Below are 55748 nucleotides of genomic sequence, written 5' to 3'. Positions count from 1 at the left end.
TGACCCTGATTTTTGTCCTGGAAAAACTCTTGCTCGGTGATCAGAGCAAGCGCCGGGTCGTGCAGTTCGACCTGGTCGAAGAAAGTGAAGGTGCCGCTTAATGGACGCTCTGATTCTGCTGGGCAGTTTTTTCCTGTTGATCCTGATCGGCATGCCGGTCGCCTACGCCCTGGGTGCCGCTGCGCTGATCGGCGCGTGGTGGATCGATATTCCATTCCAGGCCGTGATGATCCAGGTCGCGGGCGGGGTGAATAAATTTTCGTTGCTGGCCATTCCGTTCTTCGTCCTGGCCGGTGCAATCATGGCCGAGGGTGGTATGTCTCGCCGGCTGGTGGCCTTCGCCGGTGTGCTGGTGGGTTTCGTGCGCGGCGGTCTGTCACTGGTCAACCTCATGGCCTCGACGTTCTTCGGTGCCATTTCCGGATCCTCAGTGGCCGACACCGCCTCGGTGGGTTCGGTACTGATCCCGGAGATGGAACGCCGCGGCTACCCGCGGGAGTTCTCCACCGCAGTGACCGTCAGTGGTTCGGTACAAGCCCTGCTGACCCCGCCCAGCCATAACGCGGTGCTGTACTCCCTGGCAGCCGGCGGTACGGTTTCCATCGGTGCGCTGTTCATGGCCGGCATCGTGCCGGGCCTGCTGATGAACGCCTGCCTGATGGTGCTGTGCCTGATCTTCGCGAAGAAGCGCAACTACCCCAAGGGCGAAGTGATTCCCCTCAAGCAGGCGCTGAAAATCTGCCGGGAAGCCATGTGGGGCATGATGACCATGTTCATCATCCTCGGCGGCATCCTCTCGGGTGTTTTCACCGCCACCGAATCGGCCGCCATCGCTGTGCTCTGGGCATTCTTCGTGACCATGTGCATTTACCGCGACTACAAGTGGAGTGAGTTGCCGAAACTGATGCATCGCACGGTGCGTACCATCTCGATCGTGATGATCCTGATCGGCTTCGCCGCCAGCTTCGGCTACATCATGACGCTGATGCAGATCCCGGCGAAAATCACCACCCTGTTCCTGACTATCTCCGACAACCGCTACGTGATCCTGATGTGCATCAACGCGATGCTGCTGGTCCTGGGTACGGTGATGGACATGGCGCCGCTGATCCTGATCCTGACCCCGATCCTGATGCCGGTGATCATGGGCATCGGCGTGGACCCGGTGCAGTTCGGCATGATCATGCTGGTGAACCTGGGTATCGGGCTCATTACTCCGCCGGTGGGAGCAGTGCTGTTCGTCGGCTCCGCCATTGGCAAGGTCAGTATCGAAAGCACCGTCAAGGCCCTGCTGCCGTTCTACGGCGTGCTGTTCCTGGTGTTGCTGGCCGTGACCTACATTCCGGCGATCTCGCTGTGGTTGCCGCGTCTGGTGCTGTAAGAAACAACAACCATCCCCTTGTGGGAGCAAGGCTTGCCCGCGATGAAGATGACGCAGTCTCCCAGGAAACCGAGGAGCCTGCATCGCGAGCAAGCTTTGCTCCCACAAGTCCTCGCCACAGGGTTCGCACACAAAAATCCGGTTTTCCCCACAACCGTTTTTTCAACCTTGCTAAACAAGGTCACCATGACGCCTCCCCTTCTCCACCTCGAAGACGAACTGACCCGCCTCACCCTGGCCCCGCACCTGGGCGCCAGTCTCGTTGAATGGACATTGCGCAGCACTGGTGCTCCCCTGTTACGCCCGCCCGCGCCGCAAGCGCTGGAAAACGGCCTGCCGGGCAAACTCGGCTGCTTCCCGCTGATCCCATGGTCGAACCGGATCGCCCAGGGCGGTTTCGATTGCCCCGGCGGCTGGCTCGGTCTGGACGCCAACAGCCCCAACGACCCGTTCCCGATCCATGGCAGCGCCTGGCAACAACCGTGGCAAGTGATAGAGCAAAGCGCCCAGGAAGCCTTGTTGCAGCTCGACAGCCAACATCCATTCGCCTATTGCGCCAGCCTGCGGATTCGCTTGAGCGGCGGTCAGTTACAGATCGCGATGCACGTCACCCACCTGGCCGAACAGGCCGCGTGGCACGGGCTGGGTTTACACCCGTACTTCCCGCGCACTGCTGGCACACGCCTGCAAACCCGTGCGACCGAAGTCTGGATGTGCGATGAGAAAAAACTGCCAACCACATTGGGCAGCGTTCCTCGAATCTGGGACTTCCAACAACCCCGCTTGCTGCCGGACACACTGGTGGACAACGGCTTTGGCGGCTGGGACGGGCATTGCCTGATCCAGCAACCGGACCTGGGTTATGAGCTGGAATGCCGAGCCAGCGGCAGCGAATACTTCTTGCTGTACTGTCCCGTGGGCCTGGATTTCTTTTGCGTCGAACCGGTCAGCCATCCGGTCAATGCCCACCACCTGCCAGGGCGGCCAGGGTTGCGCTTGCTGGAGCAAGGGCAGTCAGTGACGCTGGGGTTTTCGATGCAGTGTCGACTCCTGTAACCCCTCCAGACAGGTTTCTCTCCCGCTCGGCTGGGCGTCAGGTCCCCAAGGTCAAACCGTTGGCCGGCAAAGGCAGCGCCGTTTTATATCGAACCTGCTTGAGCGCAAAGCTCGAACGGATATTCGCCACCCCCGGGACCTTGGTCAGAAAGTCCATCATGAAGCGCTCCAGCGACTGGATCGACGGCACCAGCACGCGGATCAGGTAATCCGGGTCGCCTGCCATCAGGTAGCACTCCATCACCTCCGGTCGGTCGGAGATCGCCTCTTCGAAGTGCTGCAACGCCTCCTCCACTTGTTTTTCCAGACTCACGTGGATGAACACGTTGACATGCAGGCCCAGCAGATCGGCATCCAGCAGCGTGACTTGCTCGCGTATCACCCCCAGCTCCTCCATGGCCCGGACCCGGTTGAAGCAAGGCGTGGGCGATAGATTGACCGACCGGGCAAGCTCGGCGTTGGTGATGCGGGCGTTTTCCTGAAGGCTGTTCAGAATGCCGATGTCGGTGCGATCCAATTTACGCATGAGACAAATAATCCTGTTTTTTATCGTTGTGCAGATTTTTTATCTGCAAATGATCTGAACAGCAACCCAACAGAGAAAAATATTCTTCTGCGTCGAGCCTATGATTGTTGTAGGACAATTTTCCTTACCCGGGAAAGTTCGTCAGCTAGCGCGCCCACTACAAGAAATTCACAAGATCGAGCGTAGAAAGCCATGAACCCAGCGTATGAACCGCTACGCCTGCACGTCCCCGAACCCTCGGGCCGTCCCGGCTGCCAGACCGACTTCTCCTACCTGCATCTGAGCGATGCCGGCACGGTGCGCAAACCCTCCATCGACGTTGAACCGTCCGACACGGCCGACCTGGCCCGCGGGCTGATTCGCGTGCTCGATGACCAGGGCAATGCCCACGGCCCATGGGCCGAAGACGTGCCTCTAGAGATCCTGCGCAAAGGCATGCGCGCCATGCTCAAGACGCGCATCTACGACAACCGCATGGTGGTCGCCCAGCGCCAGAAAAAAATGTCGTTCTACATGCAGAGCCTCGGCGAGGAAGCCATCGGCAGCGGCCAGGCCCTGGCGCTGAACATCGATGACATGTGCTTCCCCACCTATCGCCAGCAGAGCATCCTGATGGCCCGCGAGGTGCCGTTGGTGGGCATGATCTGCCAACTGCTGTCCAACGAGCGCGATCCGCTCAAGGGCCGGCAGTTGCCGATCATGTACTCGGTCAAGGACGCCGGTTTTTTCACCATCTCCGGCAACCTCGCCACGCAATTCATCCAGGGCGTGGGCTGGGGCATGGCCTCGGCGATCAAGGGCGACACCAAGATCGCCTCGGCCTGGATCGGTGACGGCGCCACCGCCGAATCGGACTTTCACACCGCCCTGACCTTCGCCCACGTCTACCGGGCGCCAGTGATCCTCAACGTGGTCAACAACCAGTGGGCGATCTCCACCTTCCAGGCCATTGCCGGCGGTGAAGCCACCACCTTCGCCGGACGCGGCGTCGGCTGCGGCATCGCTTCGCTGCGGGTGGATGGCAACGACTTCATGGCGGTCTACGCCGCTTCGCGCTGGGCCGCCGAACGCGCCCGCCGCAACCTCGGCCCGGCGCTGATCGAATGGGTGACCTACCGCGCCGGCCCGCACTCCACTTCCGATGATCCGTCCAAATACCGTCCCGCCGACGACTGGAGCCACTTCCCGCTGGGCGACCCGATTGCGCGCCTCAAGCAGCATCTGGTGAAAATCGGCCACTGGTCCGAAGAGGAACATGCCGCCGTCAGCGCCGAACTCGAAGCCGAGGTGATCGCCGCGCAGAAGGAAGCCGAGCAGTACGGCACCCTTGCTGGCGGGCAGATCCCAAGCGCCGCGACCATGTTCGAAGACGTCTACAAAGAGATGCCGGAGCACTTGAAGCGCCAGCGTCAGGAGTTGGGGATCTGACATGAACGATCACAACAACAATATCCAGCTGGACACCGCCATGACCACTACCACCATGACCATGATCCAGGCCCTGCGCTCGGCCATGGACGTGATGCTCGAGCGCGACGACAACGTCGTGGTGTTCGGCCAGGACGTGGGCTACTTCGGCGGCGTGTTCCGCTGCACCGAAGGCCTGCAGAATAAATACGGCACCTCGCGGGTGTTCGACGCGCCGATTTCCGAGAGCGGTATCGTCGGCGTGGCCGTGGGCATGGGCGCCTACGGGTTGCGGCCGGTGGCCGAGATCCAGTTCGCCGACTACGTCTACCCGGCCTCGGACCAGATCATTTCCGAAGCGGCGCGCCTGCGCTATCGCTCGGCCGGCGAGTTCACCGCGCCGATGACCCTGCGCATGCCCTGCGGCGGCGGCATCTATGGCGGCCAGACCCACAGCCAGAGCATCGAAGCGATGTTCACCCAGGTTTGCGGCTTGCGCACCGTCATGCCGTCGAACCCTTACGACGCCAAAGGCCTGCTGATCGCCTCCATCGAAAACGATGACCCGGTGATTTTCCTCGAACCCAAGCGCCTGTATAACGGCCCGTTCGACGGCCACCACGACCGCCCGGTAACCCCATGGTCGAAACATCCGTCGGCGCAGGTGCCGGACGGCTACTACACAGTGCCGCTGGATGTCGCCGCCATCACCCGCCCGGGCAAGGACGTGACCATCCTCACCTACGGCACCACGGTGTATGTGTCCCAGGCCGCCGCCGAAGAAACCGGCATCGACGCCGAAGTCATCGACCTGCGCAGCCTCTGGCCGCTGGACCTTGAGACCATCGTCAAATCCGTGAAAAAAACTGGCCGCTGTGTGGTCGTCCACGAAGCCACCCGCACCTGCGGTTTCGGCGCCGAGCTGGTGTCGTTGGTGCAAGAACACTGCTTCCACCACCTTGAAGCGCCCATCGAGCGTGTCACCGGTTGGGACACCCCCTACCCGCACGCGCAGGAATGGGCGTATTTCCCAGGGCCGTCCCGTGTGGGCGCGGCGTTGAAACGGGTCATGGAGGTCTGAATGGGCACGCACGTTATCAAGATGCCGGACATTGGCGAAGGCATCGCCGAAGTTGAACTGTCGGTGTGGCACGTCAAGGTTGGCGACATGGTGGTCGAAGACCAGGTGCTGGCCGATGTCATGACCGACAAGGCGATGGTGGACATTCCCTCGCCAGTACACGGTCGGGTGATCGCCCTGGGTGGCGAGCCCGGCGAAGTCATGGCGGTGGGCAGCGAACTGATCCGCATTGAAGTCGAAGGTGCCGGCAACCTCAAGGAGTCGGCGCAACCCGCCGTCGCGGCGCCAGCGCCGAAACCCGCGCCGGTGGCAACGCCTGAGCCGACGATAGAACAACCCGCTGCTGCGCCACGCCCCGCGCCGCAAGCGCCGGTGGCCCGCGATCCGGACGAGCGGCCGCTGGCCTCCCCGGCCGTACGCAAACACGCGCTGGACCTGGGCATTCAATTGCGCCTGGTCCAGGGCAGTGGCCCGGCCGGGCGTATCCTGCATGAAGACCTCGAGGCCTATCTGGCTCAGGGTCCAGCGACCCCGGCCAAAGGCGGCTCGGGTTATGCCGAACGCCACGACGAACAGCAGATCCCGGTGATCGGCATGCGCCGCAAGATCGCCCAGCGCATGCAGGAAGCGACCCAGCGCGCCGCGCATTTCAGCTACGTCGAGGAAATCGACGTCACCGCTTTGGAAGAGCTGCGGGTTCATCTGAACGAAAAACATGGCGCCAGTCGCGGCAAGCTGACCTTGCTGCCGTTCCTGGTCCGCGCCTTGGTCGTTGCCTTGCGGGACTTCCCGCAAATGAACGCCCGTTATGACGACGAGGCCCAGGTCATCCACCGTTCGGGCGCTGTGCATGTCGGCGTCGCCACCCAGAGCGATGTGGGCCTGATGGTGCCGGTGGTGCGTCACGCCGAAGCCCGTAGCTTGTGGGACAGCGCGGCAGAAATCTCGCGTCTGGCAACCGCGGCCCGCAATGGCAAAGCCAGCCGCGATGAGCTGTCCGGCTCGACCATCACCCTGACCAGCCTCGGTGCGTTGGGCGGCATCGTCAGCACCCCAGTGCTGAACCTGCCGGAAGTGGCGATCGTCGGCGTGAACAAGATTGTCGAACGGCCCATGGTGATCAAAGGCCAGATCGTGATCCGCAAGATGATGAACCTCTCCAGTTCCTTCGATCACCGAGTGGTCGACGGCATGGACGCGGCGCAATTCATCCAGGCCCTGCGCGGCCTGCTCGAACAGCCCGCCACGCTGTTTGTGGACTAATCATCAATGGAGCAGGCCATGCAAACTTTGAACACCACGCTGCTGATCATCGGCGGCGGCCCCGGTGGCTATGTGGCGGCGATTCGCGCCGGTCAGTTGGGCATCCCGACCATTCTGGTGGAGGGCCAGGCGTTGGGCGGAACTTGCCTGAACATCGGCTGCATCCCGTCCAAGGCGTTGATTCACGTCGCCGAGCAGTTCCATCAGACACGGCACCACAGCCAGGGCTCGGCCCTGGGTATCACGGTGTCGGCGCCAAGTCTGGACATCGGCAAGAGCGTGGAATGGAAGGACGGCATCGTCGATCGGCTGACCACCGGCGTCGCGACCCTGCTGAAAAAGCACAAGGTCCAGGTCATTCACGGCTGGGCCAACGTAGTCGATGGCAAAACCGTTGACGTCGGCGACACGCGCATCCAGTGCGAACACCTGCTGCTGGCTACCGGCTCGAAAAGCGTCGACCTGCCGATGCTGCCGATTGGCGGGCCGATCATTTCCTCCACCGAAGCCCTCGCCCCTGCCTCGGTGCCCAAGCATTTGGTGGTGGTCGGCGGCGGCTACATCGGCCTGGAGCTGGGTATCGCCTACCGCAAGCTCGGCGCCGAAGTCAGCATGGTCGAGGCCCAGGAACGGATCCTGCCAGCCTACGACGGCGAACTGACCCAACCGGTGCACGAGGCACTCAAGCAATTGGGCGTGAAGCTGTACCTCAAGCACAGCGTCGAAGGTTTCGATGCCCAGGCCAGCACGTTGCAAGTGCGCGATCCCGCTGGCGAGACGCTGAACCTGGAGACCGACCGGGTGCTGGTGGCCGTTGGTCGCAAACCTAACACCCAGGGCTGGAACCTCGAAGCGTTGGACTTGGCGATGAACGGTTCGGCGGTGAAAATCGACAACCGTTGCCAGACCAGCATGCGCAATGTCTGGGCCATCGGCGACCTGAGCGGCGAACCGATGCTCGCCCACCGGGCCATGGCCCAGGGCGAAATGGTTGCCGAGCTGATCGCGGGTCAGCATCGCGAGTTCAACCCGACGGCCATCGCGGCGGTGTGCTTCACCGATCCGGAACTGGTGGTGGTCGGCAAAACGCCGGACGAGGCCAAGGCTGCCGGGCTCGACTGCATCGTTTCCAGCTTCCCGTTCGCCGCCAATGGCCGGGCCATGACCCTGGAATCGAAAAGTGGCTTCGTGCGGGTCGTGGCACGGCGGGACAATCACCTGATCGTCGGTTGGCAAGCGGTCGGCGTTGGCGTCTCGGAGCTGTCCACCGCGTTCGGCCAGTCCCTGGAAATGGGCGCACGCCTGGAAGACATCGCCGGCACCATCCACGCCCACCCGACGCTGGGCGAGGCGGTGCAGGAAGCGGCGTTGCGAGCGTTGGGGCATGCGTTGCATCTGTAACAGTTGTGGGTGAATAACCTTGTGGCGAGGGGATTTATCCCCACTGGGTTGCGCAGCAACCCCAAAACCTGTCACCGCCGGGCGTCAGATATCTGAGCTAATGGGGCTGCTTCGCAGCCCAGCGGGGATAAATCCCCTCGCCACAGGCTGCGAAACAGCCCCGGAATGAAGTATTGTTGTGCCCATCCAAAAAACGTCAGAAGCCTTGAACCGTTTCGACGGTTGTTAAGAAATAGAGGGTGTCATGGGTAACGAGAGCATCAATTGGGACAAACTGGGCTTTGACTACATCAAGACCGACAAGCGCTACCTGTCGCACTGGCGCGATGGCGCCTGGGACGCCGGCACCCTGACCGACGACAACGTGCTGCACATCAGCGAGGGCTCCACCGCCCTGCACTACGGTCAGCAGTGTTTCGAAGGCCTGAAGGCCTATCGCTGCAAGGACGGTTCGATCAACCTGTTCCGCCCTGACCAGAACGCCGCCCGCATGCAGCGCAGCTGCGCGCGCCTGCTGATGCCGCAAGTCGAGACCGAGCAGTTCGTCGAAGCCTGCAAGCAAGTGGTCCGCGCCAACGAGCGCTTCATCCCGCCTTATGGCACTGGCGGCGCGCTGTACCTGCGCCCGTTCGTAATCGGCGTGGGTGACAACATCGGCGTGCGCACCGCCCCCGAGTTCATCTTCTCGATCTTCTGCATCCCGGTCGGCGCCTACTTCAAGGGCGGCCTGACCCCGCACAACTTCCTGATCTCCAGCTACGACCGTGCCGCCCCACAAGGCACTGGCGCGGCCAAGGTCGGTGGCAACTACGCCGCCAGCCTGATGCCCGGCTCCCAGGCCAAGAAGGCCAGTTTCGCCGACTGCATCTACCTGGACCCGATGACCCACTCGAAAATCGAGGAAGTCGGCTCGGCCAACTTCTTCGGCATCACCCATGACAACAAATTCGTCACCCCCAAATCCCCTTCGGTCCTGCCGGGCATCACCCGCCTGTCGCTGATCGAACTGGCCAAATCGCGCCTGGGCCTGGAAGTGATCGAAGGCGACGTGTTCATCGACAAACTGTCGGACTTCAAGGAAGCCGGCGCCTGCGGTACCGCTGCGGTCATCACTCCGATTGGCGGCATCAGCTACAAGGACAAGCTGCACGTGTTCCACAGCGAAACCGAAGTCGGCCCGATCACCCAGAAGCTCTACAAAGAGCTGACCGGCGTGCAGACCGGCGACGTGGAAGCGCCGGCTGGCTGGATCGTCAAGGTCTAAGCAGCGCTCATGTGGCGAGGGAGCTTGCTCCCTCGCCACATGAGTTTGTCTCCCTTACTCCCGCCGCAAAACCAGCCATCGCCCCCAACGCTGGCGAAACCATCCGTAACCGCTGACCAGCAGAATCCCACTCAATACCAAAGCCGCACCGACGATGAAGTTCGGCTCCAGCGGTTCATCCAATAACCAGACACCAAAACCGATGCCAAACAGCGGCGTCATGAACGACAGCACCCCCAACTGCGAAGCCAGGTAGCGGCGCAGCAGGGAAAACCAGATCAGAAAACTGGCGAAAGACACCAGCAACACTTGAAAGGCCAGGCTGGCCAGCAGTTGCGGTGTGGGGTTGATCGACGTTTGCCCCAGCACCACCGACATCCCTACCAGCAGCACCCCGGCGCCGACCAATTGGTACAGCAACGTCTGGCTGGCGGGCAGGTTCGTCAAGCGTGAACAACGCACTGTCACCGTCGTAGCCCCCCAGAGCGCACCGGCCAGCAGCCCCATGCCATCACCCAGTAACGAACTGCCGTTCGCCGCCCCCGTCCCTCCGCTGAACGCCACAACAATACCGCCGAATGCCACGGCGATACCCAGCCATTGCAGAGGTTTTAGACGTTCGCTCGGCAGTTTCCAGTGCAGGCCCAGAGCGGCGAACATCGGCGCGGTGTAGAGGAAAATCACCATGTGCGAAGCCGTCGTATGGCGCAGGCCTTCACCCACCATCACGAACTCCAGGGCAAACAACAGCCCCACCAACAGGCCGGGACGCCAACTGCCATCGGCCAGGGACAGGCGTTCACCGCGCGCCAGCACCAACAGCCAGACCAGTACCGCAGCGATGGCCGAGCGCACGCCCAGTTGCAGCATCGGCGCCATGTCGGCGGCGCTGGCCTTGATCGCGACTTGCTGGAAACCCCAGATGGCACAGAGGCCCGTCATCAGGGCACTGACCTGGCCATCCAGGGCGCGGCGGGTGGTCATGGGAAAGGTCCTTGGGCAGAAATGGATGAAAGGATTGTCTGCCTGACACCTTTGCTGGATATAGTGATTACCCGACAAGCCATCCCGGTAATCCGCCATTACGGTCGATATGCAGCCTCCAGCTCAACATCTGAAGATTCCTCCGTTCGACGCGGCCCTGCCCTCGCCGATTTTCTTTCGCAGCGCCTGCATGCCGGCCCACGCCACTTACCCTCGGCACCGGCATGCCTGGGGAGAGTTCGTCTACTCCTACAGTGGGGTGATGGAAATCGAGATCGCCCAGCACCATTACCTGGCACCACCGCAGTACGGCATCTGGTTACCGCCGGACATGGAACACGTTGGGTTCAATCGGCATGAAGCCTGTCATTGTTCGTTGTACCTGGCGGCCGAACTGTGCGCTGCGCTGCCGGCCGTACCTTGCGCGCTGACCTTGAGCCCGCTGATCCGCGCGTTGCTGGAAGAGCTGCGCAGCGACCCGCCGAGCCAACCTCAGACGCCCGAGCAGCAGCGCTTGTTGCAGGTGCTGGTGGACAAGCTGATCCAGGCGCCCCATGCCGGCAGTTACTTGCCCTCCTCGGATGATCCACTGCTGGGCCCCGTGTTGCGGACCCTTGAGGCGAATCCCAGCGACCCACGCTCCTTGCCGCAACTGGCCCGCGCCGCCAACACCACCGAACGCACACTGATGCGCCGGGCCCAGCGGGACCTGGGCATGTCACTGGTGGAATGGCGCCAGCGCCTGAAGGTCATCGAGGCCCTGGCCCTGCTCGAACGTGGCCAGAGCGTGGAAACCATCGGCCTGGACCTGGGCTACAGCAGCGCCTCGGCGTTCATCAGCATGTTTCGCAAAATGATGGGCACCACGCCGGATGAGTATCGGCGCAGGCACATGGCTGGATAATGAGGGTGGTTCGGGAATGGCTATCGCGAGCAGGCTCGCTCCCACAGGGCTTGTCGGTGGCCATCGATCATGTGTTCAGCGCAGGTCCACTGTGGGAGCGCGCTTGCTCGCGATGGCGGTGGATCAGCTTGCATGGATGTTGGATATGAAGGCCCCTTCGCGGGCAAGCCCGCTCCCACAGGGTTTGTCGGTGGCCATCGATCATGTGTTCAGCGCAATTCCACTGTGGGAGCGAGCCTGCTCGCGATGGCGGTGGATCAGCTTGCATGGATGCTGGATGTGAAGGCCCCGTCGCGGGCAAGCCCGCTCCCACAGGGTTTGTCGGTGGCCATCGATCATGTGTTCAGCGCAGGTCCACTGTGGGAGTGGGCTTGCTCGCGATGGCGGTGGATCAGCTTGCATGGATGCTGGATGTGAAGGCCCCTTCGCGGGCAAGCCCGCTCCCACAGGGTCTGTCGGTGGCCATCAATCATGCGTTCAGCGCAGGTCCACTGTGGGAGTGGGCTTGCTCGCGAAGGCGGTGGATCAGCTTGCATGGATGTTGGATGTGAAGGCCCCTTCGCGGGCAAGCCCGCTCCCACAGGGTTTGTCGGTGGCCATCGATCATGTGTTCAGCGCAGGTCCACTGTGGGAGCGAGCCTGCTCGCGATGGCGGTGAATCAGCTTGCATGGATGCTGGATGTGAAGGCCCCTTCGCGGGCAAGCTCGCTCCCACAGGATCTGTCGGTGGCCATCGATCATGTGTTCAGCGCAGGTCCACTGTGGGAGCGAGCCTGCTCGCGATGGCGGTGGATCAGCTTGCATGGATGTTGGATGTGAAGGCCCCTTCGCGGGCAAGCCCGCTCCCACAGGGTCTGTCGGTGGCCATCATGTGTTCAGCGCAATTCCACTGTGGGAGCGAGCCTGCTCGCGAAGGCGCCAGCAGGGCCGACATCCATCTCGACATCGACACCCAATCGCGCCGCCATTTCCTTGCGCCCACTGGTCGTCAACGCCAGCGCCCGGCTATCCAGGTCCTGAACCACCCATTTGCGCTTGATCGCCACTTGCAGCAACGCCGCGCCCAAGGCGCCCCCCAGGTGCGGACGGCGCATGCTCCAGTCCAGGCAGGGACAGGCAAATCGGCGTCGCTGACCGGCAAGCGCCTGGACATCAATGCCCAGCCCTTGGAACAGCGCCTCGCCGGAGTCACTCAGGCGATACCCTTTGCCTTCCACATCCACCAGCCATCCAGCTTCAAGCATCCGATCATGCATGCGCACCGCCAGCGTGCCGGCCATGTGGTCGTAGCAGGTGCGGGCGAATTGCAGGCGATCCGGGGTGCGCGCGGTGAAGGTCGGGGCGGCGTTCTGGCCGATCACCATCAACGCTTCCAGCGCCTGGGCAACCCGCTTATCCGCCAGGCTGTAATAGCGATGTCGGCCCTGGACGTACAAACGCACCAAGGCCAGTTCCTTGAGCTTCGCCAAATGGCTGCTGGCGGTAGAGGCACTGACATCGGCGATGCTCGCCAACTCCGTGCTGGTTCGGGCATGGCCGTCCATCAACGCGCACAGCATTCGGGTGCGGGCCGGTTCGGCAATGGCCGCGGCGACCTGGGACACCCCAAGGTCATGTTGCTCTGCATTCATATTTCGCCCCCCGACGAATCGAGCCATGGCAGGACTTCAGATAGTAGCAACGCTTTCAATCGTCGCGGGTCAGCACTTCCAGCAGCTCGATTTCGAAAATCAGATTGGCGCCCGGCTTGATGTGAGCACCCATGGACCGTTCACCATAGGCCAGATTCGCCGGCACCCACAGCTTGCGTTTGCCGCCGACCTTCATGCCCATCAGGCCGACGTCCCAGCCCTTGATCACTCGACCGGTGCCAATCACGCACTGAAAAGGTCTGCCTCGACTGTAGGACGAATCGAATTCGGTGCCGTCTTCCAGCGTGCCACGGTATTGGGTGGTGATCAGCGCGCCTTTGACTACGCTTTTGCCGTCGCCCTGCTCCAGGTCGATGATTTGCAGTTCTTCGTTCATGGGCTACTCCCGTGTGGTTCAGGCGCGGGTTTTCGCAGAAATCCGCGTGTCTGGCAAACTTTTGTGTGTTGGGTGCACAAGGGAACCGCAGCGGTCGCTTCGGTTCACATGGGTATCGACCCTGTATTTCAGATAAGGATGTTCTGATGATCGACTTTCGCCCGCTCCACGGCTTCATTCCTCCCTATATCCTCAACCGAATCATCGCCCACGGTTCCGAACATCAACGCTCCAGCGCCCTCGGCACCCTGACCCACGTACGCAATCTGCGGCACAACCCCGGTCCGCCGCACACCCCGCCCGCCGCCGCAGCGCTGCCCAGGCCCGGCAAGCCCGGCCAACCCCAGCGCAGCGTGCATGACGCACAGAACACCATGGAACTGCCCGGCCAGCCGGTACGCCTCGAAGGCCAGGCCGCCACTGGCGACCCGGCCGTGGACGAGGCCTACGATGCCCTCGGCGCCACCTACGATTTTTTCTGGAAAGTGCTGGGGCGCGACTCCATCGACAACAAAGGTTTCGCCCTGGTGGGTAGCGTGCATTACGGCCAGGACTACGAAAACGCCTTCTGGAACGGCGCGCAGATGGTGTTCGGCGACGGCGATGGCGAAATCTTCCAGCGTTTCACCCGCTCCCTCGACGTGGTGGCCCACGAGTTGGCCCATGGCGTGACCGAAAGCGAAGCCGGATTGATCTACGCCAACCAGTCTGGGGCGTTGAACGAGTCCATGTCCGATGTATTCGGGGTGCTGGTCAAGCAGTTCGTCCTCGAACAGACCGCCGACCAGGCCGACTGGCTGATCGGCGCCGACCTGCTCACTGACAAGATCAACGGTGACGGCCTGCGCAGCATGTCCAACCCCGGCACGGCCTACGATGACCCGCTGCTGGGCAAGGACCCGCAACCGGCGCACATGCGTGAATTCGTCATCACCCGCGAGGACAACGGCGGCGTGCACATCAATTCCGGCATTCCCAACCGCGCCTTCTATCTGGCGGCCACCACGCTGGGCGGATTTGCCTGGGAAAAGGCCGGCCGGATCTGGTATGAAACCTTGTGCGACAGAAGACTGGCCAACGACGCCTCCTTCAGCGACTTCGCCCGCTTGACCGTCGAGCACGCCCGCCAGCGCTTTGGCATCCGGGAAGTGCAAGCGGTGCAGAACGGCTGGGCTCAGGTAGGCGTCGATTTAACCGAGGAGCACTGATGAAACCCCTTCCAAACCTCGATGATCACGCCGTGGTGCGGCTGTCCCGCCAGGGCGGCGTGGCGGCGATGCCCGGCTTGACTCGCCCTCGGGAAATCGATTTCGCCCAGTGCGATCTCAACCAGCGCACGCGTATCTGTTCGGTACTGGAAGGGTGTCTGCCGCTGGACTCGGCGGCACCGGGGCGTGGCGACCAGCGTTTTTTCCGGATCGAGGTGCGCTATCGCGCCAACGACCAGGACGACGAAATGGTGCTGCAGGTGCCTGAAGACCAGGCACCCGGCGAGCTGGTTCGCCTGTGGGACAAAGGCGAAGTGAGCTCAAAGGACTAGCGTGTGGCGGGGGTGATTTTCAGAATGCGGCCGGAGGCAATCACTACCATCACGTATTTGTCATGGATCTGCACCCATTGCGCGCCTTCCTCGGGTGCTTCGAGCCCCTTCTCCTTCCAGTTTTTAATGGCCTTGTCCGAGCGCTGATATTCAGAAGGCGTCCGGTCGGCCTCCACCAACCGGCGACCATTGTTGGGTGAATGTTCCACCGCATCTCCGGTGGCCTCGACCGCTTGCGCCACAGGGCCAAGGGCTCCGAGACCGGCGATCAGGACCAGGCTGGCGATCAGGGTAGGCTTGCGCATAAAAACTCCAGTGATTTCGAGAATACTGAAATCTCCGACTTCAACGGCGGCGAATCATTCCTTTTACTGTAGCGACGAATCCGTCGCCGACTGTACGGGGCGGTGATGCCGACAACCGGCGTAGGCTGGCAAAAAAGCCATTTATAAAAACCGGGGCTCGCCATGCACATCGCCATTCTGACCTTCGACGGCTTCAACGAACTGGACTCACTGATTGCCTACGGCATGCTCAGCCGTATTTCCCTGATCGGCGATAAGGAGTGGCGCGTGAGCATCGCTTCACCTACCCCGCGCGTCACGTCCATGAATGGTTTGACCATCGACGCCCAGATCGACCTGGAGCAGGCCTGCAAGGCCGACGCCGTGTTGTTTGGCAGCGGCATGAAGACCCGGGAAGTGGCCGACAACCCGGCCATCATGAGCCGGCTGCGTCTGGACCCGACGCGCCAGTTGCTCGGTTCCCAATGCTCCGGCACATTCCTGCTGGCACGCCTGGGGCTGCTCGGCCAAGCACCGGCCTGCACCGACACCACCAGTAAACCATGGGTCGTGGCGGCGGGTGTCAACGTGGTCAACCAGGCGTTCCACGCCAATGGCAATATCGCCACCGCCGGTGGCTGTTTCTCCGCCCAGTACCTGTCGACCTGGGTGCTGGCGCGGCTCAAGGGCCTGGAGACCGCGCGGGAAGTGCTGCATTACTTTGCCCCGGTGGGCGAGAAAGAGGCCTATGTGGAACGGGGGTTGGGGCATATCCGCCAGTATGTGAGTGAAGTGGCGCAAGTCTGAGGCCGCGGGAAGAACAACGATGTCCCTGTGGCGATGGCTACACATTGGCAGCCACATCCCCTATAAAGTCCAACACACCTCACCGCACGGACCCCGCCATGAGCAACGCCACCACCTCATCCCCTGCCCTCAAGGAAATCTTCAACGCCACACGCCTTGAGCACATCGCCAGTGAAATGAGCGCGGTGTATCCGGCTTTCGATAGCCGGGCGTTCCTGGACATGGCCAATGACGGGCTGAGCGAGTTGTCGGTGATGCAACGCATGGCGCGAATCAGTGAGTGCCTGCATGCGGTACTGCCCTTGGAGTACGAGGCGTCGCTGGATGTGCTGCGAGACCTGGCGCCCCGACTCAACAGCATGTTTGTCAGCATGTTCCTGCCCCACTACGTGGCGTCCTACGGCCGGCACAGCTTCGACCTGTCCCTGGATGCGCTCAAGTATTTCACCCGGTTCGGCTCCTCGGAGTTCGCCGTGCGGCATTTCCTGCGCGATGACCTGGCGCGCACCCTCAAAGCCATGCACGACTGGGCGCACGACCCCAACGAACACGTCCGTCGCCTGGCCAGCGAAGGCAGTCGACCGCGCTTGCCCTGGTCGTTCCACCTGGAGCCGATCCAGGCCAACCCCGACCTCGCCGCCGCGATCCTTGAGGCCCTCAAGGCCGACAACAGTCTGTATGTACGCAAGTCCGTGGCCAATCATCTCAACGACATCACCAAGCAGCACCCTGACTGGGTGCTGGACCGGATCGAAGGCTGGCCCCTGCAAGATCGCCATACCGCATGGATCGCCCGCCATGCTTTGCGCAGCCTGATCAAACAAGGCAATTCGCGGGCACTGGCGGTTATCGGCGTCGGCGGCAAGGCGCACATCCAGGTGCTGGACTTACAGGTCACGCCGGCGGTGATTCGTCTCGGCGAACCGATTACCTTGTCGTTCAAGGTGCAATCAACCCTCGAGCAGAACCAGCGCCTGGTGATCGACTATGCCATCGACTACGTGAAAGCCTCGGGCGGCACCTCGGCCAAAGTCTTCAAGCTCAAGACCTTCGACCTGCCTGCCCTTGAGTGCGTCAGCCTCAGCCGTTCCCAGCATATTCGCGAACTGACCACCCGCCGACACTACGCGGGCCGGCATGCGGTGCATCTGCTGGTCAATGGCGAACGGCTGGGCAGCACGGCGTTCGACATCGTTCCCTGAGCGGCCGCTCAGGCCAGCACCAGCCGTTGTGCCTTGCGAATGTCCTGCAGGAAGCGCTCGGCCGGCAGCGGGTGGCCCAGCAGGTAACCCTGCAGCGAATCGCAACCCAATTGAGTCAGGAAATCCTGCTGCACGTCGGTCTCCACCCCTTCGGCAACAATCCGCAGCCCCAGGGCCTGGCCGAGGGCGACGATGGCCGAGACAATCGCCGCATCATCACTGTCGTGCTCCAGGTCGCGGACGAAACCGCGATCGATCTTCAGCTCGTTGGCCGGCAAACGCTTGAGGTACATCAGGCTTGAATAACCGGTGCCAAAGTCGTCGATGGACAAATCCACGCCCATGTCCGAGAGCTGCTGCAGCACGGTCATGCTTGCATCGGCATCGCTCATCGCCGTGGTTTCGGTGATTTCCAGGGTCAGGCTGTTGGCTGGCAGATGATGAATTTCCAGCGCCGTGGCGACGCTCTGCACCAAGCCCACGTGGCAGAACTGCAAGGCCGACAGGTTCACCGCGATGCGCCAGTCGGTGTAGCCGAGCACGTACCATTCGCGCATCTGGCGGCAGGCCTCGTTCAACACCCATTCCCCGATGGGAATGATCAGCCCGGTCTTTTCCGCAAGGTCGATGAAAGTATCGGGCATCAACAGGCCCTGGGTTGGATGCGTCCAGCGCAACAAGGCTTCGGCCCCCACCGGACGGCCGTTGGCAGCGTCGAACTTGGGCTGGTAATGGAGGCTGAACTGGCGTTGATCGACGGCGATGCGCAGGTCTTGCAGCAGTTGCAGTTGCTTGCGGGCGTTGCTGTTCATCGAGGCATCGAAAAAGCTGTAGCCATTCTTGCCGGCGCCCTTGGCGTGGTACATCGCCGCGTCGGCATTCATCAGCAGCTCTTCGGCGCTCTGGCCGTTGCCTGGATAAAGCGCGATGCCGACACTGGCGGATATCTGCAGGTCATGATCGGCCACCCGGAATGTGCGACCGATCAGCCCGACCTGACGGGCCGCCAGGCGCAACGCATCGTCAGGCTCGGCCAGTTGCACCAGCAGCACGAACTCATCACCGCCGATCCGCGCCAGGGTGTCCTGGCTGCGCAAGTCTTCCCGCAGGCGCAGGGCCACGTCGCGCAGCAACAGGTCGCCCATGTGATGGCCGAAAGCATCGTTGACCGGTTTGAAGCCATCCAGGTCGATGAACATCAAGGCGAAACAGCCGCCCTGCTCATGCACCCGATGCATGGCCTGACCGATACGATCGGCCAGCAGCACGCGGTTGGGCAATTCGGTGAGGGGGTCGTGCAGGGCCAGTTGCGTCAGCTCACGGTTGGCCAGAGTCAGCGATTGGGCCAGCTCTGCGGTCCGGGCCTCCAGGCGCGCATCGAGAATCGACGTGAGCAAGGCGATGGCCAGTACCGCCAACGTGGTGATCAGCACCAGATTGTCCAGACCCTTGCCACTCAAGCCGTCCAGAGCACCGCAAAAGCTGCCGTCGCTGAAGCGCGCTGCGGCCATGCCGGTGTAATGCATGCCGACAATGGCCAGGCCCATCACGACAGCAGCGCCGGCGCGGGCCAGACGTACATGGGGGATGTTCTGGCGCAAGCGAAAGGCGATCCACAACGCAGCCGCCGAAGCGCCGACCGCAATCACCAGCGAAGCCCCGAACAACGAGGGGTCATAATCAATACCCGGCTGCATCCGCAGCGCCGCCATGCCGGTGTAATGCATGGCGCTGATGCCGGCGCCCATGATCAACGCGCCGAAAGCCAGTTGCCACGCCGGCAATTGCGGTTGACTGACCAACCACAGGGCAAAACCGCAGGACAGGATGGCGATCAGCAGCGACAAGGCGGTGATCGATACATCGTAGCCAAGCTCCACCGGCAAGGTGAACGCCAGCATGCCGATAAAATGCATGGACCAGACCCCGACGCCCATTGCCAGGGAACCGCCGGCCATCCACCAATGCGCCGCGCGCCCCTGGGTGGTCGCGATGCGGCCGGTCATGTCCAGCGCAGTGTAGGAAGCCAGTACCGCAACAAACAGGGAAATTGAAACAAGGGCCGGGGAGTAACTGCCGATGAGCATGGTTTTTTCTCGTGACTGGAAAGCCGAACTGCTTCCATGCCCGGTTGAAAGGCGGCGATTGTACTCAATTGCGGTACGGGCGTACCGACCAAATATCAAAAAGCCATCAACCCTGGAATATTTGCGACGAAGGACATCTTGTCTCCGGATGACTGGAGGCACCTGCGTCACAGGCCGTTCGGCTAAGCTGTGGTGGGCCATTTTTCAGGAGACCCATCCATGACCGCCCCAACCACCGCGTTAGTGGTAATAGACGTTCAGAACGACTTCATCCCCGGAGGCCAATTGGCCGTACCGGGGGGTGACGAAATCGTGCCATTGATCAACCGCCTGGGTCGTTCATTCAGGCAGGTCATCCTCGCCCAGGACTGGCATCCGGCCGGGCACGCTTCGTTTGCCTCCAGCCATCCGGACAAGCAACCGTTCGACCTCATTCAACTGCCCTATGGCGAACAGAAACTGTGGCCCGACCACTGCATACAAGACACCCAAGGCGCCGCGCTGCACCCGGCCCTGGACCTGCCGCACGCGCAACTGATCATTCGCAAGGGCTGCAACCCGGACATCGACAGCTATTCGGCCTTCATGGAAGCCGACCGCCAGACACCCACCGGCCTGACGGGCTACCTCAAGGAGCGCGGCATCGACACGGTGTACATGGTGGGGCTGGCGCTGGATTTCTGCGTGATGTTCTCGGCGCTGGATGCCCGGGCGGCGGGGTTCAACGCGCTTGTGGTGCTCGACGCCTGTCGGGGCATTGATATCGACGGTTCGATGGAGGCGGCAATCCGGCGGATGCAGCAAGCGGGTGTGGCGCTGATTGAATCGAGCGCAATAAACGCCTGACCCCTCCCCCAGCCTCACCGCGTTGGCAACCACAAGCGCAATCGCGCCCCACCCAGCGGCGAAGCTTGCGCCGTCAGCGTACCGCCCTGGGCTTGCAGGGCGCGACGGCTGATGGCCAGTCCCAGGCCAAAACCGCCCGTGGCGCGATCGCGACTGCGGTCCAGGCGATAGAACGGTTCGAATACACGCTCGCGCTCGCTGTCAGGAATACCGATACCGTCGTCGTCGACCCAGATCTCGCAACCCTGGACGCCGACCAGCACGCCGACCTGGATCCGCTTTTCGCAATAACGCATGGCGTTGCGTAACAGATTCTGCAACGCCCGGGCCGTCAGGCGCGGGTCCAGCACGAAACGCTCCAGCGTGCCGTGCAGCAGCACATCGATCACCACATCCGGCGCCGCCAGGTCCTCGTCGACACTGCCCAGGATACTGTCGATGAACTCGTCCAGCGCCACCTCCACGCGTTCGGGCAGAAGCTCGGGGTTCTGCAGACGGCTGTAAGACAGCAGCTCCAGCACCAACTCATCCAGCTCGCGGATGTGTGCCACCAACCCTTGCAGCCGTTCGCGACTGGCCGGCGGCAGGTCATCGGACAGCGCCAGGGCCAGGCCGAAATCGAGGCGGGTCAATGGCGTGCGCAATTCATGGGATACCGCATTGAGCAGATCGCGCTGCTGGTTGAGCAAGCGCTCGATGTCGCCGGCCATTGTGTCGAACACGTGGGCCAGGCTGCCGATGTTCGAGCTGGAGCCAATCTGCGTACGTTCGCTCAAATGGCCTTTGCCGAAGCGTTCAGCCGTGCGTTTGAGCCGTTCCAGATCGCGCCAATGCGGCCGCAACCAAAGCAGCAGGCAAGCCAGCATCGTCGCACCGATCAACACGTTGATGCTCCAGTACAGCCAACTGACCTCGGTCGGGTCCGGGGGCACAATCATCTTGACCGCCGTGCGCTCATCCAGCGGCGCGGCCGCCAAGGTTCGCCAGGCCCATTCGCCCAGGCGCACCACGTTCTCGCCGCGCTTTAGACGCGCCTGCTCGTCAGTGCTGAAACCCTCATCCTCGATGGCCGCCAGTTCGATGCGCAGCGGCTCGAATTCCTTGTCCATCTGTGCCGCCAGTGCCGGCCACTGCTCGCTGGGCACGTTATGGAACTGCCGGACCATCAAGGTTTGCAGGCCACGGGAATAATCGAGGTTGTAGTTCAGGAAGCGCTCATGAAACAGCCGGACCACCAACTCCGGCATCAGATAGATCGCGGCGCTGTAGGACACGATGGTGACCAGGTAAAGGCGAATCAGCAGCTTCCACATCGACTCAGCATTCCCACTCGGAACGGCTGAACAGATAACCCTTGCCCCACACGGTCTTGATCTTGCGGGCTTCGCCGGCGTTGTCGTCGAACTTGCGCCGCAGCTTGGAGATCGCCACGTCCACCGAGCGGTCGGTGCCGTTGAACTCGATGCCGCGCAGACGCTGCAGAATCTGGTCGCGGCTCAGCACCTCGCCGCAATGCCGGGCCAGTACCACCAGCAGGTTGTATTCGCCGCTGGACAGCTCCACCGCTTGCCCGCGCCAGGTCACGGTGCGTTCGGACAGGTCGATGCACAGGTTGCCCATGAGAATGCGATCGTTGACCGTCTGCGGCTCGGTAAGGCTGCTGCGGCGCAACAAGGTCCGAACGCGTGCCAGCAGGACCCGGGGTTCACAGGGCTTGCTGACGTAGTCATCGGCGCCCATTTCCAGGCCCAACACCTGATCATGGCTGTCGTCCCGGGCGGTGAGCATCAGAATCGGCAGGGTCGCCGAATCGGCCCGCAACAAGCGGCAGACCTGCAAGCCGTCCAGCCCCGGCAGCATCAGATCGAGGATCACCAGGTCCGGCGGATCGACCCGCGCCCGTTCCCGCACATGATCGCCACGGCTGAGCACACTGACCCTGTAGCCGTTGCGCTCCAGGTAGCTGGCGATCAGTTCGGAGAGGGCGGTGTCGTCTTCCACCAGGAGGATGTTGGGCATGGTGTTTCCAGAGTGCTGGGGCGCCTGGCGGATCGCCTTCGCGAGCAAGCCCCTCCCACAATGTTCATGTAAACCTCTGTGGGAGCGGGCTTGCTCGCGAAGGCGACATAACAGGCACCAAGGAATCAAGCTGCCAAGGATATACGCCCTCACCCACCCACGAGCAAACCCCTTACACAATTTCACACAGCACCTACAAAGCTTTACCGATGCGCCCCCTTCCCCCCCTAGCATGCAACGTTCACTGTCGGAGAAGCACCATGCCAAAGAACTCCCTCGCCACTCCAGGGCACAAGCACATTTAAGAGTCAGCCCGCCTGAGAGCTACTCAAAAAATCATAAATAAAAGAGCTTGTAAACTGTCAGGAATGACAGTTTACAAGCCTTTGAAAAACGCGTTCTCTAGAGTTCATCCAGCATTAGGGTCAACACGGCCTTTGGACACCTTAGTTCTAGCAACGGAGACCGAATCCATGAATGCTGCCACTTATCAATTGAGCTTTGCCCCCGGCAACTATGTCACCGCGTCAGCTTTCTCCACCAATGGTAAAGACTTCCCCGAGTTTGTCGCCACCTCTCGGCTGATCGAAAAGAAAAAGGCAGGTATCTCTCAGGCGGACGTCGTGGTGATTACCGCCATTGATCGGGAAGAAAAAAAGACGAGGGCGACAATCACCTCCACTCGCGAGCTCATTATCAGCATTCCGGCAAATTTCGAGCCGGGTAGCTATGAGTTGAACACACGGGATGATGTGGGCTTCAGCCTCAAGGAGTTCACCACTATTTACGAAGGTATTTCCGGCAGCATTGAATTGGTACCGGCCTCGGAGGGGAACGTAAGGGGCAACTTCAATGTTGATCTAGAACTGCCGGGAACCAATGGACAAACCATGCTGCTCAAAGGCCAGTTCCAGGTGCTCAAAGCTTGATAGTTCGCTGCAACACCACGTAAAAAGGGAAGCCGAAGCTTCCCTTTTTTACATGACTCAGAATGAGTAGTGAGCGCCCAGATTGAAACCGATGTCCTTGGTGACATTGTCACCTTTGCTGGTATCGAGTTCGGCATGCACCTGCCAACGATCACTCAATGTCCATGAGGCTCCCGCCGCCACTTCGAACCGGGTACCGGACAAGTCGTTGTTGAACTTGTTGTTGTTGACTCGAACTTCGTTGTGCTTGGCGAACTCCTGGACCACCGCGGTGCGAATATGCGGTTGCAGTACGCTGCCATCGTCCAGGGTCATACCCCGTCCCAGTGTCACACCCACTTTGCCCAGCATGGATCGCGTGGTGTCGGCGTCCGCCTTCAAACCATTATCGAGGTTGAAATCCTTGCCCTGCACTGTCGCCATCTGCCACTGAGTAAACGGCTCCACATAGTAGCCATCCTTGATATCGATGTGTTTACCAAACTCCACCGACGCACTGGCCCCCAGGTTGTTGTAGCCGCCCTTGGTCCTGGTGCCATCGCTCATCGTCACCTTGGCGTCGTTACGGAAATGGTTGAGCTTGGCGACGGTATCCAGGTAGTAACCGCTATCACCCAGCCAAGTGCCGTACATACCCAGGGAGGTGCTGTCGATTTCGCCTGAGCTGCCACGGCTCAAATCGAGGTTCGACTTGCTGTAACCGGCGAATACACCCAGCAACACACGTTCGCCCGCGATCTGCACCGGGGTATCGACCCCCAGGGAGATGCCGTGTTGATTCTGACTGTAGCCGTTGCCGTAAGCGTTGGTGGTGACGCTGTATCGGTTACCGAACGAACGAATCCAGCCACCCGTCTGGCCGCCATTGACCCGCAGATCGCCCATCCGGGTGTTCAACAACGCCATCTCGCCATAGATCACTGTGGGCGCAGTACCGAAGATGGCCATGACCGAACGGGTCGGTGTGCTGATCACATCCTTATCAGGTTGCAGATACCAGTCATCTCCGTTCTTCACCAAGCGGTAGGTATAAGCGCCGACATCCACGCGATCATTGACCAGATCGTACTGGGCGCCTGAGGCGACACTCTGCACCACCTTGATCGAGTCATCATTGACCGGATCAAGACCGGTGCTGGCGACCAACAACTGATGATTGCCGGTAGCACTGCCCGTGATATTCAGCAGATCACTGATGCCCTGATTGAAGTCGGTGCCTATTTCGAACCTGCCATTACCCGCCAGATTGGCCACGTCCAGTTGGAAATATTGCTGATTGCTCCCCAGCCGAACGGTCCCGCCAGAGTTGAGCGTAAGATTGCTCACCGCCTGGCTGTCGGTCATCTGCCACAACGCCTGATTGCTGATGGCGAAATTGGATACGCCGCTCACCTGGCCGGTCAGGTTGGCGCCGTTATCCAAGGTCAGATTGGACACACTGTCAGCAGCGCCCATTACATCACCGACCATTACGCTGCGGTTGTTGATCGAGACATTGGCGACATCTTGCAAGTTGCCGGTGAGCGTAGAGGCGTTGTTGATCACCACATTCGAGGCGCCCAGCACGTTGCCCGTCATACTCGCCTGATTGTTGAGGGTCGCACTGGTGACGTTTTGCATATCACCGGTCAACGACGCCGCGTTTTGCAGGACGACGTTACCCGAACCACCCTCATCCACCACGATATTACCGGCCAAGGTACTGTTGTCGACGAGTAAATCAGCCGCGGCACCGGTACGCACTTCCAGCAACGTACCGTTCCCGCCGATCAGGGTTGAACCGTTGCGGACCTCGATGTTGGCCACACCTGGAATATTGGCCGGACTGTAGCCGACGACAATGGCCGAACCGCTTTGACCTTCTACCTGGGTACTGTCCAGCACGATCGACGACTGGATGACCGTTGACGCGTTGGCATCGGTGCCCACGATCAACCCGTTCAGGCCACCAGTGATCGTGCTGCCGCTGGCGGACAGCGCTCCCTCATGCAGACGTATCCCGAAACTGTTGGCGCCGGTGCCCTCCACCGTGGAGTCCTGAACGGTCAGGTCGCTGAAACGGTTGCCAGCGAGCCCTCCCACCAAGCCTCGGACCACACTGTTGTTACCCAGGGTGACCTGCGAGCCGCCAGCACTGTTGATATTACGTGCGGCTAATATGCCAATTCCCTGAGCACTGGTCACCGTGGAGTTATTCAACGTCGCACTGGCGTTGGTCAGCGCAATGCCCTGGGTCAGGCCATTCACTCCGTCAGGGGTGACCATGGAGTTGGTCAGGTTAACCGTGGCACCTGCAACGCCAGTGATGCCTAAGGTCGAGGCCCCCGAGCCTGTTAACGTGGCGCCGGTTTCAACGACCCAGGTTTCCACCGGGGTATTAACGTCGATAGCCTGACTTTGCCCAGCGGGAACAGTGCCAGCTTGGGCCAGCGATGGATTGATCAGCAGCGGCATGAACAACAAGGCCGACACGCTGGTAGCTGTCTTGCGATAGGAAAATACAGACTTAGACGACATATTAATGAGTCCTACAAGATGACATTCCTTCAGGAACGAATGTCCGACTCAATGAGCGCGAGCCGGAATAAAAAACGGTCGCCAGACTAGTGTTTATCTATTCATCGCTATGTAGGATAAATCCGCATATGCATACGACTTTTCCCATTTAAATGTGGGATCTCTACTTCTGAATCTACGGAATCTCGCTTCAACAGTTAAAGACGACAACAACTGTCGTCATTAACTGTTTGTATCTGCAGCGAGATCAAGTTGTAGTTGAAGCCACATCAAGGCGTCTCTGGACGCTCCACTTCGCAATACACGAGGCTGGAGTTCAGGAGGGACACGCGTAGGGTGGCCGCTGATTCGATACCATTGACCGTGTAAGCGATATGGGCATATCTAAAGGGAGGGCGTCCCCCTGCTCCTGGGCTCGGCAACTGGATCTCGCGTATTTTGGCGTAATCATCCAGCCTGAACTCCAGGTCGCCGGTCGGCGGCATGACCGCTGAATCCGTAATGCGAGTATTGGGAATGGCCGGCGCCCCCACTGCGTCGGTTTCGCGCCCTTCGAATACCAATGCCACCGTGGCACCCGATGGAATATTGGGGTCTCGCCGGATGCGGATTCGCAGATTGCGTGGCATATAGGGAGGCATGGGGCCATCAGGCACCGCCGGATGGTTGAGGCTCGGGCAATTGATCAAGGTCTCGATTCGTTCCGGCACCACCGAACCGTTTGCACCTCTGTATGCCGATTTGACAATTTGTGGGGCGGGCAAGTTGATGACGATAGCCGTTACATCAACTTTGGTCGTTGGCGTCTGTTTCATCACGTTGTCACTGCCGGGGTATTCGATGGTGATGTAGGCCTCACGGGCGTTGCCACCTGCCACCGTGCCGTTACCCTCAGTTCGAATCGTTTCCCAAGGTAATGTTGTTGTGACCGTCGTCGCCCCTACCAACACAGGAACTGGACCGCCAACCTGTTTGTCTTGGTAGTAGAACTTGACGATTTCACGGCCTGTGACGGGCCGATTGGTGTCAACCCAAACGGGCCAGTTCATGGCCGCGCCCAAACCTGCCTGATCCGGCCCCAGAGTGTTGGGAGCGGGGGGAGTGGTGCCTGCGCCTTGAACCACTACCGGAGCTATGTTGATGTTTTCCGGGTCCGGCAGATTGGGGTTTTCCGGTCCGGCATAGGAAAAGTCGAGGACCGCGAACTGCATGGGAGTCGAAACGGGATTGGGGGTAAGAGTTGCGCGTTCCAGTTCATACCAGTATTCGATCTCGGTTTCGTCGGTTTTATTTTCATCTCCGAAGAACGGAGCCAAGGTCGCGTAGTCCAGATCGAACGTCAATGTTGCAGTCGTGGGGGGAGTCGGGATGACCTGTTCGGGCAAAGCGGTTGGCCCGCTTTCGGTTGAATAGATATAGGGAATGATTCGATCACCACCAAGCGCGTGACGCGGAGGATCTATTTCCATAATCGCCCGGGTGCCGGGAGGCGCCACCGTCGAGAAAGTAATCGGCACGCCACCATCGGTGACCGGGATCCTTGGCACATCGAGAATCGGTGCCGGCGCCTTGACCCGATTGAAAAGAAAGGTGACTGGAGCGTGATTACTGATATTTCCCGGCAGGTCCGTAAGGTTGTAGGAATAATAATAGGTCCCGTCCTCCAACCCTTCCAAAAAAGTGCGGGGAATGTTGATGATCCCGGTAGCAGGCAAAGGGCCGCTAAACGCCGGCGTTTCTGCCTGCATCAAGTTGAAGGTCGTTGCTTTTGAAATGTAGAAAGTTACTTTATCGTCAAGTGCTTCGAACTTTGTATAGGCATTGGGGATAACGATGTTCAATCCGTTGGCATTGGCTGGGTCATTTAGCCAAGCGTCGTCAATGGTGGCGGAAACCGGGGTTATTGCTAGTGGGCGTGCCCCCTGTCCGTTCCCTGGACCTGGCTGCCGTTGGTAGGGCGCGGTCAAATCAACGAGGACGTCGGTAAATGGGCCGGAGGTGTCTATGTTACCGTCATCGTCTTCCAGAACAAACGCCATTTCGTACGCGGCGTAATCACCAGCGATATCGAATACATCGACCAGGCTATCGACCGGTACATCAAACTCTATCGGGAACGTCCAGACATCTCCTGCCTCATCAGCCCTTATTCTTTCTGCGACTATATAGGAGGGATCGTAAGGGTCGGGATCGGTGACTGCACCTTGTGGAAATAAATGAAGGGTTATCCTTGCCCCTCCTTTGACTTTATCGTCGATGTCCGCAAGCTCAACTTTGAGCCGTCGATCTGTCTTGAGCTGTTGATAGGTGAGCCGGCCATCCGCCAATTGACCGGCAATCACTGGAGATTCGGCAAATACACCACCACCTGACTTAACCTGTGTGTTCATGTTTGTAGACTCCATCGATGATTGATTCATTGAATTGCCAACTTCATGAAACGCTGAGGCGCCCTCGGTATCTGAACCCAACCCCGCCACGCTACCTGGGCCACAGGGACGCGCCTCGCCCGGGATGATTCGATCGATCTTTACCAACCCGGGTGGTGATTTTCCCAATGCGTTGCCGTTTCGATACAGCGTGTAACTGGCCAAAGCCGATGCATTGCGTTCCATCGGCTTTATGTACTGTTCATATTTATCGCTGCCCAATACGAAATCGAATCCCTGCGTGGACGTGGCCTCTTCCTGGGTCAATAACTTAGGCAAGCGCAGCGCTGTACCCGGGATCGGGCCTACACCATTGAGCGTGGTAAAACCCTCCCAATTCAGGACGCACTCATCATCCTTGGCGAACCGTCCTGGTTGAGCGGGAACATGAACGAATATGCTTTCCCATAACTTCGGCTGCGAAGAGCAATTGAGATAGCCCCATAACGTAGCGCTGGGAAAATCTGGTTCGGCCAGATTCACAGGAGTAGGCCGTTTGACAATGAACACTTGCGGGGAGGATGTATCCTCGTTTCCATCATCCCCCGTCGTCACCCGATAACGCAGGCGAATATCCCCCTCTATTTGAAGGTATTGCGGCGGCAATAGAACAAAATCCGGAAAGACCACCGGCACAGGAAAGAAGTTGCTGTAGAACCGTATTTCAATCGGGGAACCCGGCGGCACCACCCACACTTCCAGCAAGTCACTTTTACCGGTTGTCTGGGACGGAGCCTCCCACTCCGGAATGAATAGTTTCGCGCCCACGATGGAAGCTTCTGGCGGAAGCACGCTGTCTGCGCCGACCCCTTCAATACTCAAAGGTCTTGCCAGGACACCGATATTTCTTCCACTTTTACTTGACGAAGACATTCACAATTCTCCAAAGCCTGGATTGATCTGGCCTGGAGAAATTAGATGCGGATTTGCCGGTGACGCCTACTGTCAGATCTGACAGGTCTGACGGCCGTTCGTCGGACTGATCACCGTGGCCGCCTTTTGCCAGAGAAGACAATCAAGCTTGGGCTTGCTCCAGTGTTCCCGCCGCGCAACGGGTGATCCGATGGCAGGCCTCCTTGAGTTGTGGCTGGCCAACCACCAGGCCAATCCGTATATGCCCCGCCGCGCTCGCCCCGAACGCCTCGCCCGCCAGCACCGCCACACCAAAGCCGTCCAGCAGCCGCTCGGCAAATGCCTGGGCACCGAGGCCGGTCGGGCGTACGTCGACCATCACGAACATGCCGCCATCGGGCCGCACAGGCTTGAGACCGGGACAGCCATCAAGCATGGCGCACACCAGGTCCCGACGCTGGCGATACTCCTCGTGCATCTGCGCCACTTCAGGCAAGTCCTGCTCCAGTGCCACCTGGGCCGCCCGCTGGACGAAATCCGGCAGACCGAACAGCATGCACAACGACAGGTTGGCCAGATGTTCGGCGAGCGGTTCGGGACCGATCACCCAGCCGATGCGCCAACCGGTCATGGCGTGGGATTTGGACAGGCTGTTGATCGTCGCGGTGCGCTCGGCCATGCCCGGCAGGCTGGCCGGGCTGATGTGTTCGCCTTCGTACAGCAGGTCGCTGTAGACCTCATCGCTGATCAGCCACAGATCATGTTCGATGCACAACTGCGCCAATGCTTGCCAGGTGGACAGCGGCAGGCTGGCGCCGGATGGGTTGTTCGGGCTGTTGAGTAGCATCGCCCGGGTACGGGGAGTGATCAGCCGGGCGACGTCGGCCGGGTCAACCCGAAAAGCGTTTTCCGGGCGCACCGCCACCGGCAGCACTTTCGCTCCGCAGGCACCAAATACGGCTTCGTAGGTGACATACATCGGTTCGGCGATGATCACTTCATCACCGGGGTTGAGCAGACATTGCGCAACCGCATAGACCCCACACTGCGCCCCCGGCAACACGGTGACATGCTCGGCGCCTACCGGCTGGCCACAACGTTGGCGATGGCGCCGGGCAATGCTGGCACGCAGGGTGTGCAAGCCGCGCACGTCCGAATAATGCGTGTCTCCGGCGCGCAGGCTGGTCACAGCGGCGTCGATGATGGCGCGAGGGGTGTCGAAATCCGGGTCGCCCACCGATAACAGCAATACATCCATGCCCTGCTCACGCATGGCCAACGCCCGGTCGTGAATCTGCCACGCGGCGGCGCCGTCGCCGGTGATGCGGCGGGTCAAATCTGAAAAGCGCATGTACCACTCCTGTTTTGCGCGAAGTCCAGCCTCAACCCTATCTCAAATTCAACGCCGTGGGAGCAAAGCTTGCTCGCGATACGGGCGACTCGATTCCTGGGAGACCGCAACGCCTGTATCGCGGGCAAGCCTTGCTCCCACTGGTCTATCGGGCGGCCACTCGCCAAAGCCGGGCGATGTCCCGGGCTCGCTCAGTCAGCAGGCGTGGCGCGTCGCCACAGGCCTCCTGCAGGGTCATCGGCCCGCTGACCAGGGCAAAGGCTGCTTCGATGCCGTGCTCATACAGCGCCTGATAACCCTCCCCCAGCGTGCCGGCGATGACCACCACCGGTACGCCATGCTGGCGGGCGATGCGAGCCACGCCAAAGGGGGTCTTGCCACGCAAGGTCTGGGCGTCGAAACGGCCTTCGCCGGTGATCACCAGGTCAGCGCCGTTGATCGCCTCGGCCAGCCCGGTCAACTGGGCGACGACGTCCACGCCGGTGCGAAAGTGCGCGCCCAGAAACGCCTTGGCGGCGAACCCCAGCCCCCCGGCGGCGCCGCTGCCCGGTTCGTCGCGTACATCCTTGTTCAACGCCTGGGCACAGTGTTCAGCGAAATGCCCCAACGCCTGGTCCAGTTGCTGTACCTGCCCAGGGAATGCCCCTTTCTGCGGGCCGAAAATCGCTGAAGCGCCGTGAGGTCCGCACAACGGGTTATCGACATCGGCGGCAATCTCGAAACTGACCTGGGCCAAGCGCGGGTCCATCTTGCTCAAATCGATGCGGGCCAGGTCGGCCAAGGCCAGGCCTCCCGGTGGAAGCGGTCGGTTGTGTTCATCCAGCAGGGCCACGCCCAGGGCCTGCATCGCGCCGGCACCGCCGTCGTTGGTGGCGCTGCCGCCGATGGCCAGGATCACGCGCCCGGCGCCTTCGTCCAGGGCGGCGCAAATCAGCTCGCCGGTGCCATAGGTACTGCTGGAACAGGCATCACGTTGCCCAGGAGGTACCAGCTGCAAGCCGCTGGCCTCGGCCATTTCAATGATCGCGGTGCGGCTGTCGGGCAACCAGCCCCAACGCGCTTCGACGCTGCCCCCCAACGGACCTCTCACCCAACTGCACCGCCACTGCCCGTTGCAGGCCGCCAGCACCGACTCCACCGTGCCCTCCCCGCCGTCGGCCATCGGGCACTTGATCAACTGCGCATCCGGCCAGACCTGGGCCAGGCCTTGGGCGACAGCATCGGCCACGCCCTGGGCGCTCAGGCTGTCCTTGAACGAGTCGGGGGCGATGACTATTTTCATACTTATTCTCCGGTTCCAGTGCACGGCACGGCAGTTGAGCGCAATTGTTCAAGTTCACGCAATCGGGTTGCCATCAACCTCGTTGTCGAGGCTGATGGCCTCATCGCGAGCAGGCTCGCTCCCACAGGGATCCGGGCTAGCTGAAACCTGTGGCCCAGGCAGATCAGTGTGGGAGCGAGCCTGCTCGCGATAGCGGTCTGCCTGTCAAATCTCTATCGAGTGCGTGGGTTGTTGTCCGGAGTGTAAGGGGTCGAGCGTGGCCTGCGATCTTTTCGTTTGCCACGCCCGGTTGTTCTGGGGTTTGATTGGGCCTTTCCCATCGATAAAAGGACCTTGTCATGAGCTACCGCACGCTAGGCCATTCCGGGTTGCAAGTCTCGACATTGACTCTGGGCACCATGATGTTCGGCGAACAGACCAGCACCGAGGATTCGCTGCGGATCATCGACAAGGCCTGGGACCAGGGCATCAATTTCATCGACACCGCAGACGTCTACACCAACGGTCGTTCCGAAGAGATCGTCGGCGAGGCGATTGCCAGTCACCGTCATGAATGGGTGCTGGCCACCAAGGTCGGCTTCGGCCCACCAGATGGTGTCCCCAACCGCAGCGGTCTGAGTCGCAAGCACATTTTCAATGGCATCGAGGCCAGCCTGACGCGCCTGGGCACCGACTACCTGGACATCTATTACCTGCACCGCGAAGACCACAACACCCCACTTGAGGTCACGGTGTCGGCCATCGGTGACTTGATTCGTCAGGGCAAGATCCGCTACTGGGGCCTGTCGAACTACCGTGGCTGGCGTATCGCCGAGGTGATTCGAATCGCCGACCGCCTGGGCATCGACCGGCCGGTGATCAGCCAACCGCTGTACAACATCGTCAATCGCCAGGCCGAAACCGAGCAGATCACCGCCGCGCAGAACTATGGCCTCGGCGTGGTGCCTTTCAGCCCCCTCGCCCGCGGGGTGCTCAGTGGCAAGTACGCACCGGACGTGGCACCGGACGCCAACAGTCGCGCCGGTCGCCAGGACAAACGCATCCTGGAAACCGAATGGCGGGTCGAGTCCCTGCGCATCGCCCAACAGATCCAGCAATACACCCAGGAACGCGGCGTGGGCATTGTCGAGTTCGCCATTGCCTGGGTGCTGAACAACCGCGCCGTCACCTCGGCCATCGTCGGACCGCGCACCGAGGAACAATGGGATGGCTACACCAAGGCGCAGTCGGTGACGATCACAGCCGACGATGAAGCCTTCATCGATTCGCTGGTGACACCGGGGCATGCCTCGACGCCAGGCTTCAATGACGTGGGCCACTTCGTACCGGGGCGGGTGGCGCGTACGTCATAATTTCGTCGACTCCGACGAACACTGTGGGAGCATGGCTTGCCCGCGATGGCCGCGCTGCGGTTCAAGGCCTGAACCGCGTTATCGTTCATCGCGGGCAAGCCTTGCTCCCACAGGCCATGCGCCACAGATAAATTTTCCAGTCACAAGTCCGGGTGTCGATGATCGCCCTCATGAGAACCACTGTGTCCAAAGGCATTGTTCTATCGGTCTCGGCCTCTGTGCTGTTCGCCGTCATGTATTACTACACCTCCCTGCTCTCGCCGCTGACCGGCGTGGAAATCTTCGGTTGGCGCATGCTGCTGACGATGCCCTGCATGACGGTGTTCATGCTGGTGGCAAAGGAGTGGAACCTGGTAACGGCGCTCGGTCGGCGCCTGATCGCCGCGCCGCGCCTGTTGATCGGTGCCATGGCGTCTTCGGCGTTGATGGGCGCGCAGCTGTGGCTGTTCATGTGGGCACCCCTCAACGGCTACAGCCTGGACGTGTCGCTGGGGTATTTTTTGTTGCCGCTGTCGATGGTTCTGACCGGGCGCCTCGTCTATGGCGAGCGCCTGTCCTACCTGCAGAAAATCGCCGTGTTCTTCGCCACCCTCGGCGTGGTCAACGAGTTGTACCAGGTGGGTGGGTTTTCCTGGGCAACACTGTTGGTGGTGGTGGGTTATCCGATCTACTTCATCCTGCGCAAACGCCTGGGGACTGACAACCTGGGCGGGTTGTGGCTGGACATGACCCTGATGCTGCCGCTGGCGCTCTGGTTCGTACAAAGCGGGGAGCAGGGTTTCGCTGTTTTCGACCAGTACCCTTGGCTGTCGCTGCTGATCCCGTTGCTCGGGGTGATCAGTGCTTCGGCGCTGGTGGCCTACATCGTTGCCAGCCGGTTGCTGCCGTTCAGCCTGTTCGGGCTGTTGAGCTATGTCGAACCGGTGTTGCTGCTGGGCGTTGCCCTGCTGCTGGGAGAAAGCATCCAGGCCAGTGAATGGCTGACCTACATTCCCATCTGGCTGGCCGTCGCAGTGCTGGTGTTCGAAGGATTCAAGCATCTGATGCGCCAGCGACGCCGGACCTGAAACTTACACGGACCTTGTGGGAGCGAGCCTGCTCGCGATATCGGCGGCACATTCAACATTGATGTATCTGAAAGGTCGCGATCGCGAGCAGGCTCGCTCCCACATTGGGATCTGCTGGCCAATAAAAAACCCGTACGGCAGTTACGCCGCACGGGTTGTCTGTTGCCTCAGCTCTTACTCAGTAGCCAACACACCACGCCGCACCTGGTCACGCTCGATGGACTCGAACAACGCCTTGAAGTTGCCTTCGCCGAAGCCATCGTCGCCCTTGCGCTGGATGAATTCGAAGAACACCGGCCCCATCAGGGTTTCCGAGAAAATCTGCAACAGCAGACGCTTGTCGCCCTGTTCGGAAGCGCCGTCCAGCAAAATGCCCCGCGCTTGCAGTTCATCCACCGGCTCGCCGTGGTTCGGCAGGCGACCTTCGAGCATTTCGTAGTAGGTGTCCGGCGGCGCGGTCATGAAGCGCATGCCGATGCTTTTAAGCTGGTCCCAGGTTTTGATCAGGTCATCGGTCAGGAAGGCCACGTGCTGGATGCCTTCACCGTTGAACTGCATCAGAAACTCTTCGATCTGCCCGGCGCCCTTGGACGATTCCTCGTTCAGCGGGATGCGGATCATGCCATCCGGGGCGGTCATGGCCTTGGAGGTTAGGCCGGTGTATTCGCCCTTGATGTCGAAGTAACGGATCTCGCGGAAGTTGAACAGCTTCTCGTAGAAGCCGGCCCAGTAGGCCATGCGCCCGCGATACACGTTGTGGGTCAGGTGGTCGATGATTTTCAGGCCCGCGCCCACCGGGTTGCGGTCAACGCCTTCGAGGAACACGAAGTCGATGTCGTAGATGGAGCTGCCTTCACCAAAACGGTCGATCAGGTACAGCGGCGCGCCGCCGATGCCTTTGATTGCCGGCAGGTTCAGCTCCATCGGACCGGTTTCGATGTGAATCGGCTGGGCGCCGAGTTCCAGGGCGCGCTTGTAGGCCTGTTGCGAATCCTTGACCCGGAATGCCATGCCGCACACCGACGGCCCATGTTCGGCGGCGAAGTACGAGGCCACGCTGTGGGGCTCGTTGTTGAGGATCAGGTTGATCGCGCCCTGGCGATATAGATGCACGTCCTTGGAGCGGTGGCTGGCCACTTTGGTGAAGCCCATGATCTCGAAGATCGGCTCCAGGGTATTGGGTGTGGGGGATGCGAATTCGATGAATTCAAAGCCCATCAGGCCCATCGGGTTTTCGTATAGATCTGCCATGTTGGCGCCTCATCATGCTTATCAATTAACGGAGCGTTAGTTGCCGGCCATGCTGAGGGCACGCGGTGGCGCGCAGGAAATGCCGCGAACGGTGCGGGCGAGGAAATCGCCGTAGATCAGTTGAAACCCGAATATCTTCATTGTCGACCCAAGGCTCTTGCGGGCGAGGCTTCTGCTGCCAGAAGACGTTTATTCTTATATGCGTAACTCGATTCTACACAGCGTAACCATGTTTGTCCGCCTTCGGTATCAAATCGTCTTTTGCGGCGACCGCGCAAGGGGTTTGTTGCACAGGAAAATCCCCGTCAGGATCAGCCCCGCACCTACACCCATCAAGACGGTGAGCCGTTCGTCCAACAGCAGCGCCCCGAACAGCACAGCGGTCAACGGGTTGAGTGCGATGAACACGCCGGAACGGGTCGCGCCAATCCGACGGATGCCGTCGTACCAGGCAATATAAGCCAGCGCCGACCCCAGCACGCCCAAGTACAGCAGGCTCAGCCATTGCCCAATGTCCAGCCCGCACAATGCTTCAACGCGAACTTCGCCTGCGGCCGCGCAAGCTAGCCACAACATCAAGGTGCCCAGCAGAATCGACCAAGTCACGGTTTGCAAAGGCCCGAGGCTTTCATTCAGGTTTTTGGAAAACAAGGAATAGACGCCCCAGCCCAGCACGCAGCCAAAAATCAGCAGATCGCCCAGCCAGCCCTGCCCTGCACTCTGTAGCAAGGACGGATCGCGACTGACGATCACCAGCCCCGCCCCGCCGATACACAGCACGATGCCCGCAACTTTCGCCCGGCTCAGCCGTTCCTTGAACAGCCACCAGGACGCCAGCCCTATCACCGCCGGATTCAAGGCCACGATCAACGAGGCCCGCGACGCATTGATGTACTGCAAGCCATAGAAGAAACACAGGTTGTAGAAAAAGATCCCGAAGAACCCCAGCGCCGCCAATTGCAGCCCTTGTTTCAGGTTGGGCCTGGCCAGCGGGACCCCGGCCAGACCGAGAAACAGCAACAGCGCGAGACTGGCCAACAGAAACCGCAGGCTGGCGGCGAGCAGCGGGGTCAGGGCATCGGAAAGGATCCTGCCGGCAACGAAGGTGCCGCCCCAGATCATGGTGACCATGGCCAGTTTCAGGTAGACCAGCAGGTCCGAAGGGGTTGGAACGGATTGTTCGAGGGTTTTCATGGTTTCACCACATTGAAATAAAACGACTACCCGTGGCGAGGGAGCTTGCTCCCGCTGGGCTGCGAAGCGGCCCTTTTCTATGAGCGCTTCGCACTCAAGCGGGAGCAAGCTCCCTCGCCACAGGAAAGTGCGCTTGAGATACTCTATTATTCGCCTCATGCTTGATCATCGTAAAATGAGCATTCACTCATGACCCTCACCCAACTTGAGATCTTCTCCCAGGTCGCCGAGCTACGCGGTTTCACCGCCGCGGCGACGCGGTTGGGCATCAGCCAGTCAGCGGTGTCCCACGCCATCAAATCCCTGGAGCAGGAGTTGGGCGTGGAGCTGTTCAGACGTCATCAGACCCTCATCGAGCCCAGCGACATTGGCCGGCAGTTGCTGCTGCGCGCCCGGGCCATGCTCGGGCTGGCCAACACCTTGCGCCAGGAAGCCGCCGATGCACGGGGCATGCGCCGAGGCACCCTGCGCATCGGCTCGTTCGGTCCGACTTCGTCGATGAAGTTGTTGCCCGCCATCCTGCGACGTTACCGGGCTCTGCATCCGGGGATCGAAGTGCACATCGACGAAGGGCCGGACCGGCAAGTCATCCAGTGGCTGGATGAACGGCGGATCGACGTCGGTTTCGTGGTGCTGCCCGAAGACCGTTTCGACACGTTCGCGCTGATGCAAGACCAGATGGTCGCCGTGCTGCCCACCGCCCATCCCCTCGCCGCCCAAGCCAGCCTGAGTCTCAAGGACCTGTGCAACGACCCGTTCGTGCTTACCGAGGCCGGTTCTTCTGAACTGGTTTCGCGCCTGTTCAACGCAGGCCGGCTCACACCGAACGTGCGCTATCGTTGTTCGCAGCTGCTCAGCACCCTGGATGTCGTCAGCCGCGGCGAGGCCGTGACCCTGGTGTCCGAAGGTTCACTGCCGGGCGGCGACAACCCACGGTTCGTCACGCGGCCATTGTCGCCACAGGTTCCGCGTCAGATAGGCCTGGCGGTACTGGACAGCCGACAGGCCTCGCCCGCCACCCTGGCGTTTATCGAGCTGGCAAGGCAGTCAGTCTGATCACCGGCAACCGGATACACTATCGAAGCTGTTCCTCAAGCCCTCACAGGTTATGCAGATGCCATTGACCGCCACTCGTTTGCGCAAGCGGCCCCGTCGCAACCTGATCACGCTGCTCTGCGGCGTGCTGCCGATACTGTCAGGGCTGGGCATTCTGTACATGCAGGCGGAACGGACACTGGAGCAACAGAGCCGACAGACCAGCGAAGAGTTGATCGGGCAGATCGAACTGATGCTCGACAACACCGCCCTTGCGGCGCGCGAACTGCTGCCTCTGGCCGGCCAGCCCTGCGAAGCGGTGAAACTGGCCTTGCGCGAACAGGTGACGCGTCGCCCATTCGTCCGTTCGACCAACCTGGTGTGGGACAACATCCTCTATTGCAGTTCGCTGTTTGGCGCCTTCGAGGAAACGCTTGATCCGAACGCCTACCATCAGGGTACGTTGTGGCTCATGAACGGCAACCCGATCACCCCCGACACCGCGCTGCTGATCCACCGGCTCAATGAAGGGCGGCAAGGGGCATTGGCAACGCTGGACGGTTATCACCTGGCCAATGTCTTGCGTCTGATCGGCGGCGAAACCCGGTTGTTGCTGCAAGTCGGGCCAAACTGGCTGACCGCGGACGGGAAGGTCCGAGCAGCGCCCCTGCCCGCGCTGCCGGTCGCCCGCAGCAACCTGACCTCATCGCGCTATGCCTTCAATGTTGAAGCCGGCTTCGATGAGGGGGAAATCTGGCGCTACATGGCCCGTGAGTATCCGCCGCTGTTCAGCCTGCTGATCTTCTTCGGTGTCATCGCCGGAACGCTCGGCCATTGGCTGCAAAAACGCGCCTCATCCCCCAGCCATGAGCTGCAACGCGCGCTTGAAGCCGGGGAATTCGTGCCGTATCTGCAACCGGTCGTGCAGGGCGACAGCAAACGTTGGGCTGGGGTCGAAGTGCTGATGCGCTGGAACCATCCCAAGGAAGGCCTGGTGCGGCCGGACCTGTTCATTCCCTTTGCTGAACACAGCGGTTTGATCGTGCCGATGACCCGGGCATTGATGCAGCAAACGGTGCGCTTGCTATCGCCCTTGGTCCCGCAACTGGAAAGTCCCTTTCACGTCGGCATCAACATCACCGCTCGCCATTGTCAGAGTCTGGAACTGGTGCAAGATTGCCGCGAGTTCCTGGAGGCCTTCCCACCAGGGGTCATTACCTTGGTGCTGGAGCTGACCGAGCGCGAGCTGATTGAACCGACACCCACCACTCACCAGCTGTTCCAGCACCTGCGTGAACTGGGGGTGAAGATCGCAATCGACGACTTCGGCACCGGTCATTCCAGCCTGGGCTACTTGCGCCAGTTCAACGTGGACTTCCTGAAAATCGACCAGAGCTTTGTTGCCATGATTGGCGTCGATGCCCTGTCGCGGCACATCCTTGACAGCATCATCGAACTGTCGGGCAAGCTGGACTTGGGTATCGTTGCCGAGGGGGTCGAAACCGTTGAACAAAGCAACTATCTGGCCGCTCACGGGGTGAACTTTTTGCAGGGTTATCTATTTGGTCGCCCGATGAGTGGCGCGGATTTCATTGCGGCGGTGTCCGTCATTGAAAGCCCTGGTGCTACGTCCCTCCACGGACAACCACAGTCGGACTGATAAAATTCGCATCCCTTGTTACATAACGAAAAAGTTACGATTTACACCCGTGGGTTTCACTACTACAATTTTTTTACCTGTGGCTAATAGCAGGAGCGTCATTATCACCGAGTCGCTTCAAGGCACTTGGCTTATAGCTTTGTTTGCGGTTGGTATCAGCCAAATATTCTGATTGGAGTAACGATATTGTCCAGACTCGCTGAATTTCGTAAAGCAGAACAGGACCTTCAAGAGCGGCTCAAGCAGCTGGAAAAGCTGAAGAATGATGCCGGGCTCAAGAAAGAAATCGAATTCGAAGAGAAGCTCCAGGGACTGATGAAAACCTACGGCAAGAGCCTGCGCGACGTCATCGCGATTCTCGACCCGAACCCGGCCAAGGGGGGCCTGCCATCGACCAAGCCTGTCAAAACCCGCCGTGCGCGAGTGGTCAAGGTGTACCAGAACCCGCACACAGGTGAACTGATCGAAACCAAAGGCGGCAACCATCGAGGCCTGAAAGCCTGGAAAGAACAGTACGGTGCAAAAACCGTTGACGCCTGGTTGCGCAGCTGAGAAAGCTGGCCGAATGAAAAAAACCCTGAGCCTGCTCAGGGTTTTTTATGGGGCAGGATTTCTGGATTAAGTAGTTCTAATACCGAGGGCTTTATAGTTTCAGGCTATTTCGTACCGACTGTATTTCATCCTGGTTTTCTACAAACTCCTGAGCCTGCCCCGCATAGGACAGCACATTAGCCCTGCCCTCCTTTAGTGCAGCGACGAGTGTCTGAGATAACACGTGCCGACCGTTTTGCGTGATCGTGCAAGTGGTCTCCAGTGCGGCAACGTCGCCCAACATCGAAGAATGAATCTTATTACAGACACTTTGATAACCGCTCTGATAAAAGTCCTTTTGAATTGATTTGCGCATTTCCAGTAACACGCCTTGCAAGTTGACTTGATGACCCGGCTCGATGGGTGTCGTGGTCAGTTCCATGACCATCACCGCCGTGCCCGCTGAATCACTCTTTGTCGCCCGTTGCCGGGTCGTTCCCGGCGCTGCCGACGAGGTGCCAGCATCAGAGGGCAATGGTTCGATGACCCAGCCTGGGGGCCAGGCGACCTGCGGTTCGGCGGCCTGGACAGCGACATTTGCCATCGCGGCCAGCAGCAGGACAAACAGCGAAAGGAACGGTCGAATCATTGCATTGCACTCAAGGACGATTCGTAAAGTCTGAAGCCCGCCGCCCAGGCAAGCAATAGCCAGAGGCGTTTGGCGATGCCGCGCCCCTTGCGTATCATGGGTGCACCTGCAAGGAAGCCGTTTAGCGCAAGCCCAGGACCGTCGCAGCAAAGTTGCGATGCCGTTTGCCCCACTTATTTTCCGGAGGGCCCATGAGCCTGCACGAACTCAACACTTTCCCTGGCGTCACCGCCCAACCCGATACCGCCACGGCCAAATTCGTCTTCAACCACACCATGCTGCGGGTCAAGGACATCACCAAGTCCCTGGATTTCTACACCCGGGTGTTGGGTTTTTCCCTGGTGGAAAAACGCGATTTCCCGGAAGCCGAATTCAGCCTGTACTTCCTCGCCTTGGTGGACAAGAGCCAGATTCCGGCCGACGCTGCACAGCGCACCGAATGGATGAAATCCATCCCCGGCATCCTGGAGCTGACCCACAACCACGGCACCGAAAGCGACCCGGCGTTCGCCTACCACAACGGCAACACTGACCCACGCGGGTTCGGCCACATCTGCATCTCGGTCCCGGACATCGTGGCCGCTTGCGAGCGCTTCGAAGCGTTGGGCTGCGACTTCCAGAAGCGCCTGAACGACGGTCGCATGAAAAGCCTGGCATTCATCAAGGACCCGGATGGCTACTGGGTTGAAATCATCCAGCCTGCGCCGCTGTAAGCGCCATCGTAGGGTGTGTGGGCAATAAAAATCCCACAGCCCCCTGTGGGAGCGAGCCTGCTCGCGATAGCGGCAGCGCATTCAACATTGATGTACCAGACAGTCTGCTATCGCGAGCAGGCTCGCTCCCACACGGTAATGCGTGATCCAAAAAACAAAACCCCATGAGCACTGGGCCCATGGGGTTTTGTTTTTTTCGCTATCGGCTGTTTATGCCGGCGCGGAGGTACGGATCAGATGGTCAAAGGCGCTCAACGAAGCCTTGGCCCCCTCGCCTACGGCGATCACGATCTGCTTGTACGGAACAGTCGTCACGTCACCGGCGGCGAACACACCCGGGATCGAGGTTTCACCGCGGGCATCGACAATGATCTCGCCGCGTGGCGACAGCTCGACGGTGCCTTTGAGCCAATCGGTGTTAGGCAACAGACCGATCTGCACGAAGATCCCTTCCAGCGCCACGTCCCGTACTTCACCGCTTGGGCGGTCTTTGTAGCGCAAGCCATTGACCTTCTGGCCATCGCCCGTCACTTCGGTGGTCTGGGCGTTGGTGATCACGGTCACGTTCGGCAGGCTGTGCAGTTTGCGCTGCAATACCGCGTCGGCACGCAATTGCACGTCGAACTCCAACAAAGTGACGTGGGCCACGATACCGGCCAGATCAATGGCCGCTTCCACGCCGGAGTTACCGCCGCCGATCACCGCCACGCGTTTGCCTTTGAACAGCGGGCCGTCGCAGTGCGGGCAGTACGCCACGCCCTTGTTGCGGTATTGCTGCTCGCCCGGCACGTTCATTTCACGCCAGCGCGCACCGGTCGCCAGAATCACGGTCTTGGCCTTGAGGCTCGCACCACTGGCGAATTTGATTTCGTGCAGCGCGCCATCCTTGCCTGGTACCAATGCATCGGCGCGTTGCAGGTTCATGATGTCCACGTCGTACTGCTTGACGTGCTCTTCCAGGGCGACGGCCAATTTCGGCCCTTCGGTTTCCTGCACCGAGATGAAGTTCTCGATGGCCATGGTGTCGAGCACCTGACCGCCGAAGCGCTCAGCCGCGACACCGGTGCGGATGCCCTTGCGGGCCGCATAGATAGCCGCCGAAGCGCCGGCTGGGCCACCGCCCACCACCAGCACATCAAAAGCTTCCTTGGCGCTGATCTTCTCAGCCTGGCGCTCGATACCACTGGTGTCGATCTTGGCGAGGATTTCTTCCAGGCCCATGCGGCCCTGGCCAAAGTTCACGCCATTGAGATAAACACTCGGCACGGCCATGATCTGGCGTTCGTCGACCTCGGCCTGGAACAGCGCGCCGTCGATGGCGACGTGGCGGATGTTCGGGTTCAGCACCGCCATCAGGTTCAGGGCCTGGACCACGTCCGGGCAGTTCTGGCAGGACAGCGAGAAATAGGTCTCGAAGTTGAACTCGCCTTCAAGGGAGCGAATCTGTTCGATGACTTCGACACTGGCCTTGGAAGGATGACCGCCGACTTGCAGCAAGGCCAACACCAGCGAAGTGAATTCGTGGCCCATGGGGATACCGGCAAAACGCAGGCTGATATCGGCTCCTGGGCGATTCAACGAAAACGAAGGCTTGCGCGCATCGGTGCCGTTGTCGAGCAAGGTAATCTGGTCACACAGACTGGCAACGTCTTTGAGTAACGCGAGCATTTCCTGGGATTTCGCACCGTCGTCGAGGGAGGCGACGATCTCGATCGGCTGGGTGACCCGTTCCAGGTATGACTTCAACTGAGCTTTAAGATTGGCGTCCAACATACGGGCGATTTCCATTTTTTGAATTTCAGAAAAAACAACGCCCGAGCGAATCTCGCCCGGGCGTTTTTTGGGGCGAAGCGGCTTGCTTGATTAAGAGCGGATCGCCCTCGGATGACTCACAGACTTAGATCTTGCCGACCAGGTCCAGGGACGGAGCCAGAGTGGCCTCGCCTTCTTTCCACTTGGCTGGGCAGACTTCGCCCGGGTGAGCAGCAACGTACTGAGCAGCCTTGACCTTGCGCAGCAGCTCGGAAGCGTCACGGCCTACACCACCGTCGTTGATTTCAACGATCTTGATCTGACCTTCAGGGTTGATCACGAAAGTACCGCGGTCAGCCAGGCCAACTTCTTCGATCAGCACGTCGAAGTTGCGGGAGATGACGTGGGTCGGGTCACCGATCATGGTGTACTGGATCTTGCCAATGGCTGGCGAGGTGTTGTGCCAGGCAGCGTGAGCAAAGTGAGTGTCGGTGGAGACGCTGTAGATTTCGACACCCAGCTTCTTGAATTCAGCGTAGTTGTCGGCCAGGTCTTCCAGCTCGGTTGGGCAAACGAAGGTGAAGTCGGCCGGGTAGAAGAACACCACGGACCACTTGCCTTTCAGATCGGCATCCGAAACCTGGACGAATTCGCCGTTTTTGAAAGCGGTAGCGTTGAACGGTTTAACTTGGCTGTTGATGATAGGCATTGATGACTCTCCGTCAGGGGTTGAAAAGTTGATGACGTGAATCTTAACCACTCATCCCCCGGCAGGCTCATTGGCAAACCTGATGTGAATGATTGGTTTTGGCTATCAGCCGCTTAATAGATAGAAGAAAACCTAATATGGCGAGCGGGCTCGCTCGCCATAGGTGGGTCCCAAGGATCAGGACGCTACGGGAGTTCGCATCGTGACGAATTCCTCGGCGGCAGTCGGGTGTACGCCGATGGTCTCGTCGAAATCACGCTTGGTAGCGCCAGCCTTGAGCGCGATGGCAAGCCCCTGGACGATTTCCCCGGCATCCGGCCCGACCATGTGGCAGCCCAGCACTTTGTCCGTTTGGGCATCCACTACCAGCTTCATCAGCGTGCGCTCCTGGCAGTCGGTGAGGGTCAGTTTCATCGGGCGGAAGCGGCTTTCGAACACCTGGACTTCCTTCCCCTCCTCCCTGGCTTGCTCTTCAGTCAGGCCGACCGTGCCGATATTCGGCAGGCTGAACACAGCCGTGGGGATCATCCGGTAATCCACCAGACGATACTGCTCGGGCTTGAACAGCCGCCGCGCCACCGCCATGCCTTCAGCCAGGGCGACGGGGGTGAGTTGTACCCGACCGATCACATCACCAATGGCCAGGATCGACGGTTCAGCGGTCTCGTACTTTTCGTTGACCTTGACGAAGCCCTTCTCGTCCAGCGTGACACCGGTGTGTTCAAGGCCCAGATTGTCGAGCATCGGCCGCCGGCCGGTGGCGTAGAACACGCAATCGGTGGCCAGTATGCGACCATCCTTGAGCTCTACCTCCAGGCTGCCATCGGCCAGTTTTTCGATGCTTTTGATGTCCGCGTTGAATTGCAGATCCAGGCCGCGACGGCTCAGCTCTTCGGCCAGATGCTTGCGTACCGCGCCATCAAAGCCGCGCAGGAACAGCTCACCGCGATACAGCAACGAGGTCTGCGCGCCCATGCCATGGAAGATTCCGGCGAACTCCACGGCAATGTAGCCACCGCCCACCACGATGACGCGCTTGGGCAGTTCCTTGAGGAAAAACGCCTCGTTGGAGCTGATCGCGTGCTCACGGCCCGGAATGTCCGGTATCACCGGCCAGCCACCTGTGGCGATCATGATGTGTTCGGCGGTGTAGCGCTGGCCGTTGATCTCGACCTCATGGGGTCCGGTGAGCCTGGCGTGGCCCTCGTGCAACACCACGCCGCTGTTGACCAGCAGGTTGCGGTATATCCCGTTGAGGCGATTGATTTCCCGATCCTTGTTGGCGATCAGCGTGGCCCAGTCGAAACTCGCTTCTCCCGTCGTCCAGCCATAGGCCGACGCTTGCTCGAGGTCCTCGGCATAATGCGCACCGTAGACCAGCAGTTTCTTCGGCACACACCCCACGTTCACGCAGGTACCGCCCAGGTAGCGGCTCTCCGCCACGGCCACCTTGGCCCCGAAACCGGCCGCGAACCGCGCAGCCCGCACACCGCCGGAACCGGCGCCAATCACATACAAGTCAAAATCGTAGGCCATTTTCTCTCTCCTTCGGCAGGCCATCAGCATACCTGCTGTTTTCACGCGAGGCAGCGTTGCGATGGTTATGGGGGCGGGAAATGAAAAAGCCAGGCGAAATGGGTAACACCGATCAGTCGGGCCAAAACCTGTGGGAGCGAGCCTGCTCGCGATAGCGGCGGGTCAGCTTGTGGTGATGCTGGATGTGCCGGCGCCATCGCGAGCAAGCCCGCTCCCACAGGGATTTTGTTGGAGTGAGAGCATTATCCAGACAAAAAAACGCCCCGAACCAGTCGGGGCGTTTTTCAAGGTGCGGCGCAGGCGATCAGTACGCCTTACCCGTCTTGTAGAAGTTCTCGAAGCAGAAGTTGGTCGCGTCGATGTAGCCTTCGGCGCCACCGCAGTCGAAACGCTTGCCTTTGAATTTGTAGGCCATGACGCAGCCGTTCTGGGCCTGCTTCATCAGGGCGTCGGTGATCTGGATTTCACCGCCCTTGCCTGGCTCGGTCTGTTCGATCAGGTCGAAGATGTCCGGGGTCAGGATGTAGCGACCGATGATCGCCAGGTTCGACGGTGCATCTTCAGGCTTTGGTTTTTCAACCATGCTGTGGACGCGGTAGATGTCGTCGCGGATCATTTCGCCGGCGATTACGCCGTACTTGTTGGTTTCCTGCGGATCGACTTCCTGGATCGCCACGATGGAGCAGCGGAACTGCTTGTACAGCTTGACCATCTGGGTCAACACGCCGTCGCCTTCGAGGTTGACGCACAGGTCGTCCGCCAGGACCACGGCGAAAGGTTCGTCACCAATCAGTGGGCGACCGGTCAGGATCGCGTGGCCCAGGCCTTTCATTTCGGTCTGGCGGGTGTAGGAGAACGAACATTCGTCCAGCAGTTTGCGGATGCCGACCAGGTACTTCTCTTTGTCGGTGCCCTTGATCTGGTTTTCCAGCTCGTAGCTGATGTCGAAATGGTCTTCCAGGGCGCGCTTGCCGCGGCCAGTGACGATGGAGATTTCCGTCAAGCCCGCAGCAAGGGCTTCTTCGACGCCGTACTGGATCAGTGGCTTGTTCACCACCGGCAGCATTTCTTTGGGCATGGCTTTAGTCGCTGGCAGGAAGCGAGTACCGTAACCGGCTGCTGGGAACAAGCATTTCTTGATCATATAAGTCCTTGAAAAGGCGGTGTGTACGAGTTTCGGCGCAGTCTAATCAGGCCGCAGGCACCTTACAATGCCCAAGCTGGCCAACCGATGCCATCATAGAGAAATAAAAAATGGCGGATAGTTCAATCATCTTTCATTGCGAGGGCCAAGCGGTCTCACTGTACGCTCATGGGCGCTGTTTGCGAGCATTTGACGTATCATGGCGCTCTTGATCCCGCCAATGAGGCAGTTAGATGTCGGCAACAAAAAACGCAAACGGTTATTCGGTCAGCCAGGACAAAGACGGTCAGTGGTGGATCATCAACTACCACGGTGAACAGGTCGCCGGCCCCTTGCCCAGCAAAGCGATGGCGGTGGAAGTGGCCGCCGTGTTTCAGGACGAGCGCGCTGCCCCGGCAACCAAAGAGCGTGAAACGGCTCCAGCGCGCAGCCCCCGTCGTAAAAAGTAACGAGACAAGCCTCAAGTAAATGTCGCCTGGACATGGAACGGGGCTTTGTTTATCTGTACCGAAATGGCCATTCGCTATAACCTCGCGCCAGCCCCTTCCTTCTCGATGACGATTCCATGAAAAAATTTCTGGCGCTGTTTGCAGTCCTGGCCCTGGCAGGCTGTGCCACAGCCGAAAAAACCTACCTGAACACCGGCGAACAAGGCCTGACCATCGATTGCTCGGGCGAAGCGAACTCCTGGGCCACCTGTTATGAAAAGGCTGACGCCTCCTGCGCCGGCACCGGCTACCGCATCGTCGGTACCGATGGCACGCCGCAAGCCAAGGAAAGCGACAAGACCCTGGGTGTGGATGTCGGCAACTTCACCAGCCGCAGCGTCCTGGTGGTGTGTAAATAAACCCGTGGTCTGACTCTCAGATGTGGATCTCGGCGAACTTGATCCCCAGGCCGCGGATGATCTCGATCAGGTCATCGAGGCGGCTGAAGGATTCAACTTCGTCCTGGTCGTCCACCAGAAAAAAGCTGCGTCCTGCGCTTTTCTTGAAAAAGACGATCCACTCCCCCGGGGTCGCCGGGTTCTGAATCACATGGGTGGCGCAGATAAGACCTTCTGCATGGCGCTCACGCACCTGCTCGCGCTTCATCGACTGACTCCATAAATGACAATGCCGCCAACGTCGACCGTGGCGGCATTTTTTTGTCGAGAGCAGCAGTTTATCCGATGCCCGGCCTGCTCGTCAGGCCGAGTCCTGGCTCAACCGGAAATGCAGGCGTTGGCCGCGTCCTGCACATCACCCGGACGCACGGGCACGTTGGACAGGCTTTCGTGCAGCTTGATACTGCTGCCACTGGAGCGCTCGTCAATGTCGAACACCGCCGCCGGCAGCGTCGACAATTTGCCGGGGACGATCAAGCGCACGCCATTCTTGTGAGGTTCCATTTGCAGCGGACCCCGAGTGCTGGCCAGCTTGTCAGCGACGCACTGGGCATATTCCTGAGGTTTCTTTCCGGAGATGACATTCATGGTGGGCGGCGTCTGGTTGATGTCCGATACCGATGCACATCCACTCATGGCCAATGCCAACACCCACACACTGCGCTTCATATGATTCCTCCGATAAAGATCCTCCGACAATGCAAACGCTGCTTTTCTCCAGCATCCTGCGTCTTTTTTTGCGCATCCTGCGATAAATGAACAAAGCGTGGGGCGCAGGCCGGATATTAGCACCCGGTGCTGATAAACTGCGCAGCATTGACCTTGCTATCGTTTTGATTTGGTAGAAAAAGCCCTTCTGGAGGCGCCCATGAAATTCATACACCAGCGCGAACACCTCAACGAAGACGATATCGTCGTCATCGAATGCTCTCAAATGTGCAACATCCGCTTGATGAACGACGCCAACTTCCGCAGCTTCAAGAACGGCGGCCGGCACACCTATCACGGCGGCGCGTTCGACACGTTCCCGGCCAGGATCACCGCACCGAGCACCGGTTTCTGGAACATCACCATCGACACCGTCAACCGCCGTGCCATCAGCGTCACGCGCAAGCCGACCCTGACCCACAAAATCAAAATCATCCGGCGTTCCAGCTCGAAACTGAGCTGAGCATCGCCCTTCAAGACAGGCAAAACCGTGGCCCAGACAACCAAATACGTCATCAAGTACAAGCTCAACGGCGAACGCCGCTTCGAATTCGCGCAACTGGAAACCGGCACAAAGGAAGAAGCCATGGCAGCGCTGCAGGCGATCCATGGCCAGACCGATGATGTGATCAGCGACGTCAGGGTCAGTAAACCGTTGTAAAGGTTTCGTAGGCTCTTTGTGGCGAGGGGGCTTGCCCTGATTGGCGGCGCAGCAATCGTCAAGCCGGTGTACATCGCCTGCCGGAAGATTGCATCCTCCCCTTTGGACCGGCTGCGCCAACCAGCGCAAGCAAGCGCCCTCGCCACTAAGAATGCTTGCCTTATCTCAAATGTTGCACCGCAGGAAAATAAGACGATTTAAGTTGAAGAGTACTTCCCCCGGCTAAGTCTCTCACGATCCCATGGGTCTGATTCTCATGCCCGCGTCTCGCCCAATACCAAGAATTCGGCCAACCCAGTATCGAGGGTAAATCGCCTTCGTGCCGGTAGTTCCCAATGAAAGCATCATAGACAGCTTCCTCGAGTACCCCACCCTGCCCCCACATGACACTGACCAGAAGTGAGACTACCTGCACGCCCGAAACGGTAATGGTATAGGACGCAGTGATGCCGTCCCCGTCGGTGACAGTGATTTGCGCCTGGCCATTGCCCGCGGCACGCACATACCCCGTATCCGCGTCCACCACAGCCACTTGCGGGTTCGATGACGAGTATTTGTGGGGAGGAACCCCACCTACCGCGACACGCGTGTAACTCGCGTTGCTGGAGGGGATTGGATTGTTGGGCAATCGATGGTCCGCAATGACGTAGTTCTGCGTGGCCATGACATAGGCGTCCCCAAAACTCAGAGGGAACGCCACGGTCAGGTCTCTTGCCGACGACACCTGACCGCTACCGTAGAGCGCTTTCGCGGTGAAACTGTGCTCACCGATGGCCAGACCGATGACGGCGAAGTTCCAGATACCGTTGCTGCTGACGTGGGCAGAGCCTTTGAAATCCACAACGTCAAAAATATCCACTCCTTTATCGCCACTGGCGGTGCCGCTGAGCATGACGGCCGTTTCCACAGTGCTTGCGCCATGCGGAATTTCAACTTCTTTGCCGTCTTTCACTGAGGTAATTTCTGGCGGAGCAAGACGGTTCAGGTGAATATCCAGAAAATAAACTGACGACTGACTGGAGTTGCCCAATTGGTCGAGCACCCTGAACTCGACCTGTGCCCTGCGGTTGTCACCCGCTTCCTGGAATGTGTCGGTGAACAGTGTCCTCACCTCCGGGACCGGGGCGCCGTCGGCTATCTCCCATTCATCGGTCGCATCGCCCAGCAGAAACTGAATACGATCGTAGGGCCGCCGGTTGCTGTAGTCGAAACCGAACGTCACCCCTTGCGCCGCCCGCTCGGCGCTGACCCCTTCGTCGATTACATCGGCTGGAATCAGCAGTTCCAGGCCTTCCGGCGCAGGTTCACCCGGAGCACGCAGGTGATACAGAACGGTCAAGTCATCCGAGACCTCGTCGCCGCCGCTGGCGCGGGTCACTTTGTAGTACAGCCGGTTGACGCCATGACGCAACCGCCTGTGGGGTACATACAAGCGCATGCGCAGGCTTTCCTCCCCCGGCCGGACTGTATCGCCTGTCACGGGAGCGGGCTCGTCATTGAGATACAAGTCAGCCCGATCATCCGCTTCCAATGTCCAGGAATGACTCTGGGCCAATACCCATGGATCAATCAGACATTCAAGGCCCTTGGGCTGGTCGTCGTAAAGGCTTTTGGGGATACCCACCTGAGCAATGCCGGCCGGTCTCACCGGGGTGACCCAACCCATGATGATCACGGGGTACAACTTGAATAGTTCGTTCAATGTGCTGGATTGGATATCCATCATGCTCTCCTGGTGGGTGACAATCGCGAGCCTCTCGGGAACGTCGTTATCACACTCCAGGGCGGGGGAACTGGCTACTGTCAGATCTAACAGGTGTCGTGACGTTTGAGACAAATGGTTGGGTTGAGCTCGGTCAAGGGACATTGACCGCAAGCCCCGGAGTGCCGCAGACCTGAGCGCCTGCCAGACTGACCGCACTCTATTTGCCAGGTCTTCGATCATGCTCCCGAGCCTTCATGCGCCCTCGCTGGCCCAACACGTCAACACCCTTGACTGGCCCTCCCTGGAACAAGACCTCGACCAGGACGGCAGCGCAATCATCCGTAACCTGCTTACGGCCGAGCAATGCAGGATGCTCAGTGGCCTATACGCCGAACCCAACCTTTTCCGTTCGAAGGTGATCATGGCCCGCCACGGATTCGGGCGCGGGGAGTATCAGTATTTTCGCTATCCGCTGCCCGACGTCGTCCAGCAGTTGCGTCAATCCTTGTATCCGCGGTTGGTACCGCTGGCCAATCGCTGGAACGAATGCATGGGCCTTGAGGTGCGCTACCCCTCCGAGCATCCGGCTTTCATTGAACGCTGTCACACCGCCGGGCAACGGCGTCCTACGCCGTTGTTGCTGCAATACGGCCCGCAGGACTACAACTGCCTGCATCAGGACCTGTACGGCGAGCACGTATTCCCGCTGCAGGTGGCGATTCTGCTGTCGGAACCGGGCCAGGACTTTACCGGCGGCGAGTTCGTTCTCACGGAGCAGCGCCCGCGCATGCAGTCACGTGCGCAGGTTATCGATCTGAAACAGGGCGATGCGCTGGTATTTGCCGTGCATCAACGGCCGGTCAAAGGCGTTCGCGGTTATTATCGGGTGAACATGCGCCATGGCGTCAGCCGCGTGCACAGCGGTAGCCGGCATACACTTGGAATCATTTTTCATGATGCGCAGTGACGACACCCCTATCACGCTGGACCTGTTCGCCGACGAGACGCCGACGACACCCGGCCTGACCGAACAGATCGGCGAGCAAGCGTTTGTGTTGCGTGGTTTCGCCCTGCCCTGGCTCGAACGTTTGCTGCCGGCCCTGGAAGCGGTGTTGCTGGCCGCGCCGTTCCGGCAGATGGTCACGCCTGGCGGTTTTACCATGTCAGTGGCCTTGAGCAGTTGCGGCGCGCTGGGCTGGACCACCGACCGCACTGGCTATCGCTACACGGCCCATGACCCACAGACCGGCGCCCCCTGGCCCGACATGCCAGCGGTGTTCCGCGAACTGGCCCAGGCCGCCGCTCGACAGGCCCACTTCGAGCACTTCGAGCCCGACGCCTGCCTGATCAACCGTTACGTGCCCGGCGCGCGAATGTCGCTGCATCAGGACAAGAACGAACGCTGCCTCAGCGCCCCCATCGTCTCCATGTCCCTGGGCTTGCCGGCGGTGTTCCTGTTCGGCGGATTCGAGCGCAGCGACAAAAGTCTGCGCGTTCCACTGTTTCACGGCGACATCGTGATCTGGGGCGGCGTGGACCGGTTGCGTTATCACGGCGTGCTGCCGCTCAAGCAAGGCCAGCATCCGAAGCTGGGCGTCCAGCGGATCAACCTGACGTTCCGCACCGCCGGGTAACCGTGCAGAATTCAACCGCAAGACCCGGAGTGTTGCCATCTCACAGGCTCGCTACCTTAGCCAAAACGGGCCAATGGACATAACGACCATGAACAGCACTTCGAACACCCTCACCGCTGAACAGGATCCTCGCTGGGCCGCCGTGCTCGCCCGGGATCCGCGCGCCGACGGGCAATTCGTCTATGGCGTGAAAACCACCGGCATCTATTGCCATCCCAGCAGCCTGTCGCGCCTGCCCAATCCGCGTAACGTGGAATTTTTCGACACGCCGGAACAGGCCCAGGCGGCGGGGTATCGTCCCAGCAAGCGAGTGGCCAGGGACCAGACCCAGCTCGCCGCCCAACAAGCGGCCCGGGTCGCGGCCGCCTGCCGACAGATCGAGGCTGCCGAAGAACTGCCTGGGCTCAATGAACTGGCGCAAAGCGCAGGCTTGAGTCCCTTCCATTTCCACCGGGTGTTCAAGGCCGTCACCGGTCTGACACCCAAGGGTTATGCCGCCGCCCACCGCTCGCGCAAGGTGCGCGAACGCCTGAGCGATGGAGGATCGATCACCCAAGCGCTGTACGACGCCGGCTTCAATTCCAACAGCCGCTTTTATGAAGCCGCCGACAAGGTGCTGGGCATGAAACCCGCCGATTACCGCGCCGCCGGGCAGAACACCGACATTCGTTTCGCCGTCGGCCAATGTTCCCTCGGGGCAATTCTGGTGGCGCAAAGCGAACGCGGTGTGTGCGCGATCCTGCTGGGGGACGATCCGGACGCGCTGGTGCGGGATCTGCAAGACAAATTCCGCCGCGCCAACCTGATCGGTGCCGACCGCGAATTCGAGCAATTGATCGCCCAGGTGGTGGGCTTTATCGAGGCACCGGCCCTGGGCCTGGACCTGCCGCTGGACCTGCAAGGCACGGCGTTCCAGGAACGGGTCTGGCAGGCCCTGCGGGATATTCCGCCGGGCAGCACCGCCAGCTATGCCGAGATCGCCCAGCGCATCGGCATGCCTAAAGCCGTGCGCGCCGTGGCCCAGGCCTGCGGGGCCAACAGCCTGGCAGTGGCGATCCCTTGCCACCGGGTGGTGCGCAGCGACGGCAACCTGTCGGGCTATCGCTGGGGCGTGGAGCGTAAACGTCAGTTGCTGGCGCTGGAGCGCTCGTCCGCGGACTGAACGCCGATGTAGATCGCCACCGAGTCGGGGCCGCTGTAGACCTCGAAATCGGTGGTGAAGCGGCGCAGCGTCTGCGGGTTGTCCGCGAAATATGCCCAGATCAGGCCCCAGGTCTGGATCACGCAATCGGGCATCGGCCCCTTGGCCGAAAACATCAGGTAATCCCCGCCTTCGATGTCCACGGCGGCGTAGCCTGCGCTGGTCGCATCCACCTGCACCCCGGCCGTCACATCAAAGTAGCCGGTGGCGTCGGACTCATAGTTGGAATAGACCCCGTAGACAAACGATTCCGACTGCCTGGCGGGGATCTTGTCGAACAACCCTTCGCTGAAGAATTGCTGCCACATCGGGCCGATCCGTGCCATGTCAGGCTGCTGTTCGTCAGCGTTGCGCGTGTGTACCTGCAGGCCGGCCACGGTAAAGGGTTCGACTGCCTTGAGTTTGACGTCCATGGGTCAGGCTCCTTGAGAAATGAAGCGCGCATGGTAACCCGCTGGCCGTCGGGATCAAGTTGCCGCATCCGATTGAAAAACTCGACTGGCCCTGGCCGGGCCACACCTGCTAAAAACGCTGTTTTCCTCTGCCGTCGGAGACCTGTACATGAGCCAGTGGCCAGACACTCGCATTCTTGACCTGCTTGGCATCGAGCTACCCATCATCCAGGGGCCGATGGCCGGAGTGACGGGGCCGGCCATGGTGATCGCCGCCTGCAATGCCGGCGGGCTGGGTTCGATGCCGGCGGCGATGCTGGATGTCGAGCAATTGCGCCAAGCGCTGACGACGATCAGCGAACAGACCGACAAGCCGTTCAACGTGAATTTTTTCTGTCACCAGCCACCCGTGCTCGACGAGCCGCGCGCCGAGGCCTGGAAGCAGCACCTCAAGCCCTACTACGAAGAACTGGGCGCTGACTTCGACGCGCCGACGCCGGTGTCCAACCGCACGCCGTTCGATGATGCAGCCTGCCGGGTGCTGGAGCAGATGCGTCCTGCAGTGGTCAGCTTCCACTTCGGCCTGCCGGAGAAGTCCCTGCTGGATCGGGTGAAAGCCACCGGCGCTAAAGTCCTCTCGTCGGCCACCACCGTCGAGGAAGCCATCTGGCTGGAACAGCACGGTTGTGACGCGATCATCGCCATGGGCTATGAAGCCGGCGGCCATCGCGGGATGTTCCTCAGCGACGACCTCAACACCCAGGTCGGCCTGTTTGCCTTGCTGCCCCAGGTGGTGGATGCGGTGAGCGTGCCGGTGATCGCTGCGGGCGGTATTGGCGATGCGCGGGGTATTGTCGCGGCGTTTGCTCTGGGCGCATCGGCGGTGCAACTGGGCAGCGCCTATCTGTTCACCCCCGAGGCGAAGATCAGCGCGGCCCATCACCGGGCGCTGCGCACGGCCAAGGAAAGCCAAACCGCAGTCACCAACCTGTTCACCGGCCGCCCGGCCCGGGGCATCGTCAACCGGGTGATGCGCGAGATCGGGCCGATGAGTCCGATAGCGCCGGCATTCCCCCTGGCTGGCGGTGCGTTGCTGCCGTTGCGCGCCAAGGATGAAGCAGACTTCAGCAACCTGTGGGCCGGCCAGGCGTTCCCCATGGGTCGGGAGCTGTCGACCGCGGAGCTGACCCGACAACTGGCCCAGGAGGCCCTGGCCCAACTGAACGGCCGTGGGCGGTCCTGACGGTCGTCATCGTCTGTTGGAACGCCATCGCGAGCAGGCTCGCTCCCACAGGGGATCGGTGGTGAACACAACATCTGGGCACACCACTGGACCTGTGGGAGCGGGCTTGCTCGCGAAAGCGGTGGGTCAGCCAATAGAAATGTTGAATGTACCGCCGTCTTCGCGAGCAAGCCCGCTCCCACATGGGTTCTGGTGTGGCAGCAAGAGGTGTGTTCGCCACAGATCCCCTGTGGGAGCGAGCCTGCTCGCGATGGCGGCCGCCCTCTCACACCAACGTCCGCAAAATGCCGCGTTCCGTTTATCGGCCATTCGCTATATATTTCCGTATATAGCGAAACCGACCTTTCGGAGCCTTTATGTACCTCACCCGCTTCGCGCCGTTGCTGCTGACTACACTCTTTTGCGTTGGCGCCGTCCAGGCCGATGAGGTGCAGGTGGCCGTGGCGTCCAATTTCACCGCACCGGTCCAGGCCATCGCCGCCGGCTTCGAGAAAGACACTGGCCACAAGCTGGTGGCGGCCTATGGCGCGACCGGGCAGTTCTACACCCAGATCAAGAACGGCGCACCGTTCGAAGTCTTCCTCGCCGCCGACGACACCACCCCGGCCAGGCTCGAAAGCGAAGGCGACACCGTGAAGGGTTCGCGCTTCACCTATGCGGTCGGCACGCTGGCGCTGTGGTCGGCCAAGGACGGTTATGTCGACAGCCAGGGCCAGGTGCTCAAGGACAACGGCTTCCAGCACCTGTCCATCGCCAACCCGAAAACCGCGCCCTACGGTTTGGCCGCCACCCAGGTGCTGGACAAACTGGGGTTGTCCGGGCAAGTCAAAGGCAAGCTCGTCGAAGGCCAGAACATCACCCAGGCTTATCAGTTCGTTTCTACCGGCAACGCAGAACTCGGCTTCGTGGCCTTGTCCCAGGTGTACAAGGACGGCAAGGTGGCCAGCGGTTCGGCATGGATCGTCCCCGCCGAGCTGCATGACCCGATCAAACAAGACGCGGTGATCCTCAACAAAGGGCGAAACAACGCCGCCGCCTCGGCGTTCATGGATTACCTCAGAGGCCCGAAAGCCACCGCCATCATCCAAGCCTACGGTTATCAACGCTAAATGCCACTGACCAGTGCCGACTACGCCGCCATTTGGCTGACCCTGAAACTGGCCTCGCTGACCACAGTGATCCTGCTGCTGATCGGCACGCCCATCGCCCTGTGGCTGTCACGTACCCAGTCCTGGCTACGCGGGCCGGTGGGCGCGGTGGTGGCCCTGCCATTGGTGCTGCCACC

54 protein-coding genes (2 of these 54 running past the window's edge) are annotated in these 55748 nt (G+C 60.4%); 31 read left to right on the top strand and 23 right to left on the bottom strand.

What is annotated here, in order from left to right; all coding sequences use genetic code 11:
* The 3 genes from AC3I65_RS10275 to AC3I65_RS10265 form a co-directional block, all read left to right on the top strand.
* Window positions 1-101, top strand: the 3' portion of a protein-coding gene (locus AC3I65_RS10275; protein WP_047227600.1) for a TRAP transporter small permease. The gene continues 427 nt to the left of window position 1, outside the view; the window shows 101 of its 528 coding nt (coding positions 428-528); its start codon lies beyond the left edge, outside the window; its stop codon occupies window positions 99-101.
* Window positions 101-1381, top strand: coding sequence for a TRAP transporter large permease (locus AC3I65_RS10270; protein ID WP_047227601.1), 1281 nt, complete (start codon window positions 101-103; stop codon window positions 1379-1381). The genes AC3I65_RS10275 and AC3I65_RS10270 overlap by 1 nt, the downstream gene beginning before the upstream one ends.
* Before the next feature lie 186 nt (window positions 1382-1567).
* Window positions 1568-2437 carry an aldose 1-epimerase gene (locus AC3I65_RS10265; protein ID WP_274091180.1) on the top strand — a complete coding sequence of 290 codons (870 nt, stop codon included), beginning with the start codon at window positions 1568-1570 and terminating at the stop codon, window positions 2435-2437.
* A 37-nt stretch (window positions 2438-2474) separates the two neighbouring features.
* Here AC3I65_RS10265 and bkdR read toward each other — a convergent pair whose 3' ends face one another.
* On the bottom strand, window positions 2475-2963 hold the full coding sequence (bkdR, locus tag AC3I65_RS10260) for a Bkd operon transcriptional regulator BkdR (RefSeq protein ID WP_047227603.1): 489 nt from the start codon (window positions 2961-2963) through the stop codon (window positions 2475-2477).
* Between the two features lie 192 nt (window positions 2964-3155).
* On the opposite strand from bkdR, the gene AC3I65_RS10255 reads away from it, so the two are divergent.
* The 5 genes from AC3I65_RS10255 to AC3I65_RS10235 all read left to right on the top strand — a co-directional run bounded on the left by AC3I65_RS10255 (window position 3156) and on the right by AC3I65_RS10235 (window position 9379).
* Window positions 3156-4391 carry a 3-methyl-2-oxobutanoate dehydrogenase (2-methylpropanoyl-transferring) subunit alpha gene (locus AC3I65_RS10255; protein ID WP_107322737.1) on the top strand — a complete coding sequence of 412 codons (1236 nt, stop codon included), beginning with the start codon at window positions 3156-3158 and terminating at the stop codon, window positions 4389-4391.
* Window position 4392: 1 nt separating this feature from the next.
* Window positions 4393-5451 (top strand): alpha-ketoacid dehydrogenase subunit beta, encoded by a 1059-nt coding sequence (locus AC3I65_RS10250; protein WP_047227605.1) that lies wholly within the window; start codon window positions 4393-4395, stop codon window positions 5449-5451.
* A complete protein-coding gene (locus AC3I65_RS10245) occupies window positions 5452-6714 on the top strand; it encodes a dihydrolipoamide acetyltransferase family protein (protein WP_488523689.1) in 1263 nt (420 codons plus the stop codon).
* An 18-nt stretch (window positions 6715-6732) separates the two neighbouring features.
* Window positions 6733-8115: a dihydrolipoyl dehydrogenase gene (gene lpdA / locus AC3I65_RS10240; protein ID WP_339490873.1), complete on the top strand. Its 1383-nt coding sequence runs from the start codon at window positions 6733-6735 to the stop codon at window positions 8113-8115.
* A gap of 244 nt (window positions 8116-8359) precedes the next feature.
* Entirely contained in the window at window positions 8360-9379 is a 1020-nt protein-coding gene (locus AC3I65_RS10235) for a branched-chain amino acid aminotransferase (RefSeq protein WP_047227608.1), read from the top strand.
* Window positions 9380-9433: 54 nt separating this feature from the next.
* Here AC3I65_RS10235 and AC3I65_RS10230 read toward each other — a convergent pair whose 3' ends face one another.
* The gene (locus AC3I65_RS10230; RefSeq protein WP_076385300.1) at window positions 9434-10363 is read right to left on the bottom strand and encodes a DMT family transporter; all 930 of its coding nucleotides are present in this window, start codon (window positions 10361-10363) and stop codon (window positions 9434-9436) included.
* Window positions 10364-10472: 109 nt separating this feature from the next.
* Between AC3I65_RS10230 and AC3I65_RS10225 the strand changes: the two genes are divergently transcribed.
* The gene (locus AC3I65_RS10225) at window positions 10473-11267 is read left to right on the top strand and encodes an AraC family transcriptional regulator (protein ID WP_047227610.1); all 795 of its coding nucleotides are present in this window, start codon (window positions 10473-10475) and stop codon (window positions 11265-11267) included.
* An 875-nt stretch (window positions 11268-12142) separates the two neighbouring features.
* Here AC3I65_RS10225 and AC3I65_RS10220 read toward each other — a convergent pair.
* Complete coding sequence (locus AC3I65_RS10220) at window positions 12143-12898, bottom strand: ArsR/SmtB family transcription factor (RefSeq protein ID WP_310662997.1); 756 nt, start codon at window positions 12896-12898, stop codon at window positions 12143-12145.
* A gap of 55 nt (window positions 12899-12953) precedes the next feature.
* Window positions 12954-13295, bottom strand: a complete 342-nt coding sequence (locus AC3I65_RS10215; RefSeq protein WP_488523688.1) for an FKBP-type peptidyl-prolyl cis-trans isomerase — start codon at window positions 13293-13295, stop codon at window positions 12954-12956.
* A gap of 146 nt (window positions 13296-13441) precedes the next feature.
* Between AC3I65_RS10215 and AC3I65_RS10210 the strand changes: the two genes are divergently transcribed.
* Together AC3I65_RS10210 and AC3I65_RS10205 are read left to right on the top strand one after the other, a co-directional pair.
* The gene (locus tag AC3I65_RS10210) at window positions 13442-14503 is read left to right on the top strand and encodes a M4 family metallopeptidase (RefSeq protein WP_047227613.1); all 1062 of its coding nucleotides are present in this window, start codon (window positions 13442-13444) and stop codon (window positions 14501-14503) included.
* Window positions 14503-14835 (top strand): protealysin inhibitor emfourin, encoded by a 333-nt coding sequence (locus tag AC3I65_RS10205; RefSeq protein ID WP_173407077.1) that lies wholly within the window; start codon window positions 14503-14505, stop codon window positions 14833-14835. The genes AC3I65_RS10210 and AC3I65_RS10205 overlap by 1 nt, the downstream gene beginning before the upstream one ends.
* Here AC3I65_RS10205 and AC3I65_RS10200 read toward each other — a convergent pair.
* A complete protein-coding gene (locus tag AC3I65_RS10200; protein ID WP_107322740.1) occupies window positions 14832-15140 on the bottom strand; it encodes an RcnB family protein in 309 nt (102 codons plus the stop codon). The genes AC3I65_RS10205 and AC3I65_RS10200 overlap by 4 nt on opposite strands.
* Before the next feature lie 162 nt (window positions 15141-15302).
* On the opposite strand from AC3I65_RS10200, the gene AC3I65_RS10195 reads away from it, so the two are divergent.
* Both AC3I65_RS10195 and AC3I65_RS10190 read left to right on the top strand, forming a co-directional pair.
* Window positions 15303-15926, top strand: coding sequence for a DJ-1/PfpI family protein (locus AC3I65_RS10195; protein WP_488523687.1), 624 nt, complete (start codon window positions 15303-15305; stop codon window positions 15924-15926).
* Window positions 15927-16024: 98 nt separating this feature from the next.
* Window positions 16025-17128 carry a DNA alkylation repair protein gene (locus tag AC3I65_RS10190; RefSeq protein ID WP_047227617.1) on the top strand — a complete coding sequence of 368 codons (1104 nt, stop codon included), beginning with the start codon at window positions 16025-16027 and terminating at the stop codon, window positions 17126-17128.
* Between the two features lie 8 nt (window positions 17129-17136).
* Here the strand turns inward: AC3I65_RS10190 and AC3I65_RS10185 are convergent, their stop codons facing one another.
* A complete protein-coding gene (locus tag AC3I65_RS10185; RefSeq protein ID WP_488523686.1) occupies window positions 17137-19215 on the bottom strand; it encodes a putative bifunctional diguanylate cyclase/phosphodiesterase in 2079 nt (692 codons plus the stop codon).
* Between the two features lie 219 nt (window positions 19216-19434).
* On the opposite strand from AC3I65_RS10185, the gene pncA reads away from it, so the two are divergent.
* Window positions 19435-20061: a bifunctional nicotinamidase/pyrazinamidase gene (gene pncA, locus AC3I65_RS10180; RefSeq protein ID WP_488523685.1), complete on the top strand. Its 627-nt coding sequence runs from the start codon at window positions 19435-19437 to the stop codon at window positions 20059-20061.
* Window positions 20062-20075: 14 nt separating this feature from the next.
* On the opposite strand, the gene AC3I65_RS10175 is transcribed toward pncA, so the two are convergent.
* Together AC3I65_RS10175 and AC3I65_RS10170 are read right to left on the bottom strand one after the other, a co-directional pair.
* Window positions 20076-21374 (bottom strand): ATP-binding protein, encoded by a 1299-nt coding sequence (locus AC3I65_RS10175; protein WP_188252358.1) that lies wholly within the window; start codon window positions 21372-21374, stop codon window positions 20076-20078.
* A 4-nt stretch (window positions 21375-21378) separates the two neighbouring features.
* Window positions 21379-22080 carry a response regulator gene (locus AC3I65_RS10170; protein WP_047227621.1) on the bottom strand — a complete coding sequence of 234 codons (702 nt, stop codon included), beginning with the start codon at window positions 22078-22080 and terminating at the stop codon, window positions 21379-21381.
* 473 nt (window positions 22081-22553) lie between these two features.
* Between AC3I65_RS10170 and AC3I65_RS10165 the strand changes: the two genes are divergently transcribed.
* The gene (locus AC3I65_RS10165; RefSeq protein WP_305468180.1) at window positions 22554-23009 is read left to right on the top strand and encodes a hypothetical protein; all 456 of its coding nucleotides are present in this window, start codon (window positions 22554-22556) and stop codon (window positions 23007-23009) included.
* Between the two features lie 57 nt (window positions 23010-23066).
* Here the strand turns inward: AC3I65_RS10165 and AC3I65_RS10160 are convergent, their stop codons facing one another.
* The 4 genes from AC3I65_RS10160 to AC3I65_RS10145 all read right to left on the bottom strand — a co-directional run bounded on the left by AC3I65_RS10160 (window position 23067) and on the right by AC3I65_RS10145 (window position 31440).
* Window positions 23067-25526 carry an autotransporter outer membrane beta-barrel domain-containing protein gene (locus AC3I65_RS10160; RefSeq protein ID WP_488523684.1) on the bottom strand — a complete coding sequence of 820 codons (2460 nt, stop codon included), beginning with the start codon at window positions 25524-25526 and terminating at the stop codon, window positions 23067-23069.
* Between the two features lie 269 nt (window positions 25527-25795).
* Window positions 25796-28828, bottom strand: coding sequence for a hypothetical protein (locus AC3I65_RS10155; protein WP_488523683.1), 3033 nt, complete (start codon window positions 28826-28828; stop codon window positions 25796-25798).
* Window positions 28829-28970: 142 nt separating this feature from the next.
* Window positions 28971-30158: a pyridoxal phosphate-dependent aminotransferase gene (locus AC3I65_RS10150; protein WP_305468177.1), complete on the bottom strand. Its 1188-nt coding sequence runs from the start codon at window positions 30156-30158 to the stop codon at window positions 28971-28973.
* 145 nt (window positions 30159-30303) lie between these two features.
* Complete coding sequence (locus AC3I65_RS10145; protein WP_488523682.1) at window positions 30304-31440, bottom strand: glycerate kinase; 1137 nt, start codon at window positions 31438-31440, stop codon at window positions 30304-30306.
* 338 nt (window positions 31441-31778) lie between these two features.
* On the opposite strand from AC3I65_RS10145, the gene AC3I65_RS10140 reads away from it, so the two are divergent.
* Both AC3I65_RS10140 and rarD read left to right on the top strand, forming a co-directional pair.
* Window positions 31779-32792, top strand: a complete 1014-nt coding sequence (locus AC3I65_RS10140; protein WP_439125683.1) for an aldo/keto reductase — start codon at window positions 31779-31781, stop codon at window positions 32790-32792.
* Between the two features lie 182 nt (window positions 32793-32974).
* Window positions 32975-33859, top strand: a complete 885-nt coding sequence (rarD, locus tag AC3I65_RS10135; protein WP_160892877.1) for an EamA family transporter RarD — start codon at window positions 32975-32977, stop codon at window positions 33857-33859.
* Between the two features lie 174 nt (window positions 33860-34033).
* Here the strand turns inward: rarD and hppD are convergent, their stop codons facing one another.
* Together hppD and AC3I65_RS10125 are read right to left on the bottom strand one after the other, a co-directional pair.
* Window positions 34034-35110, bottom strand: a complete 1077-nt coding sequence (hppD, locus tag AC3I65_RS10130) for a 4-hydroxyphenylpyruvate dioxygenase (protein ID WP_047227629.1) — start codon at window positions 35108-35110, stop codon at window positions 34034-34036.
* Between the two features lie 249 nt (window positions 35111-35359).
* Window positions 35360-36304: a DMT family transporter gene (locus AC3I65_RS10125; RefSeq protein WP_488523681.1), complete on the bottom strand. Its 945-nt coding sequence runs from the start codon at window positions 36302-36304 to the stop codon at window positions 35360-35362.
* A gap of 189 nt (window positions 36305-36493) precedes the next feature.
* Here AC3I65_RS10125 and AC3I65_RS10120 point away from each other — a divergent pair, with 189 nt between their 5' ends.
* From AC3I65_RS10120 to AC3I65_RS10110, 3 genes are all read left to right on the top strand, one after another.
* Window positions 36494-37360 carry a LysR family transcriptional regulator gene (locus AC3I65_RS10120; protein ID WP_488523680.1) on the top strand — a complete coding sequence of 289 codons (867 nt, stop codon included), beginning with the start codon at window positions 36494-36496 and terminating at the stop codon, window positions 37358-37360.
* Window positions 37361-37418: 58 nt separating this feature from the next.
* Window positions 37419-38999, top strand: coding sequence for an EAL domain-containing protein (locus tag AC3I65_RS10115; RefSeq protein WP_488523679.1), 1581 nt, complete (start codon window positions 37419-37421; stop codon window positions 38997-38999).
* A 186-nt stretch (window positions 39000-39185) separates the two neighbouring features.
* On the top strand, window positions 39186-39551 hold the full coding sequence (locus tag AC3I65_RS10110; RefSeq protein WP_047227632.1) for a histone-like nucleoid-structuring protein, MvaT/MvaU family: 366 nt from the start codon (window positions 39186-39188) through the stop codon (window positions 39549-39551).
* 91 nt (window positions 39552-39642) lie between these two features.
* On the opposite strand, the gene AC3I65_RS10105 is transcribed toward AC3I65_RS10110, so the two are convergent.
* Window positions 39643-40179, bottom strand: a complete 537-nt coding sequence (locus AC3I65_RS10105) for a DUF4946 domain-containing protein (RefSeq protein WP_047227633.1) — start codon at window positions 40177-40179, stop codon at window positions 39643-39645.
* 191 nt (window positions 40180-40370) lie between these two features.
* Between AC3I65_RS10105 and gloA the strand changes: the two genes are divergently transcribed.
* Complete coding sequence (gene gloA, locus AC3I65_RS10100; RefSeq protein ID WP_047227634.1) at window positions 40371-40892, top strand: lactoylglutathione lyase; 522 nt, start codon at window positions 40371-40373, stop codon at window positions 40890-40892.
* A gap of 210 nt (window positions 40893-41102) precedes the next feature.
* On the opposite strand, the gene ahpF is transcribed toward gloA, so the two are convergent.
* From ahpF to galU, 4 genes are all read right to left on the bottom strand, one after another.
* Window positions 41103-42665 (bottom strand): alkyl hydroperoxide reductase subunit F, encoded by a 1563-nt coding sequence (ahpF, locus tag AC3I65_RS10095; protein ID WP_047227635.1) that lies wholly within the window; start codon window positions 42663-42665, stop codon window positions 41103-41105.
* 124 nt (window positions 42666-42789) lie between these two features.
* Window positions 42790-43353, bottom strand: a complete 564-nt coding sequence (ahpC, locus tag AC3I65_RS10090; RefSeq protein ID WP_047227636.1) for an alkyl hydroperoxide reductase subunit C — start codon at window positions 43351-43353, stop codon at window positions 42790-42792.
* Window positions 43354-43530: 177 nt separating this feature from the next.
* On the bottom strand, window positions 43531-44889 hold the full coding sequence (gorA, locus tag AC3I65_RS10085; protein WP_274091195.1) for a glutathione-disulfide reductase: 1359 nt from the start codon (window positions 44887-44889) through the stop codon (window positions 43531-43533).
* 304 nt (window positions 44890-45193) lie between these two features.
* Window positions 45194-46033 carry a UTP--glucose-1-phosphate uridylyltransferase GalU gene (galU, locus tag AC3I65_RS10080; RefSeq protein ID WP_047227638.1) on the bottom strand — a complete coding sequence of 280 codons (840 nt, stop codon included), beginning with the start codon at window positions 46031-46033 and terminating at the stop codon, window positions 45194-45196.
* Window positions 46034-46266: 233 nt separating this feature from the next.
* Between galU and AC3I65_RS10075 the strand changes: the two genes are divergently transcribed.
* Together AC3I65_RS10075 and AC3I65_RS10070 are read left to right on the top strand one after the other, a co-directional pair.
* On the top strand, window positions 46267-46482 hold the full coding sequence (locus tag AC3I65_RS10075; protein WP_047227639.1) for a hypothetical protein: 216 nt from the start codon (window positions 46267-46269) through the stop codon (window positions 46480-46482).
* A 116-nt stretch (window positions 46483-46598) separates the two neighbouring features.
* A complete protein-coding gene (locus AC3I65_RS10070) occupies window positions 46599-46880 on the top strand; it encodes a hypothetical protein (RefSeq protein WP_047227640.1) in 282 nt (93 codons plus the stop codon).
* A 16-nt stretch (window positions 46881-46896) separates the two neighbouring features.
* Here AC3I65_RS10070 and AC3I65_RS10065 read toward each other — a convergent pair whose 3' ends face one another.
* Together AC3I65_RS10065 and AC3I65_RS10060 are read right to left on the bottom strand one after the other, a co-directional pair.
* The gene (locus tag AC3I65_RS10065; protein ID WP_047227641.1) at window positions 46897-47127 is read right to left on the bottom strand and encodes a hypothetical protein; all 231 of its coding nucleotides are present in this window, start codon (window positions 47125-47127) and stop codon (window positions 46897-46899) included.
* A gap of 110 nt (window positions 47128-47237) precedes the next feature.
* Window positions 47238-47588 carry a hypothetical protein gene (locus AC3I65_RS10060; RefSeq protein ID WP_107322749.1) on the bottom strand — a complete coding sequence of 117 codons (351 nt, stop codon included), beginning with the start codon at window positions 47586-47588 and terminating at the stop codon, window positions 47238-47240.
* A 199-nt stretch (window positions 47589-47787) separates the two neighbouring features.
* On the opposite strand from AC3I65_RS10060, the gene AC3I65_RS10055 reads away from it, so the two are divergent.
* Both AC3I65_RS10055 and AC3I65_RS10050 read left to right on the top strand, forming a co-directional pair.
* On the top strand, window positions 47788-48090 hold the full coding sequence (locus AC3I65_RS10055) for a DUF1883 domain-containing protein (protein ID WP_003182962.1): 303 nt from the start codon (window positions 47788-47790) through the stop codon (window positions 48088-48090).
* Between the two features lie 27 nt (window positions 48091-48117).
* Window positions 48118-48288: a hypothetical protein gene (locus tag AC3I65_RS10050; RefSeq protein WP_172833800.1), complete on the top strand. Its 171-nt coding sequence runs from the start codon at window positions 48118-48120 to the stop codon at window positions 48286-48288.
* Window positions 48289-48448: 160 nt separating this feature from the next.
* Here the strand turns inward: AC3I65_RS10050 and AC3I65_RS10045 are convergent, their stop codons facing one another.
* A complete protein-coding gene (locus tag AC3I65_RS10045) occupies window positions 48449-50011 on the bottom strand; it encodes an Ig-like domain-containing protein (protein ID WP_488523678.1) in 1563 nt (520 codons plus the stop codon).
* Window positions 50012-50231: 220 nt separating this feature from the next.
* On the opposite strand from AC3I65_RS10045, the gene AC3I65_RS10040 reads away from it, so the two are divergent.
* The 3 genes from AC3I65_RS10040 (at window position 50232) to ada (ending at window position 52789) form a co-directional block, all read left to right on the top strand.
* On the top strand, window positions 50232-50960 hold the full coding sequence (locus AC3I65_RS10040) for a 2OG-Fe(II) oxygenase (protein WP_488523677.1): 729 nt from the start codon (window positions 50232-50234) through the stop codon (window positions 50958-50960).
* Window positions 50947-51627: a DNA oxidative demethylase AlkB gene (gene alkB / locus AC3I65_RS10035; protein ID WP_488523676.1), complete on the top strand. Its 681-nt coding sequence runs from the start codon at window positions 50947-50949 to the stop codon at window positions 51625-51627. The genes AC3I65_RS10040 and alkB overlap by 14 nt, the downstream gene beginning before the upstream one ends.
* A gap of 88 nt (window positions 51628-51715) precedes the next feature.
* On the top strand, window positions 51716-52789 hold the full coding sequence (gene ada, locus AC3I65_RS10030) for a bifunctional DNA-binding transcriptional regulator/O6-methylguanine-DNA methyltransferase Ada (RefSeq protein WP_047227644.1): 1074 nt from the start codon (window positions 51716-51718) through the stop codon (window positions 52787-52789).
* Here ada and AC3I65_RS10025 read toward each other — a convergent pair.
* Window positions 52753-53241, bottom strand: a complete 489-nt coding sequence (locus tag AC3I65_RS10025; RefSeq protein ID WP_160892849.1) for a GyrI-like domain-containing protein — start codon at window positions 53239-53241, stop codon at window positions 52753-52755. The genes ada and AC3I65_RS10025 overlap by 37 nt on opposite strands.
* 148 nt (window positions 53242-53389) lie before the next feature.
* On the opposite strand from AC3I65_RS10025, the gene AC3I65_RS10020 reads away from it, so the two are divergent.
* From AC3I65_RS10020 to modB, 3 genes are all read left to right on the top strand, one after another.
* Entirely contained in the window at window positions 53390-54463 is a 1074-nt protein-coding gene (locus AC3I65_RS10020) for an NAD(P)H-dependent flavin oxidoreductase (protein WP_047227646.1), read from the top strand.
* Between the two features lie 356 nt (window positions 54464-54819).
* The gene (modA, locus tag AC3I65_RS10015; protein WP_160892853.1) at window positions 54820-55572 is read left to right on the top strand and encodes a molybdate ABC transporter substrate-binding protein; all 753 of its coding nucleotides are present in this window, start codon (window positions 54820-54822) and stop codon (window positions 55570-55572) included.
* A protein-coding gene (gene modB / locus AC3I65_RS10010; RefSeq protein WP_047227648.1) for a molybdate ABC transporter permease subunit crosses the window boundary here: on the top strand, window positions 55573-55748 show its 5' end (the start). 505 nt of this gene lie beyond the right edge of the window; the window shows 176 of its 681 coding nt (coding positions 1-176); the start codon lies at window positions 55573-55575; its stop codon lies off the right edge, out of view.

The organism is Pseudomonas sp. N-1-13 (assembly GCF_057787095.1).
This window is presented reverse-complemented; position numbering and strand designations above follow the sequence as displayed.

Excerpts from the sequence above, each read along its gene's own strand:
- AC3I65_RS10060 (WP_107322749.1), bottom strand. The coding sequence starts at position 47,588 with ATGAAGCGCAGTGTGTGGGTGTTGGCATTGGCCATGAGTGGATGTGCA.
- AC3I65_RS10250 (WP_047227605.1), top strand. The coding sequence starts at position 4,393 with ATGAACGATCACAACAACAATATCCAGCTGGACACCGCCATGACCACT.
- AC3I65_RS10070 (WP_047227640.1), top strand. The coding sequence starts at position 46,599 with ATGAAAAAATTTCTGGCGCTGTTTGCAGTCCTGGCCCTGGCAGGCTGT.
- AC3I65_RS10255 (WP_107322737.1), top strand. The coding sequence starts at position 3,156 with ATGAACCCAGCGTATGAACCGCTACGCCTGCACGTCCCCGAACCCTCG.
- AC3I65_RS10230 (WP_076385300.1), bottom strand. The coding sequence starts at position 10,363 with ATGACCACCCGCCGCGCCCTGGATGGCCAGGTCAGTGCCCTGATGACG.
- hppD (WP_047227629.1), bottom strand. The coding sequence starts at position 35,110 with ATGGCAGATCTATACGAAAACCCGATGGGCCTGATGGGCTTTGAATTC.
- AC3I65_RS10045 (WP_488523678.1), bottom strand. The coding sequence starts at position 50,011 with ATGGATATCCAATCCAGCACATTGAACGAACTATTCAAGTTGTACCCC.
- AC3I65_RS10185 (WP_488523686.1), bottom strand. The coding sequence starts at position 19,215 with ATGCTCATCGGCAGTTACTCCCCGGCCCTTGTTTCAATTTCCCTGTTT.
- pncA (WP_488523685.1), top strand. The coding sequence starts at position 19,435 with ATGACCGCCCCAACCACCGCGTTAGTGGTAATAGACGTTCAGAACGAC.
- AC3I65_RS10155 (WP_488523683.1), bottom strand. The coding sequence starts at position 28,828 with ATGTCTTCGTCAAGTAAAAGTGGAAGAAATATCGGTGTCCTGGCAAGA.
- AC3I65_RS10140 (WP_439125683.1), top strand. The coding sequence starts at position 31,779 with ATGAGCTACCGCACGCTAGGCCATTCCGGGTTGCAAGTCTCGACATTG.
- bkdR (WP_047227603.1), bottom strand. The coding sequence starts at position 2,963 with ATGCGTAAATTGGATCGCACCGACATCGGCATTCTGAACAGCCTTCAG.
- AC3I65_RS10150 (WP_305468177.1), bottom strand. The coding sequence starts at position 30,158 with ATGCGCTTTTCAGATTTGACCCGCCGCATCACCGGCGACGGCGCCGCC.
- AC3I65_RS10075 (WP_047227639.1), top strand. The coding sequence starts at position 46,267 with ATGTCGGCAACAAAAAACGCAAACGGTTATTCGGTCAGCCAGGACAAA.
- AC3I65_RS10245 (WP_488523689.1), top strand. The coding sequence starts at position 5,452 with ATGGGCACGCACGTTATCAAGATGCCGGACATTGGCGAAGGCATCGCC.
- AC3I65_RS10220 (WP_310662997.1), bottom strand. The coding sequence starts at position 12,898 with ATGAATGCAGAGCAACATGACCTTGGGGTGTCCCAGGTCGCCGCGGCC.
- AC3I65_RS10065 (WP_047227641.1), bottom strand. The coding sequence starts at position 47,127 with ATGAAGCGCGAGCAGGTGCGTGAGCGCCATGCAGAAGGTCTTATCTGC.
- AC3I65_RS10040 (WP_488523677.1), top strand. The coding sequence starts at position 50,232 with ATGCTCCCGAGCCTTCATGCGCCCTCGCTGGCCCAACACGTCAACACC.
- AC3I65_RS10145 (WP_488523682.1), bottom strand. The coding sequence starts at position 31,440 with ATGAAAATAGTCATCGCCCCCGACTCGTTCAAGGACAGCCTGAGCGCC.
- AC3I65_RS10120 (WP_488523680.1), top strand. The coding sequence starts at position 36,494 with ATGACCCTCACCCAACTTGAGATCTTCTCCCAGGTCGCCGAGCTACGC.
- AC3I65_RS10025 (WP_160892849.1), bottom strand. The coding sequence starts at position 53,241 with ATGGACGTCAAACTCAAGGCAGTCGAACCCTTTACCGTGGCCGGCCTG.
- ada (WP_047227644.1), top strand. The coding sequence starts at position 51,716 with ATGAACAGCACTTCGAACACCCTCACCGCTGAACAGGATCCTCGCTGG.
- AC3I65_RS10160 (WP_488523684.1), bottom strand. The coding sequence starts at position 25,526 with ATGTCGTCTAAGTCTGTATTTTCCTATCGCAAGACAGCTACCAGCGTG.
- AC3I65_RS10175 (WP_188252358.1), bottom strand. The coding sequence starts at position 21,374 with ATGTGGAAGCTGCTGATTCGCCTTTACCTGGTCACCATCGTGTCCTAC.
- ahpC (WP_047227636.1), bottom strand. The coding sequence starts at position 43,353 with ATGCCTATCATCAACAGCCAAGTTAAACCGTTCAACGCTACCGCTTTC.
- AC3I65_RS10235 (WP_047227608.1), top strand. The coding sequence starts at position 8,360 with ATGGGTAACGAGAGCATCAATTGGGACAAACTGGGCTTTGACTACATC.
- galU (WP_047227638.1), bottom strand. The coding sequence starts at position 46,033 with ATGATCAAGAAATGCTTGTTCCCAGCAGCCGGTTACGGTACTCGCTTC.
- AC3I65_RS10115 (WP_488523679.1), top strand. The coding sequence starts at position 37,419 with ATGCCATTGACCGCCACTCGTTTGCGCAAGCGGCCCCGTCGCAACCTG.
- AC3I65_RS10200 (WP_107322740.1), bottom strand. The coding sequence starts at position 15,140 with ATGCGCAAGCCTACCCTGATCGCCAGCCTGGTCCTGATCGCCGGTCTC.
- alkB (WP_488523676.1), top strand. The coding sequence starts at position 50,947 with ATGATGCGCAGTGACGACACCCCTATCACGCTGGACCTGTTCGCCGAC.
- AC3I65_RS10210 (WP_047227613.1), top strand. The coding sequence starts at position 13,442 with ATGATCGACTTTCGCCCGCTCCACGGCTTCATTCCTCCCTATATCCTC.
- AC3I65_RS10265 (WP_274091180.1), top strand. The coding sequence starts at position 1,568 with ATGACGCCTCCCCTTCTCCACCTCGAAGACGAACTGACCCGCCTCACC.
- ahpF (WP_047227635.1), bottom strand. The coding sequence starts at position 42,665 with ATGTTGGACGCCAATCTTAAAGCTCAGTTGAAGTCATACCTGGAACGG.
- modA (WP_160892853.1), top strand. The coding sequence starts at position 54,820 with ATGTACCTCACCCGCTTCGCGCCGTTGCTGCTGACTACACTCTTTTGC.
- AC3I65_RS10205 (WP_173407077.1), top strand. The coding sequence starts at position 14,503 with ATGAAACCCCTTCCAAACCTCGATGATCACGCCGTGGTGCGGCTGTCC.
- AC3I65_RS10195 (WP_488523687.1), top strand. The coding sequence starts at position 15,303 with ATGCACATCGCCATTCTGACCTTCGACGGCTTCAACGAACTGGACTCA.
- AC3I65_RS10190 (WP_047227617.1), top strand. The coding sequence starts at position 16,025 with ATGAGCAACGCCACCACCTCATCCCCTGCCCTCAAGGAAATCTTCAAC.
- AC3I65_RS10055 (WP_003182962.1), top strand. The coding sequence starts at position 47,788 with ATGAAATTCATACACCAGCGCGAACACCTCAACGAAGACGATATCGTC.
- AC3I65_RS10020 (WP_047227646.1), top strand. The coding sequence starts at position 53,390 with ATGAGCCAGTGGCCAGACACTCGCATTCTTGACCTGCTTGGCATCGAG.
- AC3I65_RS10225 (WP_047227610.1), top strand. The coding sequence starts at position 10,473 with ATGCAGCCTCCAGCTCAACATCTGAAGATTCCTCCGTTCGACGCGGCC.
- AC3I65_RS10105 (WP_047227633.1), bottom strand. The coding sequence starts at position 40,179 with ATGATTCGACCGTTCCTTTCGCTGTTTGTCCTGCTGCTGGCCGCGATG.
- AC3I65_RS10125 (WP_488523681.1), bottom strand. The coding sequence starts at position 36,304 with ATGAAAACCCTCGAACAATCCGTTCCAACCCCTTCGGACCTGCTGGTC.
- AC3I65_RS10215 (WP_488523688.1), bottom strand. The coding sequence starts at position 13,295 with ATGAACGAAGAACTGCAAATCATCGACCTGGAGCAGGGCGACGGCAAA.
- gorA (WP_274091195.1), bottom strand. The coding sequence starts at position 44,889 with ATGGCCTACGATTTTGACTTGTATGTGATTGGCGCCGGTTCCGGCGGT.
- AC3I65_RS10165 (WP_305468180.1), top strand. The coding sequence starts at position 22,554 with ATGAATGCTGCCACTTATCAATTGAGCTTTGCCCCCGGCAACTATGTC.
- lpdA (WP_339490873.1), top strand. The coding sequence starts at position 6,733 with ATGCAAACTTTGAACACCACGCTGCTGATCATCGGCGGCGGCCCCGGT.
- gloA (WP_047227634.1), top strand. The coding sequence starts at position 40,371 with ATGAGCCTGCACGAACTCAACACTTTCCCTGGCGTCACCGCCCAACCC.
- AC3I65_RS10170 (WP_047227621.1), bottom strand. The coding sequence starts at position 22,080 with ATGCCCAACATCCTCCTGGTGGAAGACGACACCGCCCTCTCCGAACTG.
- AC3I65_RS10270 (WP_047227601.1), top strand. The coding sequence starts at position 101 with ATGGACGCTCTGATTCTGCTGGGCAGTTTTTTCCTGTTGATCCTGATC.